Source organism: Cupriavidus sp. MEYA8, from assembly GCF_059278825.1.
This window is the reverse complement of sequence record NZ_CM181221.1, coordinates 2,076,700-2,133,115: the sequence shown is the minus strand read 5'-3', so window position 1 is coordinate 2,133,115 and position 56,416 is coordinate 2,076,700. Positions and strand designations below refer to the sequence as shown.

The 56,416-nt window shown below is 67.1% G+C and carries 53 protein-coding genes (1 of these 53 cut by a window edge); 37 read left to right on the top strand and 16 right to left on the bottom strand.

Going from position 1 to position 56,416, the window contains the following annotated elements; genetic code table 11:
- Nucleotides 1–47: 47 nt before the first annotated feature.
- The 27 genes from AC5WJ1_RS09840 (at nt 48) to aceA (ending at nt 31,299) form a co-directional block, all read left to right on the top strand.
- Nucleotides 48–1,073, top strand: coding sequence for a branched-chain amino acid ABC transporter permease (locus AC5WJ1_RS09840; protein WP_135705468.1), 1,026 nt, complete (start codon nt 48–50; stop codon nt 1,071–1,073).
- A 16-nt stretch (nt 1,074–1,089) separates the two neighbouring features.
- Nucleotides 1,090–2,166, top strand: coding sequence for a branched-chain amino acid ABC transporter permease (locus tag AC5WJ1_RS09835; protein WP_133096446.1), 1,077 nt, complete (start codon nt 1,090–1,092; stop codon nt 2,164–2,166).
- 15 nt (nt 2,167–2,181) lie between these two features.
- Complete coding sequence (locus tag AC5WJ1_RS09830; RefSeq protein WP_494476057.1) at nt 2,182–3,726, top strand: acyl-CoA synthetase; 1,545 nt, start codon at nt 2,182–2,184, stop codon at nt 3,724–3,726.
- A gap of 158 nt (nt 3,727–3,884) precedes the next feature.
- Complete coding sequence (locus tag AC5WJ1_RS09825; RefSeq protein ID WP_494476056.1) at nt 3,885–6,035, top strand: D-(-)-3-hydroxybutyrate oligomer hydrolase; 2,151 nt, start codon at nt 3,885–3,887, stop codon at nt 6,033–6,035.
- Entirely contained in the window at nt 6,035–6,907 is an 873-nt protein-coding gene (locus AC5WJ1_RS09820) for a MaoC/PaaZ C-terminal domain-containing protein (protein WP_434033657.1), read from the top strand. The genes AC5WJ1_RS09825 and AC5WJ1_RS09820 overlap by 1 nt, the downstream gene beginning before the upstream one ends.
- A 190-nt stretch (nt 6,908–7,097) precedes the next feature.
- Nucleotides 7,098–9,686, top strand: coding sequence for an ATP-dependent chaperone ClpB (clpB, locus tag AC5WJ1_RS09815; RefSeq protein WP_133096442.1), 2,589 nt, complete (start codon nt 7,098–7,100; stop codon nt 9,684–9,686).
- A gap of 254 nt (nt 9,687–9,940) precedes the next feature.
- A complete protein-coding gene (locus AC5WJ1_RS09810) occupies nt 9,941–10,480 on the top strand; it encodes a ferritin-like domain-containing protein (RefSeq protein WP_135705464.1) in 540 nt (179 codons plus the stop codon).
- 426 nt (nt 10,481–10,906) lie between these two features.
- Nucleotides 10,907–11,911, top strand: coding sequence for a sulfate ABC transporter substrate-binding protein (locus AC5WJ1_RS09805; RefSeq protein ID WP_133096440.1), 1,005 nt, complete (start codon nt 10,907–10,909; stop codon nt 11,909–11,911).
- Between the two features lie 74 nt (nt 11,912–11,985).
- Nucleotides 11,986–12,639, top strand: a complete 654-nt coding sequence (gene ssuE, locus AC5WJ1_RS09800) for an NADPH-dependent FMN reductase (protein ID WP_135705462.1) — start codon at nt 11,986–11,988, stop codon at nt 12,637–12,639.
- Between the two features lie 166 nt (nt 12,640–12,805).
- Nucleotides 12,806–13,840: a sulfonate ABC transporter substrate-binding protein gene (locus AC5WJ1_RS09795; protein ID WP_494476055.1), complete on the top strand. Its 1,035-nt coding sequence runs from the start codon at nt 12,806–12,808 to the stop codon at nt 13,838–13,840.
- A gap of 39 nt (nt 13,841–13,879) precedes the next feature.
- Nucleotides 13,880–15,043: an FMNH2-dependent alkanesulfonate monooxygenase gene (gene ssuD, locus AC5WJ1_RS09790; RefSeq protein WP_135705460.1), complete on the top strand. Its 1,164-nt coding sequence runs from the start codon at nt 13,880–13,882 to the stop codon at nt 15,041–15,043.
- Between the two features lie 11 nt (nt 15,044–15,054).
- Complete coding sequence (ssuC, locus tag AC5WJ1_RS09785; RefSeq protein ID WP_133096437.1) at nt 15,055–15,858, top strand: aliphatic sulfonate ABC transporter permease SsuC; 804 nt, start codon at nt 15,055–15,057, stop codon at nt 15,856–15,858.
- 36 nt (nt 15,859–15,894) lie between these two features.
- Complete coding sequence (locus tag AC5WJ1_RS09780) at nt 15,895–16,839, top strand: ATP-binding cassette domain-containing protein (RefSeq protein ID WP_494476054.1); 945 nt, start codon at nt 15,895–15,897, stop codon at nt 16,837–16,839.
- A gap of 105 nt (nt 16,840–16,944) precedes the next feature.
- Nucleotides 16,945–17,793 (top strand): EAL domain-containing protein, encoded by an 849-nt coding sequence (locus tag AC5WJ1_RS09775; RefSeq protein WP_494476053.1) that lies wholly within the window; start codon nt 16,945–16,947, stop codon nt 17,791–17,793.
- A gap of 12 nt (nt 17,794–17,805) precedes the next feature.
- Nucleotides 17,806–18,492: an RBBP9/YdeN family alpha/beta hydrolase gene (locus AC5WJ1_RS09770; protein WP_133096434.1), complete on the top strand. Its 687-nt coding sequence runs from the start codon at nt 17,806–17,808 to the stop codon at nt 18,490–18,492.
- A gap of 137 nt (nt 18,493–18,629) precedes the next feature.
- Complete coding sequence (cysT, locus tag AC5WJ1_RS09765; protein WP_135705455.1) at nt 18,630–19,583, top strand: sulfate ABC transporter permease subunit CysT; 954 nt, start codon at nt 18,630–18,632, stop codon at nt 19,581–19,583.
- Between the two features lies 1 nt (nt 19,584).
- Nucleotides 19,585–20,532, top strand: coding sequence for a sulfate ABC transporter permease subunit CysW (gene cysW, locus AC5WJ1_RS09760; protein ID WP_135705454.1), 948 nt, complete (start codon nt 19,585–19,587; stop codon nt 20,530–20,532).
- Nucleotides 20,533–20,543: 11 nt separating this feature from the next.
- The gene (locus AC5WJ1_RS09755; RefSeq protein ID WP_135705453.1) at nt 20,544–21,656 is read left to right on the top strand and encodes a sulfate/molybdate ABC transporter ATP-binding protein; all 1,113 of its coding nucleotides are present in this window, start codon (nt 20,544–20,546) and stop codon (nt 21,654–21,656) included.
- The gene (locus tag AC5WJ1_RS09750) at nt 21,653–22,597 is read left to right on the top strand and encodes a CysB family HTH-type transcriptional regulator (protein WP_133096430.1); all 945 of its coding nucleotides are present in this window, start codon (nt 21,653–21,655) and stop codon (nt 22,595–22,597) included. Before AC5WJ1_RS09755 ends, AC5WJ1_RS09750 begins: the two co-directional genes overlap by 4 nt.
- Nucleotides 22,598–22,916: 319 nt before the next feature.
- A complete protein-coding gene (locus tag AC5WJ1_RS09745; RefSeq protein WP_135705452.1) occupies nt 22,917–23,312 on the top strand; it encodes a DUF962 domain-containing protein in 396 nt (131 codons plus the stop codon).
- 9 nt (nt 23,313–23,321) lie between these two features.
- Nucleotides 23,322–24,482 carry a sensor histidine kinase gene (locus AC5WJ1_RS09740; RefSeq protein ID WP_135705451.1) on the top strand — a complete coding sequence of 387 codons (1,161 nt, stop codon included), beginning with the start codon at nt 23,322–23,324 and terminating at the stop codon, nt 24,480–24,482.
- Between the two features lie 103 nt (nt 24,483–24,585).
- The gene (locus AC5WJ1_RS09735) at nt 24,586–25,419 is read left to right on the top strand and encodes a LytR/AlgR family response regulator transcription factor (RefSeq protein WP_135705450.1); all 834 of its coding nucleotides are present in this window, start codon (nt 24,586–24,588) and stop codon (nt 25,417–25,419) included.
- A 138-nt stretch (nt 25,420–25,557) separates the two neighbouring features.
- The gene (locus AC5WJ1_RS09730) at nt 25,558–26,808 is read left to right on the top strand and encodes an MFS transporter (protein WP_195427588.1); all 1,251 of its coding nucleotides are present in this window, start codon (nt 25,558–25,560) and stop codon (nt 26,806–26,808) included.
- A 79-nt stretch (nt 26,809–26,887) separates the two neighbouring features.
- Complete coding sequence (locus tag AC5WJ1_RS09725) at nt 26,888–28,636, top strand: thiamine pyrophosphate-binding protein (protein WP_431189881.1); 1,749 nt, start codon at nt 26,888–26,890, stop codon at nt 28,634–28,636.
- 48 nt (nt 28,637–28,684) lie between these two features.
- A complete protein-coding gene (rraA, locus tag AC5WJ1_RS09720) occupies nt 28,685–29,182 on the top strand; it encodes a ribonuclease E activity regulator RraA (protein WP_135705448.1) in 498 nt (165 codons plus the stop codon).
- Nucleotides 29,183–29,184: 2 nt separating this feature from the next.
- Nucleotides 29,185–29,601: a gamma-glutamylcyclotransferase family protein gene (locus tag AC5WJ1_RS09715; RefSeq protein ID WP_133096424.1), complete on the top strand. Its 417-nt coding sequence runs from the start codon at nt 29,185–29,187 to the stop codon at nt 29,599–29,601.
- Between the two features lie 402 nt (nt 29,602–30,003).
- Nucleotides 30,004–31,299: an isocitrate lyase gene (aceA, locus tag AC5WJ1_RS09710; protein WP_135705447.1), complete on the top strand. Its 1,296-nt coding sequence runs from the start codon at nt 30,004–30,006 to the stop codon at nt 31,297–31,299.
- Between the two features lie 113 nt (nt 31,300–31,412).
- Here the strand turns inward: aceA and AC5WJ1_RS09705 are convergent, their stop codons facing one another.
- Nucleotides 31,413–31,751, bottom strand: a complete 339-nt coding sequence (locus AC5WJ1_RS09705) for a penicillin-binding protein (protein ID WP_133096422.1) — start codon at nt 31,749–31,751, stop codon at nt 31,413–31,415.
- Between the two features lie 284 nt (nt 31,752–32,035).
- Here AC5WJ1_RS09705 and loiP point away from each other — a divergent pair, with 284 nt between their 5' ends.
- Nucleotides 32,036–32,797, top strand: coding sequence for a metalloprotease LoiP (gene loiP / locus AC5WJ1_RS09700; RefSeq protein WP_135705446.1), 762 nt, complete (start codon nt 32,036–32,038; stop codon nt 32,795–32,797).
- An 81-nt stretch (nt 32,798–32,878) separates the two neighbouring features.
- Here loiP and AC5WJ1_RS09695 read toward each other — a convergent pair whose 3' ends face one another.
- Together AC5WJ1_RS09695 and AC5WJ1_RS09690 are read right to left on the bottom strand one after the other, a co-directional pair.
- Nucleotides 32,879–33,313 carry a universal stress protein gene (locus tag AC5WJ1_RS09695; RefSeq protein ID WP_133096420.1) on the bottom strand — a complete coding sequence of 145 codons (435 nt, stop codon included), beginning with the start codon at nt 33,311–33,313 and terminating at the stop codon, nt 32,879–32,881.
- A 180-nt stretch (nt 33,314–33,493) separates the two neighbouring features.
- Nucleotides 33,494–34,444, bottom strand: a complete 951-nt coding sequence (locus tag AC5WJ1_RS09690) for a LysR family transcriptional regulator (protein WP_133096419.1) — start codon at nt 34,442–34,444, stop codon at nt 33,494–33,496.
- Nucleotides 34,445–34,736: 292 nt separating this feature from the next.
- Here AC5WJ1_RS09690 and AC5WJ1_RS09685 point away from each other — a divergent pair, with 292 nt between their 5' ends.
- Both AC5WJ1_RS09685 and aceB read left to right on the top strand, forming a co-directional pair.
- Nucleotides 34,737–35,438: a haloacid dehalogenase type II gene (locus tag AC5WJ1_RS09685; protein WP_133096418.1), complete on the top strand. Its 702-nt coding sequence runs from the start codon at nt 34,737–34,739 to the stop codon at nt 35,436–35,438.
- A gap of 51 nt (nt 35,439–35,489) precedes the next feature.
- Nucleotides 35,490–37,076 carry a malate synthase A gene (gene aceB, locus AC5WJ1_RS09680; protein ID WP_135705445.1) on the top strand — a complete coding sequence of 529 codons (1,587 nt, stop codon included), beginning with the start codon at nt 35,490–35,492 and terminating at the stop codon, nt 37,074–37,076.
- Nucleotides 37,077–37,143: 67 nt separating this feature from the next.
- Here the strand turns inward: aceB and AC5WJ1_RS09675 are convergent, their stop codons facing one another.
- Nucleotides 37,144–37,467: a hypothetical protein gene (locus AC5WJ1_RS09675; RefSeq protein ID WP_133096417.1), complete on the bottom strand. Its 324-nt coding sequence runs from the start codon at nt 37,465–37,467 to the stop codon at nt 37,144–37,146.
- Nucleotides 37,468–37,704: 237 nt separating this feature from the next.
- On the opposite strand from AC5WJ1_RS09675, the gene AC5WJ1_RS09670 reads away from it, so the two are divergent.
- Complete coding sequence (locus AC5WJ1_RS09670; RefSeq protein ID WP_133096416.1) at nt 37,705–38,700, top strand: Bug family tripartite tricarboxylate transporter substrate binding protein; 996 nt, start codon at nt 37,705–37,707, stop codon at nt 38,698–38,700.
- A gap of 142 nt (nt 38,701–38,842) precedes the next feature.
- The gene (locus AC5WJ1_RS09665) at nt 38,843–39,274 is read left to right on the top strand and encodes a universal stress protein (RefSeq protein ID WP_133096415.1); all 432 of its coding nucleotides are present in this window, start codon (nt 38,843–38,845) and stop codon (nt 39,272–39,274) included.
- Between the two features lie 22 nt (nt 39,275–39,296).
- Here the strand turns inward: AC5WJ1_RS09665 and AC5WJ1_RS09660 are convergent, their stop codons facing one another.
- The 8 genes from AC5WJ1_RS09660 to cyoA all read right to left on the bottom strand — a co-directional run bounded on the left by AC5WJ1_RS09660 (nt 39,297) and on the right by cyoA (nt 48,576).
- Nucleotides 39,297–41,063: an ABC transporter ATP-binding protein/permease gene (locus AC5WJ1_RS09660; protein WP_133096414.1), complete on the bottom strand. Its 1,767-nt coding sequence runs from the start codon at nt 41,061–41,063 to the stop codon at nt 39,297–39,299.
- Nucleotides 41,064–41,381: 318 nt separating this feature from the next.
- Nucleotides 41,382–42,368 (bottom strand): Bug family tripartite tricarboxylate transporter substrate binding protein, encoded by a 987-nt coding sequence (locus tag AC5WJ1_RS09655; protein ID WP_135705443.1) that lies wholly within the window; start codon nt 42,366–42,368, stop codon nt 41,382–41,384.
- Between the two features lie 181 nt (nt 42,369–42,549).
- Complete coding sequence (locus AC5WJ1_RS09650) at nt 42,550–42,795, bottom strand: hypothetical protein (protein ID WP_135705442.1); 246 nt, start codon at nt 42,793–42,795, stop codon at nt 42,550–42,552.
- A 29-nt stretch (nt 42,796–42,824) separates the two neighbouring features.
- Nucleotides 42,825–44,540: a nitrite/sulfite reductase gene (locus tag AC5WJ1_RS09645; protein ID WP_195427591.1), complete on the bottom strand. Its 1,716-nt coding sequence runs from the start codon at nt 44,538–44,540 to the stop codon at nt 42,825–42,827.
- Nucleotides 44,541–44,565: 25 nt separating this feature from the next.
- On the bottom strand, nt 44,566–44,943 hold the full coding sequence (gene cyoD, locus AC5WJ1_RS09640; RefSeq protein ID WP_133096410.1) for a cytochrome o ubiquinol oxidase subunit IV: 378 nt from the start codon (nt 44,941–44,943) through the stop codon (nt 44,566–44,568).
- The gene (cyoC, locus tag AC5WJ1_RS09635) at nt 44,940–45,584 is read right to left on the bottom strand and encodes a cytochrome o ubiquinol oxidase subunit III (protein WP_494476052.1); all 645 of its coding nucleotides are present in this window, start codon (nt 45,582–45,584) and stop codon (nt 44,940–44,942) included. The genes cyoD and cyoC overlap by 4 nt, the downstream gene beginning before the upstream one ends.
- Before the next feature lie 3 nt (nt 45,585–45,587).
- Nucleotides 45,588–47,564, bottom strand: coding sequence for a cytochrome o ubiquinol oxidase subunit I (cyoB, locus tag AC5WJ1_RS09630; RefSeq protein ID WP_135705440.1), 1,977 nt, complete (start codon nt 47,562–47,564; stop codon nt 45,588–45,590).
- A gap of 1 nt (nt 47,565) precedes the next feature.
- The gene (cyoA, locus tag AC5WJ1_RS09625; protein ID WP_135705439.1) at nt 47,566–48,576 is read right to left on the bottom strand and encodes a ubiquinol oxidase subunit II; all 1,011 of its coding nucleotides are present in this window, start codon (nt 48,574–48,576) and stop codon (nt 47,566–47,568) included.
- 151 nt (nt 48,577–48,727) lie between these two features.
- On the opposite strand from cyoA, the gene AC5WJ1_RS09620 reads away from it, so the two are divergent.
- Nucleotides 48,728–50,137, top strand: a complete 1,410-nt coding sequence (locus AC5WJ1_RS09620; protein WP_240745879.1) for an aminotransferase-like domain-containing protein — start codon at nt 48,728–48,730, stop codon at nt 50,135–50,137.
- A gap of 27 nt (nt 50,138–50,164) precedes the next feature.
- On the opposite strand, the gene pcaD is transcribed toward AC5WJ1_RS09620, so the two are convergent.
- Genes pcaD through AC5WJ1_RS09605 form a run of 3 tightly spaced genes read right to left on the bottom strand, consistent with a single transcriptional unit; the run spans nt 50,165 to nt 52,412 of the window.
- On the bottom strand, nt 50,165–50,947 hold the full coding sequence (gene pcaD / locus AC5WJ1_RS09615) for a 3-oxoadipate enol-lactonase (RefSeq protein ID WP_135705437.1): 783 nt from the start codon (nt 50,945–50,947) through the stop codon (nt 50,165–50,167).
- Nucleotides 50,948–50,961: 14 nt separating this feature from the next.
- Complete coding sequence (gene catC, locus AC5WJ1_RS09610; protein ID WP_029048466.1) at nt 50,962–51,240, bottom strand: muconolactone Delta-isomerase; 279 nt, start codon at nt 51,238–51,240, stop codon at nt 50,962–50,964.
- Nucleotides 51,241–51,272: 32 nt separating this feature from the next.
- Nucleotides 51,273–52,412 (bottom strand): muconate/chloromuconate family cycloisomerase, encoded by a 1,140-nt coding sequence (locus tag AC5WJ1_RS09605; RefSeq protein ID WP_133096404.1) that lies wholly within the window; start codon nt 52,410–52,412, stop codon nt 51,273–51,275.
- 237 nt (nt 52,413–52,649) lie between these two features.
- On the opposite strand from AC5WJ1_RS09605, the gene AC5WJ1_RS09600 reads away from it, so the two are divergent.
- From AC5WJ1_RS09600 to AC5WJ1_RS09585, 4 genes are all read left to right on the top strand, one after another.
- A complete protein-coding gene (locus tag AC5WJ1_RS09600; protein ID WP_494476538.1) occupies nt 52,650–53,435 on the top strand; it encodes a 1,6-dihydroxycyclohexa-2,4-diene-1-carboxylate dehydrogenase in 786 nt (261 codons plus the stop codon).
- Nucleotides 53,436–53,550: 115 nt separating this feature from the next.
- Nucleotides 53,551–54,654, top strand: coding sequence for a mandelate racemase/muconate lactonizing enzyme family protein (locus tag AC5WJ1_RS09595; protein ID WP_494476051.1), 1,104 nt, complete (start codon nt 53,551–53,553; stop codon nt 54,652–54,654).
- A gap of 314 nt (nt 54,655–54,968) precedes the next feature.
- Nucleotides 54,969–55,349, top strand: a complete 381-nt coding sequence (locus tag AC5WJ1_RS09590; protein WP_135705434.1) for a hypothetical protein — start codon at nt 54,969–54,971, stop codon at nt 55,347–55,349.
- Nucleotides 55,350–55,505: 156 nt separating this feature from the next.
- On the top strand, nt 55,506–56,306 hold the full coding sequence (locus tag AC5WJ1_RS09585; protein ID WP_135705433.1) for a GntR family transcriptional regulator: 801 nt from the start codon (nt 55,506–55,508) through the stop codon (nt 56,304–56,306).
- A gap of 20 nt (nt 56,307–56,326) precedes the next feature.
- Here AC5WJ1_RS09585 and AC5WJ1_RS09580 read toward each other — a convergent pair whose 3' ends face one another.
- Nucleotides 56,327–56,416, bottom strand: the 3' end of a protein-coding gene (locus AC5WJ1_RS09580; RefSeq protein ID WP_135705432.1) for a porin. It continues 978 nt past the right edge of the window; only the last 90 of its 1,068 coding nucleotides appear in the window; its start codon lies beyond the right edge, outside the window; its stop codon occupies nt 56,327–56,329.

Genomic DNA, 56,416 nt, shown 5'->3' with positions numbered 1-56,416 from the left:
GGAGCAAACAACGTGCGGCCGATACGCCCGCCGCAGGATGGAGACCCATGACAACTTCAACGACCTTACCTACCGCACCGCCGGCAGCCCTGCCCAAGGTCCGGCTCGACTGGACCCCGCTGGCCCTGGCGCCGCTGCTGATGCTGCTAGCCTTCCCGCTGGTCGGCAGCCCTTCGACCTGGCTCACGCTGACCATCGCCGGCCTGGCGATGGGGATGATCATCTTCGTGGTGTCCTCCGGCCTGACGCTGGTCTTCGGCCTGATGGACGTGCTCAATTTCGGCCACGGCGCCTTCATCGCGCTGGGCGCCTACGTGGCGGCATCGGTGCTGCTGCCGATGGCAGGCTGGGTGGAGGCGGACAGCCTCGTGCAGAACCTGGCGGTCTTCGCGCTGGCGATTGCCGCGGCCATGGTCGCGGCCGGCGCGGTCGGGCTGTTCTTCGAGCGCGTGGTGGTGCGCCCCGTCTATGGCCAGCACCTGAAGCAGATCCTGATCACCATGGGCGGCATGATTGTCGCCGAGCAGCTGATCAAGGCGATCTGGGGCCCGGAAACCATTGCGCTGCAGGTGCCCACCACCTTCCGCGGCGCGGTGCTGCTAGGCGATGCCGCGATCGAGAAATACCGGCTGATCGCGATGGCCCTCGGGCTGGTGATCTTTATCGCGATGGTGCTGCTGCTCAACCGCACCCGCATCGGCCTGCTGATCCGCGCGGGCGTGGAGAACCGCGAGATGGTCGAGGCGCTCGGCTATCGCATCCGCCGGCTGTTTATCGGCGTGTTCGTGGTCGGCGCTGGGCTCGCCGGGCTGGGCGGCGTGCTGTGGGGGCTGTACCAGCAGAACATCACCGCGGCGATCGGCGCGCAGGTGAACGTGCTGATCTTCATCGTCATCATCATCGGCGGGCTGGGTTCGACCACGGGCTGCTTTGTCGGCGCGCTGCTGGTCGGCCTGATGGCCAACTACACCGGTTTCCTGTACCCGAAGGTTGCGCTGTTCTCCAACATCCTGCTGATGATGCTGATCCTGCTGTGGCGCCCGCAAGGACTGTTCCCGGTGGCACGGCGCTGAACGGAGCGACACGACCATGATCCGACTTCTCTCCGGCGATCTGCCGCGCAGCCGCGTGCTCACCGTGATCCTGCTGCTGATCCTGCTGGCGCTGGCCTGCGCGCCGTTCGCCTTTCCCGGCGCGCGCGCACTGAACATGGCGGCCAAGATCTGCATCTTCGTGGTGCTGGTGGCCAGCTATGACCTGCTGCTGGGCTACACCGGCATCGTCTCGTTTGCGCACACCATGTTCTTCGGCATCGGCGGCTATGGCGTGGCCATCGCGATGTCGCGCATGGAGCCGGGCTGGGGCGCGCTCGCCGTGGGCGCCGCGGGCGCGCTGGCGGTCTCGGCGCTGCTGGCTTTCCTGATCGGCCTGTTCTCGCTGCGCGTGCGTGCGATCTTCTTCGCGATGATCACGCTGGCGGTGGCGACCGCCTTCGCCACGCTGGTGTCGCAGCTGTCGGAATGGACCGGCGGCGAGGACGGGCTGACCTTCAAGGTGCCCGAGGTGCTGCGCCCGGGCTTCTCGCTCGGCGACGCCGAGCTGCTGGGCGTGCCGCTGACCGGCAAGCTGCTGAGCTACTACCTGGTGTTTGCCGGCGCGCTGGTGCTGTTCCTGGCGCTGCTGCGCGTCGTCAATTCGCCGTTCGGCCGCGTGCTGCAGGCGATCCGCGAGAATGACTTCCGTGCCGAGGCCATCGGCTACCGCACTGTGGTCTACCGCACGGTATCGACGGTCTTGTCTGCGATGTTCGCCACGCTGGCCGGGGTGCTGATGGCGGTTTGGCTGCGCTATAACGGTCCTGACACCTCGCTGTCATTCGAGATCATGGTCGACATCCTGCTGATCGTGGTGATCGGCGGCATGGGCACGATCTACGGCGCGGTGATCGGGACGGTGCTGTTCCTGGTGGCGCAGACCTACCTGCAGGACGTGATGAAGCTGGCGAGCGACGCCACCACGGCGCTGCCGCTGCTGTCGTCGCTGCTGCATCCGGACCGCTGGCTGCTGTGGCTCGGCCTGCTGTTTATCCTGAGCGTCTACTACTTCCCGCAGGGCGTGGTGGGGCGGCTGCGCGGCAATCGGGCCGTGCAGGACGTGGCAACCTGAGCGGAGGCCCGCGCAATGTACGTAATCGACTGGCTGCACAAGAACGCGCAGCACACCCCCGACAAGATCGCGCTGGTGGACGTGGAAAGCGGCCGCCGGGTGACCTATCGCCAGTTCGACGAGCGCGCCAGCCGCTTCGCCGAATACCTGGCCGAAGGCCTGCAGCTGGCGCCAGGCACGCGCGTCGCCGTGCTGGCGCACAACAGCTCCGACTATTTCGAGATGCTGTACGGCTGCGCCAAGGCCGGCATGGTGATGGTGTGCCTGAACTGGCGCCTGCCCGCGGCGGAATTGCTGCCGATCCTGCAGGACTGCACGCCCGAGGTGTTGGTCGCCGGCGATGGCTTCCTGGCCGTGGCCGCCGAACTGGCGCGCACCTTGCCGCTGCGCGCGGTGCTGCATCTTGCCGACGACGAGGCGGCCGATGTACCCGGTGGCTGGACCGAGTACGAAGCCGTGCTCGACGCGGCCTCGGGGCGCATCATCGAGATGCCGTGCCGCGACGAGTCCGAGGTATGGCACCTGCTGTACACCTCCGGCACCACCGGCAGGCCCAAGGGCGTGATCCAGACCTATGGCATGGTGTTCTTCAACGCCGTCAACGCCATGCTGGCCAACAAGATCACGCGCGACGACGTGTTCCTGAACGTGCTGCCGTTCTTTCATACCGGCGGCCTGAACCTGTATGCCAACCCGGTGCTGCATGCCGGCGGCACGGTGCACATCATGCGGCAGTTCGAGCCGCAGGTCGTGCTGGACCGGCTCGACCGCAAATCGGGCGAGGGCATCACCATGTTCTTCGCGGTGCCGGCGGTGTACCTGTTCCTGAGCCAGCATGCCGGCTTTGCGCAAGCGGACTTCTCCGGCGTGCGCAACATGTCGGCGGGCGGCTCGCCGGTGCCGCGGCCGCTGCTGGAAGCCTACCTGGCCAAGGGCGTGACCATCTGCTTCGGCTTCGGCATGACCGAAACCGGGCCCACGGTCTTTGTCTGCGACGAAGACACCGCGCGCAGCAAGATCGGCACCATCGGCAAGCCGGTGGGGTCGATGCTGACGCGCATCATCGACCCCGTGGGCAATGATGTCGCGCCCGGCGAGCGGGGCGAGCTGCTGATCAAGGGGCCGGGGGTCACGCCCGGCTACTGGAACCTGCCGGAAGCGACTGCCAATGCGATCCGCGACGGCTGGCTGCATTCCGGCGACATCGCCTGGCGCGACGAGGACGGCGACTACTACATCGTCGATCGCGCCAAGGACATGTACATCTCCGGCGGCGAGAACGTCTATCCCGCCGAAGTCGAAAATGTACTGTTCCAGCTGCCGGGCGTGGCCGAGGCCGCCGTGATCGGCGCGCCGGACGCACGCTGGGGCGAGACGGGCATGGCGCTGGTGGTGCTGCGCGCTGGCGCCTCGCTCGATGCGGAGCAGGTCATCGCCCATTGCAAGGCGCAGCTTGCCGGCTACAAGGTGCCGCGCCATGTGCGCTTTGTCGACGCGTTACCGCGCACGCCGTCGGGCAAGGTGGAGAAGCACAAGCTGCGCGCCAGGTTTGCCGGCTGACGCGCCGCGTCCCGCCATACGAATTTCCTGCATTTCCTGCATTTCCTGCATTTCCTGCAGTCCCCGCAGTCCCCGCAGTCCCGCTGTCCGCAGTCTCCGCTGTTCCTCATTGACGTACGTCTCTACCGCCCCGACGCGGGCGACAGAAGGAGGGTGACATGCATTCCAAGCAGTTTCCGCCGCCGCAGCAAGGCAGCTTGCGCGGTACGGTGTTCGCCGTCGCGGCAGCGATGCTGGCCGCTGCCTGTGGCTCGGGCGATGACAACAATGGCAACGGCAACAACCCCAACACCAAGCCCGCATATATCGGCGCGGTCAACATCAACAGCTACAACGGCAGCAGCGACGACCTGCTGACCGCGGGGCTGGGCAAGGACGGACTCGCCAGTGCCACCGCGCCGCTGCCGGCCAATGCCACCGCCCCGACCGCGGCGGAACTGCGGCGCTACGCGATCTACTCCAACTACCGAGCCATCGTCGACACCACCGCGGCTGGCGGCTATGGCTCGCTGTACGGCCCCAACGTGGACGCGCAGGGCAATGTCACCGGCTCGGAGGGCAAGATCGCCGGCGTGGAATACCTGGCGTATTCGGACGACGGCACGGGCCAGCAGAACGTGACCATGCTGGTGCAGATCCCGGCCGGCTTCGATACGGCCAGGCCGTGTGTGATCACCGCCACGTCGTCGGGCTCGCGCGGCGTGTACGGCGCCATCGCGACCGGCGAATGGGGGCTGAAGCGCGGCTGCGCGGTCGCCTACACCGACAAGGGCACCGGCGCCGCGCCGCACGACCTGGATACCGATACCGTGCCGCTGATCGACGGCATCCGCGCCACGCGCGCGGCCGCCGGCAAGAATGCGCAGTTCGCCGCGCCCGCAGGCGCCACGTCGCTGGCGGATTTCACCGCCGCCAGCCCGCACCGGCTCGCGTTCAAGCACGCGCATTCGCAGCGCAATCCGGAGAAGGACTGGGGCAAGTTCACATTGCAGGCGGTGGAGTTCGCGATCTGGGCGATCAATGACCGCTTCGGCGCGGTGTCCGCCAACGGCACGCGCCAGCGCAGCATGGACAAGGGCAAGATCCTGGTGATCGCGTCGAGCGTGTCGAACGGTGGCGGCGCCGCGGTGGCCGCTGCCGAGCAGGACACCGATGGCCTGATCGATGGCGTGGCCGTGGGCGAGCCCAACCTCAACATGCCACCGGATACAGGCGTGGTGGTGCGGCGCGGCGGCGTGCAGGTGCCGTCTTCGGGCCGCACGCTGTATGACTACACCAGCACGGCCAACCTGCTGCAGCACTGCGCCGCGCGCACCACCGCGCTGACGCAGTCACCGTTCTACGACAACCCGACCATGGCGCCGTTCTTCGCGGCGCGCTGCACCACGCTGGCGGAAAAGGGACTGGTCACCGGCACCAATACCAGCGAGCAAAGCGCCAGCGCGCTGCAGGCGCTGCATGAAGCGGGCTGGGAGTCCGAATCCGATGACCTGCACCCGTCGCTGGCCGCCTTCGACACCGCTGCCGCGATCACCGTGACCTACGCCAACGCCTACGCGCAGGCCAGCGTGACCGACAAGCTGTGCGGATACAGCTTCGCCAATACGCTGACCGACCTGAAGCCGGCGGCGATCGCCCCGGCAGCGCTGGCGTCGATGTTCGCCACCGGCAATGGCATCCCGCCGCAGCCGCCCTCGGTGCAGCTGATCAACGACCTCGACCCGACGCACGGCCCGTACCTGAACCTGTTCTCCGTGTCGGCATCGAACGGCCGCACCGATCTCAACTACGATGGCGCCGATTGCCTGCGCAAGCTGCTGGCCGGGACCGACGCCGCGGCGCGCGCCTTGCAGGCTGGCCAGGCGCTGACGCTGCGCAACGGCAACCTGCGCGGCAAGCCGGCGGTGATCGTGCACGGCCGCAGCGACGGCCTGCTGCCGGTGAACCATACCTCGCGCCCGTACCTGGGGCTGAACCGGCAGAAGGAGGGGCTGGCCAGCAAGCTGGCTTACATCGAGGTGGAGAATGCCCAGCATTTCGATGCCTTCATCGGGCTGGTGGCGGGCTACAGCAACCGCTACGTGCCGCTCCATGTGTACCTGAACCGCGCGCTTGACGCCGTGTACGACAACCTGACGACCGGCAAGCCGCTGCCGCCGTCGCAGGTGGTGCGCACCACGCCGCGCGGCGGCACTGTCAACACGCCGGCGCCGACGCTGCTGCCGTCCAATGTCCCGCCGATCGCCGCCACGCCCGCACCCGGCAATGCGATCACCGTCAACGCCTTGACCGTGGAGGTGCCCAACTGATGACCGACGCCATGCCGCGCGTGCTGACGCAACGCGATTTCGACCGCTTCGCCGCGCTGTCGCGCGACGACAACCCGATCCACTGCGATCCGGCCTTTGCCCGCGGCACGCACTTCGGTGCCACGGTGGCGCACGGCATGTTCCTGTTTTCGCTGCTGTGCGCGCATACGTGGCGGGAGCTGGCCGCACCTGCGCTGCCGGTGGCGCAGACGCTGATGTTCCCGACGCCGGCCTTCGCCGGCGATGCGGTGGCGTTTGCGCTGGTGCCGCAGCCGCAGGCGGGGCCGGCGGGTTTTGGCACCACGGTCAGCGCGGGCATCCCCGGCGCGGCGCCGCGCGTCGCGGCCGCCGGTGAATCGTCGTGGCTGGCGGAGGCTGCACCGGGCCGGCTGCCGGCATGGCCAGGCGCGCAGCCGGAGGCCGCGGGCGATCCCGCGCTGTACGGCCTGCGTCCCGGGCAGTCGGCCAGCGCCACGCGCGCCTTCACCGCGGCCGATATCGCCGAGTACGTTGCCCTGACCGGCGATGCCAATCCGTACCATGCTGACGCCGCCTTCGCCCGCGCGCGCGGCTTCGGCGAGGCGGTGGTGCCGCTGCCGCTGCTGGCCGGCATGTTTTCCGACCTGCTCGGCACACGGCTGCCGGGGCGCGGCACCGGGTGGATGAAGCAATCGCTGCGGCTGGCCTCGGCAGCGCGGCTGGACGAGCCGCTGACCGCGCAGGTGCGCATCGTCCGGCTGCGCGCCGGCAAGGACCTGGTCAACCTGGCGAGCGTCGTCACCGGCGCGGATGGCCGGGTGGTCGTGCAGGGCGAATCGCTGGTGCTGGTGCGCAACCTGGCGGACAAGGGCAGCGAGAGCCGGGCGGCATAGCCTGTTTGTGGCGGCTTCACGTACCGTTTGCTGCACTCAAAGCCTTATCTCCGCGGGTCCTTGAAATGTCGCGACAAAGCCTTATCTTTCGGATATCCAGTGTCCGGCAGGGCATCCAGGCACCCCGGCGGTGAAGCCGGGGCCAGCGCCCCCCGCATCAGGACACGACCTATCCGAGAGAGGGAATCCTATGCGTCTTGACAAGCTGACCACCCGGTTCCAGGAAGCGCTCGCTGAAGCGCAAAGCCTGGCCCTGGCCAACGACAACCAATACATCGACCCGCAGCACGTGCTGCGCGCGCTGCTGTCGCAGGACGACGGCGCCGCCCGCGCACTGCTCGCACGCGCCGGCGTCAACGTGCAGGGCCTGCAGACGGCGCTGGACGCCGCCATCAAGCGCCTGCCGCAAGTGCAGGGCACCAACGAGGTCCAGATCGGCCGCGACCTGGTCAACCTGCTCAATGCCACCGAGAAAGAAGCGCTCAAGCGCGGCGACCAGTTCATCGCCAGCGAGCTGTTCCTGCTGGCCGTGTCCGACGACAAGGGTGACGCCGGGCGCATTGCGCGCGAGAACGGCCTGAACCGCAAGTCGCTCGAATCGGCCATCCAGGCCGTGCGCGGCGGCGAATCGGTCAACAGCGCAGAGGCCGAGGGCCAGCGCGAGGCGCTGAAGAAGTACACCATCGACCTGACCGAACGTGCCCGCATCGGCAAGCTCGACCCCGTGATCGGCCGCGACGACGAGATCCGCCGCGCAATCCAGATCCTGCAGCGCCGCACCAAGAACAACCCGGTGCTGATCGGCGAGCCGGGCGTGGGCAAGACCGCGATCGTCGAAGGGCTGGCGCAGCGCATCGTCAACGGCGAAGTGCCCGAGAGCCTGAAGAACAAGCGCGTGCTGGTGCTCGACATGGCCGGGCTGCTGGCCGGCGCCAAGTACCGCGGCGAGTTCGAGGAACGCCTGAAGGCCGTGCTGAACGACGTCGCCAAGGACGAGGGCCAGACCATCGTCTTCATCGACGAGATCCATACCATGGTGGGCGCGGGCAAGGCCGAGGGCGCGATCGACGCGGGCAACATGCTCAAGCCCGCGCTGGCGCGCGGCGAGCTGCACTGCATCGGCGCGACCACGCTTGACGAATACCGCAAGTACATCGAGAAGGATGCCGCGCTGGAGCGCCGCTTCCAGAAAGTGCTGGTCGACGAGCCGACCGTGGAAGCGACCATCGCCATCCTGCGCGGCCTGCAGGAGAAGTATGAGCTGCACCACGGCGTCGAGATCACCGATCCGGCCATCGTCGCCGCGGCGGAGCTGTCGCATCGCTATATCACCGACCGCTTCCTGCCCGACAAGGCCATCGACCTGATCGACGAGGCCGCCGCGCGTATCAAGATGGAAATCGACTCCAAGCCGGAGGCGATGGACAAGCTCGAGCGCCGCACCATCCAGCTCAAGATCGAGCGCGAAGCGGTCAAGAAAGAGACCGACGAGGCTTCGCTCAAGCGCCTGGACCTGATCGAGCAGGAGATCGCGCGCCTGGAGAAGGAGTACGCGGACCTCGACGAGATCTGGAAGGCCGAGAAGGGTGCCGCGCAGGGCACGGCCGCGCTGAAGGAAGAGATCGAGAAGGTCAAGCTCGAGATCGCGAAGCTGCAGCGCGAAGGCAAGCTCGACAAGGTGGCCGAGCTGCAGTACGGCAAGCTGCCGGGACTGGAAGGCAAGCTCAAGGCCGCCACCGATGCCGAAGCCAGCGAGCAGAAGCAGCCCAACAAGCTGCTGCGCACGCAGGTGGGCGCCGAGGAAATCGCCGAAGTGGTGAGCCGCGCGACCGGCATCCCGGTGTCGAAGATGATGCAGGGCGAGCGCGAGAAGCTGCTGAAGATGGAGGACCGCCTGCACAACCGCGTGGTCGGCCAGGACGAGGCCGTGCGGCTGGTGTCCGATGCCATCCGCCGTTCGCGCGCAGGGCTGGCGGACGAGAACAAGCCCTATGGCTCGTTCCTGTTCCTGGGACCGACCGGTGTCGGCAAGACCGAGCTGTGCAAGGCGCTGGCCGAGTTCATGTTCGATTCGGAAGAGCATCTGATCCGCATCGACATGAGCGAATTCATGGAGAAGCACAGCGTCAGCCGCCTGATCGGCGCGCCGCCGGGATACGTGGGCTACGAGGAAGGTGGCTACCTGACCGAGGCCGTGCGCCGCAAGCCGTACAGCGTGGTGCTGCTCGATGAAGTGGAGAAGGCCCACCCCGACGTCTTCAACGTGCTGCTGCAGGTGCTGGACGACGGCCGCCTGACCGATGGCCAGGGCCGCACGGTGGACTTCAAGAACACGGTGATCGTGATGACGTCCAACCTGGGTTCGCAGATGATCCAGTCGATGGCCGGCGAGCCGCAGGAAGCGATCAAGGGCGCGGTCTGGCAGGAAGTGCGCACGCATTTCCGGCCGGAGTTCCTGAACCGGATCGATGAAGTGGTGGTGTTCCACGCGCTCGACCAGAAGAATATCGAGTCGATCGCGCGCATCCAGCTGCAGCGCCTGCAGGCCCGCCTGGCCCGCATGGACATGACGCTGGAGGTCAGCGACTATGCGCTGGAGAAGATCGCCAGCGCGGGCTACGACCCGGTGTTCGGGGCGCGTCCGCTCAAGCGGGCGATCCAGCAGCAGATCGAGAACCCGGTGGCGCGCGCCATCCTGGAAGGCAAGTTCGCGGCAAAGGATGTGGTGCCGGTGGACTATGTGGATGGCGAGTTCACCTTCGGGCAGGCCGTGCAGTAAGCCCGGTTTCGAGACTTCGGTGTCACAGGCAGGCCCTTGCGGATTCCCGCAAGGGCCTTTTTGCATGGCCGCGCCCTGCCATGTAAGGGAGTGCCGCGCCGTGCAATTTTTTCACGGCGATCCCGCGCTTCGCTCCGTCAGTTGCCGTGCTGCATGCGATTCTCCAAGTGGCATGCTTTTCGCGTTGCAAAAGGGTTGAGTTTCCTTGCAAAGCGCTGCGCCTCCACGCAGCCTGTCCCCACAGGAGCCAATCCATGACCGACAAGCCTTTCCTCACCGACGTCAAGACCCTGCGCGCGCGGGCCCGCCAGCATATCGAAGAGGGTGCGGTGACCTCCGGTTACACCGCCGACCGCGAGGCCGTGCTGAAGCTGCTCAACGACGCGCTGGCGACCGAGATCGTCTGCGTGCTGCGCTATCGCCGCCACTATTTCATGGCCCAGGGCCCGAACTCGAAGAGCGTCGCCGAAGAATTCCTGGCCCACTCGAATGAAGAGCAGGGCCATGCCGACCAGATCGCCGAGCGCATCGTCCAGCTGGGCGGCGAGCCCGACTTCGCGCCGGACGGCCTGACCAGCCGCTCGCACGCCGAGTATGTCCCGGGCAACAGCCTGACCGAGATGATCAAGGAAGATTTGGTGGCCGAGCGCATCGCCATCGACAGCTATCGCGAGATCATCACGTTCCTGGGCGAGCGTGACCCGACGTCGCGCCGCATGATGGAAGAGATCCTGGCGGTGGAAGAGGAGCACGCCGACGAAATGGCGGACCTGCTGGCGCGCCAGGGCGGCTGAAGCCTGCATGGCGAATTTCTGCGGGTTGTCCCGGACTTGACCGCGATCAAATCGGACTCTGCGGCGAGCCGATACCATTTACTTGTCATGGAGATGCGGGGGCGCTCTTCATGACTTGTCTACCCGTTTCCGGAATGGAAACTTCGCCCGCACCGGTTTGCCGGTGCGGGCGTTTTCTTTTGGGTGTGCCGATTGCGCAACCTCGCGCCACCTCACGCGCACCTTGCGTCCCGTCGTCCCCATATGACGGCATGCCGATATTTCCGTCCGATCTTATGCAAAAAACAGTAAAGGATCGGCGAAACCATTCGTTCCGTTCAGATAGCCCCGTCGGTAGTCTTGCTCCTGACACAAGCCCGCCCCCGGCGGCGGGCACAGCAACCAGAGGCGCCTGGCGCCCATTCACGACAGACGGGAGCAACACGAATGATCCGCAAACTGGCCATCGGCCTGGCAGTCCTGGGCGCCCTGGGCGCGGCGCAGACCGCTTCGGCGACCAACCTGCTCAATGTTTCCTACGACCCGACCCGCGAACTGTATGTCGACGTCAACGCGGCCTTCGCCAAGGCCTGGAAGGCCCAGGGCGGCGATGCCGTGACCGTGCGCCAGTCGCATGGCGGATCCGGCAAGCAGGCCCGTTCGGTGATCGACGGGCTGGATGCTGACGTGGTGACGCTGGCGCTGGGCTACGACGTCGACGCCATCGCCGAGAAGGGACTGATCAAGCCGGACTGGCAAAAGCGCCTGCCGCACAACGCCGCGCCGTACACCTCGACCATTGTGTTCCTGGTGCGCAAGGGCAACCCGAAGGGCATCAAGGACTGGGGCGACCTGGTCAAGCCCGGCGTGCAGGTGATCACGCCGAACCCGAAGACCTCGGGCGGCGCACGCTGGAACTACCTGGCCGCGTGGGGCTATGCGCTGCGCCAGCCTGGCGGCAATGAGACCAAGGCGCGCGAGTTCGTCGGCGAACTGCTCAAGCATGTGCCGGTGCTGGACTCTGGCGCGCGCGGCGCCACCACCACCTTCGTCGAGCGCGGCCTGGGCGACGTGCTGCTGGCCTGGGAGAACGAAGCCATCCTGGCCATCAAGGAGCTGGGTCCGGACAAGTTCGAGATCGTCGCGCCGTCGATCTCGATCCTGGCCGAGCCGCCGGTGGCCGTGGTCGACAAGGTGGTCGACAAGAAGGGCACGCGCAAGGCCGCCGAGGCCTACCTGCAGTTCCTGTACACCGACGAAGGCCAGGAGATCGCCGCGAAGAACTACTACCGCCCGATCTCGCAGAAGGTGGCGGCCAAGTACGCGGCCAACTTCCCCAAGGTCAAGCTGTTCACCATCGATGAGGTGTTCGGCGGCTGGCAGAAGGCCCAGAAGACCCACTTCGCCGACGGCGGCTCGTTCGACCAGGTTTATCAACCCGGCAAGAAATAATCCATGAGGCTGGCGGGCCGGGCCGCGTGGGGCGGCCCGGCACCGAGCCGGCCCACCAGAAGAAGGAAGCCCCGATGTCCATCCTGACGCTCTCCGGCAGCCCGTCAGTCCAGTCCCGCTCCGGCCTTGTGCTGGCGCACCTGCGCACCGCGCTGGAAGCTGCCGGTGAACGCACCCGCCACCTGGACCTGCGCGACCTGCCGGCGGGCCCGCTGCTGGCGGCGCGCGTGGACGACGACGCCATTGCCGCCGCCACCCGCGCGGTGGCCGAGGCCCAGGTGGTGGTGCTGGCCACGCCGGTCTACAAGGCCGCCTACAGCGGCCTGCTCAAGGCCTTCCTGGACCTGCTGCCGCAAACCGGCCTGCGCGACAAGATCGTGCTGCCGATCGCCACCGGTGGCAGCCTCGCCCATGCGCTGGCGATCGACTACGCGCTGCGCCCGGTGCTGTCCGCGCTGGGCTCGCGCCAGATCTTGCCCGGCATCTTTGCCGTGGACCAGCAGATCGACACCTCCGCCTCCTCCGCCTCCTCCGATGGCGGCGGCGTGCGCCAGGCGCGCTTCGACGCCGCGCTGTCCGCCCGCCTCGACGAAGGCCTGCTGCGCGTGCGCGACGCACTGGCGCACGCCCGCATCGAGGTCCCGCTCGACGCGCTCGACGTTGTGCCCGGTGCCTTCGTGCAGCGCGCCGCCGCTGCCGCCGTGGTGGCGGAGCGATGTACCGCCTGATCTGAATTCCTGATGCATTGGCGCCGGCCAGTCCGGCGCCGCGGCAGCAACGCCGCCAGCCATGCCACCGGCAACCCGGGCGGGCAGGGCGGGATGCTGCCCGCGTTTGCACGCAGTCCGACTTCAGAACATTCGCCGGCGCCCTGGCCGGCCACGGAGAAATCGCATGACCACCACCATCAAGCCGGCCGGCTCGCTGCGCCGCCGCCTGTTCATTGCCGCGCTGGTCGCCGCCACCGGCCTGGCCTACGGGCTGCTGCCCGGCCGCGCCGAAGCGCAGTCGAAGATCGATGCCAAGGTGCTGCGCATCGGCTACCAGAAATACGGCACGCTGACGCTGCTGAAAGCGCGCGGCACGCTGGAAAAGCGGCTGGCGCCGCAAGGCATCACCGTCAAATGGACCGAATTCCCGGCCGGCCCGCAACTGCTGGAAGGCCTCAATGTCGGCGCGGTCGACTTCGGCACCGTGGGCGAAGCCCCGCCGATCTTCGCGCAGGCCGCCGGCGCGCAGCTGGTCTATGTCGGCAACGAGCCGCCGGCGCGGACCGCCGAGGCCGTCGTCGTGCCGAAGTTGTCGACGCTGCGCTCGGTGGCCGATTTGCGCGGCAAGCGTGTGGCCTTCAACAAGGGCTCGAACGTGCATTACCTGCTGGTGCGCCAGCTGGAAAAGGCTGGCCTGCAGTACAGCGATATCCAGCCGGTCTACCTGCCGCCCGCCGATGCGCGCGCTGCCTTCGAGCGCGGCTCGGTCGATGCCTGGGTGATCTGGGACCCGTTCCTCGCCGCCGCCGAAAAGCAGCTCGGCGCGCGCGTACTGGCCGATGGCCGTGGCGCCGACGGCAAGAACGTGGTCAGCAACCACCAGTTCTACCTGGCGTCGCGTCCCTACGCACAGGCCAAGCCCGAAATCGTGCGCCTGATCCTCGATGAACTCGCCACGCTGGGCACCTGGGCCGAAAAGAACCCGAAGGACGCGACCGCCGTGCTGACCGGCGAAGTCGGCCTGCCTGCCGACGTGCTGGAACTGGCGGTGTCGCGCTTCTCTTACGGCGCGCGCCCGGTCAGCGCCGACGTGCTGGCCGAGCAGCAGCGCATCGCCGATGCGTTTCACGCGCTCAGGCTGATTCCCAAGCCGGTCAAGGTGGCCGACGCGCGCTGGGAGGAGGCGCAACAGAGGCCGCAACAGCAAGCACAGCGCTGATGCGTCGCGACGGCATCGCATAACAACAAGGAGCACGACATGCACGTATTCTGGTTTATCCCCACCCACGGCGACAGCCGCTACCTCGGCACCTCCGAAGGCGCGCGCGAAGTCAGCTTCGACTACATGAAGCAGGTCGCCGTGGCCGCCGATACGCTCGGCTACGAAGGGGTGCTGATTCCCACCGGGCGTTCCTGCGAAGACCCGTGGGTGGCAGCATCGGCGCTGTCGGCCGTGACGCAGCGCCTGAAATTCCTGGTCGCGGTGCGGCCGGGCCTGATGGCGCCGACGCTTGCCGCGCGCATGGCAGCGACGTTCGACCGGCTTTCCAACGGCCGGCTGCTGATCAATCTCGTCACCGGCGGTGACACCGCCGAGCTAGAAGGCGACGGCCTGTTCCTCGACCACAGCGAGCGCTACGAGGCCTCGGCCGAATTCCTGCGGATCTGGCGCGACGTACTGGCGGCCAGCCATGACAGTGGCCAGATCGACTACCAGGGCAAGCACCTGAGCGTGAAGGGCGCGCGCGTCCTCTATCCGCCGCTGCAGCGGCCGCATCCGCCGGTGTACTTCGGCGGTTCGTCGGCGCCGGCGCATGCGCTGGCGGGCGAGCAGGTCGATACCTACCTGACCTGGGGCGAACCGCCGGCCGACGTGGCGCAGAAGCTGGAAGACGTGCGCCGGCATGCGGCGAAGCATGGACGCACCGTCAGGTTCGGCATCCGCCTGCACGTGATCGTGCGCGAGACCGATGCCGCCGCGTGGGCCGCCGCCGATGACCTGATCAGCCGCCTCGACGACGAGACCGTGGCGCGCGCGCAGGCGGTGTTCGCCAGGATGGATTCGGAAGGGCAGCGCCGCATGGCCGCGCTCCATGCGGGAGGTGCGAGCCGCACGCGCGAGGCGCTGGAAATCAGCCCCAACCTGTGGGCCGGCGTCGGCCTGGTGCGCGGCGGCGCCGGCACCGCGCTGGTGGGCGATCCGCACACCGTCGCCGAGCGCATGCGCGAGTACGCGGAGCTGGGCATCGACACTTTCGTGCTGTCCGGCTACCCGCACCTGGAAGAGGCCTACCGCTTTGCCGAACTCGTGTTCCCGCTGCTGCCGCGTTCGGTGCGCGAGAAGTTGCCAGGCAAGGTGCTGTCGGGCCCGTTCGGCGAAGTCATGGCGACCGGCATCGTGCCGCGCGCCGCGCAGAGCTGAAGGAGGGCGGCATGAGCGCTCCGCATCTTCCGCCGCCGCGCCGGCATCCCGCCGCGCTGGCGCGCGCCGTGGCACCGTGGATCGTGCCGATGCTGCTGATCGTGGTGTGGCAGGCGGCCTCGCAGAACGGCTGGCTGTCGAACCGCGTGCTGCCGGCCCCGCTGGCCGTGCTGCACGCTGCCTGGGACCTGGCCCGTTCGGGCGAGTTGTGGAAACACGTAGGTGTCAGCACCTGGCGCGCGCTGGCCGGGTTTGCCATCGGCGGCGGGCTTGGCCTGCTGCTCGGTCTGCTGACGGGCACGTTCCGCAGCGCGGCCACGCTGCTCGACAGCACGCTGCAGATGGTGCGCAACATCCCGCCGCTGGCGCTGATCCCGCTGGTGATCCTGTGGTTCGGCATCGACGAATCCGCCAAGCTGTTCCTGGTGTCGCTGGGCGTGTTCTTCCCGGTGTATCTGAACACCTACCACGGCATCCGCTCGGTCGACACCGGGCTGGTGGAGATGGCGCGCAGCTACGGGCTGTCGGGCTGGCAGCTGTACCGTGAAGTGATCCTCCCAGGCGCGTTGCCCGGGATCCTGGTGGGCGTGCGTTTTTCGCTCGGGCTGATGTGGGTGATCCTGATCGTCGCGGAAACCATCTCCGCGCAGTCCGGCATCGGCTACATGACCATGAACGCGCGCGAGTTCCTGCAGACCGACGTGGTGCTGGTGGGCATCCTGCTATACGCGCTGCTGGGCAAGCTGGCCGACCTGCTGTCGCGCGGGCTGGAGCGCTACTGGCTGCGCTGGCACCCGGGCTACGCAGCCGCCTGAACCACGCAACGCCGCACGTTCGGCAAGGAGATCGACATGCAGATGTATCCGGTGGAACAGGCCGCGCTGGCCGAACTTGAAGCGGGCCTCGCGCGCCGCGAGGCGGTCAGGCACGAGGCAGCGGCGCCGCGCCGCCGCCATGGTGGCGTCGCGCTACGCTTGCGCCAGGTAGTCAAGCGCTATGACGGTCGCGAGGTGCTGCACGATGTGGCGCTCGACGTGGCGCCGGGCGAGTTCGTCGCCATCGTCGGGCGCAGCGGCTGCGGCAAGAGCACGCTGCTGCGGCTGCTGGCGGGGCTGGAAGGCGCCGACGGCGGCAGCATCGCCATCGACGGTGACACGCAGGAGCAGGGCAAGGGCAGCCGCAAGCGCGGCGCCGACGTGCGCGTGATGTTCCAGGATGCGCGCCTGCTGCCGTGGAAGCGCGTGCTGGACAACGTGGCGCTGGGCCTGCCGCGCGCGCGGCGCGGCGAGGCGGCCGAGGTGCTGGCGCAGGTGGGCCTGGCCGAGCGCGCGCAGGCGTGGCCTGCACGGCTGTCCGGCGGGCAACGGCAGCGCGTGGCACTGGCGCGCGCGCTGGTGCATCACCCGCAGTTGCTGCTGCTCGATGAGCCGCTGGGCGCGCTGGATGCGCTGACGCGCATCGAAATGCAGGGATTGATCGAAAGCCTGTGGCGGCGGCTTGGCTTCACGGCGCTGCTGGTGACGCATGACGTCTCCGAGGCCGTGGCGCTGGCCGACCGCATCGTGCTGATCGAGGACGGCCACATCGCCATGGACGAGCGCGTGGCGCTGGCGCGGCCGCGCGAGCGCGGCGCCGCCGGCTTCGCGCAACTGGAAGCCGCGGTGCTGCAGCGGGTGCTGCGGCAAGCGCCAGCGGCCTCTTCGCCCCTCGATGCGGGCACGAAGCGCCGTGCACAGCGCATCGACATCGGTGCGCACATCGACAGCTCGGAATCTTCATTCGCTGCCGCCCGCTGAACTCCTATCATGAGCAGGCAGGGCGTGCGCTGCGGCAGCACGCCGTTGCCATCAACAACCCGACCATGGGACCCGACGCGGTCCGGTCAACCGAAGGAAATCGCCATGCCAGGCGTGCATGAACCCGCCAGCGCAGCCAATCCGCTGCAACGCTATCTGGAATCGCTGCCGCGCCAGCCGCTGGCCGACCGGCAACTGTGGCGCGACGCGCGCGGGCAGGTGCAGGGACAGTTCTTCAATTGCTCGCTGACCAGCGCCTTCGAGCCGCTGGTGACCCTGGCCGACCGCGAGGTGGTCGCGCACGAAGGCTCGATCCATACCTACGCCGACGATGGCGTGGGCCTGGCCGCGTGGAAGTTGTTCGCAATGGCTGCCGACGACACCACGCTGGTGTCGCTGGACCGCCTGTCGCGGCTGCTGCACGCGATCAACTACTTTGCCGCCGACGGCGTGCACAAGCTGGTGCTGAACGTGCACAACCGGCTGCTCGCGGCAGTTGCCGACGACCATGGCGCCGCGTTCCGGCGCGCGTTGCAGTCGCTGGGGTTGCCGCTGGAGCGCTTCGTGATTCAGGTGCCGGCCAGCGCCAACGACGACCTGCCGCTGCTGCTGCACGTGGTCGGCAATTACCGCCGCAACGGCTTCGCGGTCAGCCTGCAGGCGTCGGACCCGGCCGAGGCGGGCGCGCTGATGGCGCATGCGTTGCCGGACTGGCTCAAGCTCGATATGCGCCGCACCTGGACCGACCGCCAGCTGTCGGGGCTGCGCGCCAGCGCCGCCAATGCCGGCGTCACGCTGATCGGGCGGCGGCTGCAGGACGCCGAAAGCGTGGAGCGGCTGCAGGCCGCGGGCATCGACCTGGGGCAGGGCGCTTTCGCCGGCGCGCTGGTCAGCGCGGCCGGACTGCGGGCGGCAGGGCGCAGGAGCGGCATCGGCAGCGGCACACCAACTTAGCAAGGAGCCGGTATGACGCAAGCGATCGGGCCATCGGCAGGGCCATCATCGGCGGCGCACGGTACGCGCCTGGAAATCCCGCGGCACCTGCAGGTGCTGACCGTGCCGGGCCTGCATGGCAGCGGCCCGGGGCACTGGCAAAGCCGCTGGGAGCAGCGCTTCCCGGACTGGCAGCGCGTCGAGCAGCATGACTGGTCGCGCCCGAGCCTGCCGCTGTGGGCCGAGCGCGTCTCGGAAGGCGTGATGCGGGCGCAGCGCGTGGCCTCGCGCGGGGCGCTGCTGGTGGCGCACAGCTTTGGCTGCCTGGCGGCCCTGCGGCAGGCGTCGCTGGACCCGGCCGGTATCGCCGGCGCGCTGCTGGTGGCGCCGGCCGATCCCGACAAGTTCGGCGTCGCCAGCCTGCTGCCGACCTACCGCCTGCCGTTCCCCACCATCATGGTCGCCAGCCGCAACGATCCCTGGATGCCGCAGCGCACCGCCTTCAGCTGGGGCACGCTGTGGGGCAGCGAACTGGTCGATGCCGGCAACCTGGGGCATATCAATTCCGATTCCGGCCTGGGCGACTGGGACGAGGGCCTGGCGTTGCTGGGTACGCTGGTGCAACGTATCGCTGACGCATGTGATGCCGGAGCCATTGAAGTGACGCCTGCGCCATGGGAAGCCGGCGTGGAAGTGGCGCCGGGCGCTCCATATATCTAAACCGTCTAAGAAAATTCAGAAAGATTCGTTCTGTTTATAAGAGCGGATCTGCAGAATCTGTCTCGTAAGCCGGCGCAATATGCGCCGGCGTCATAAAGAACCGGCGCCACAAGCCGGCCACCACAGACGAGACCGACATGCCACCATCCCTATCCCTGGCGGATGCCCCCACGCCGGGCGCCCCCGATGCGCCGGCGTCGCGTGCGCCCCGCCGCCCCGCCAAGCAGCGCTTCACGGTGCTTCCCGGCTTTGGCCTGTCGCTGGGCTTCACGCTGTTCTACCTGACGCTGATCGTCCTGATTCCGCTGTCGGCCACGTTCCTGAAGACGTTCACGATGACGTGGGACGCGTTCTGGACGTCGATCACGGCGCCGCGCGTGGTGGCATCGCTGCAACTGAGCTTCGGCGCATCGCTGGTGGCGGCCATTGTCAATACGGTGTTCGGGCTGATTGTCGCCTGGGTGCTGGTGCGCTACCGCTTTTTCGGCAAGCGCTTGATCGATGCGCTGGTCGACCTGCCGTTTGCGCTGCCGACCGCGGTGGCCGGCATCGCGCTGACCGCGCTGTTTGCCGGCAACGGCTGGATCGGCCGCTACCTGGAGCCGCTCGGCATCAAGGTCGCGTTCACGCCGCTGGGCGTGGTGGTGGCGCTGACGTTTATCGGCCTGCCGTTCGTGGTGCGCACGGTGCAGCCGGTGCTGGAAGACGTGGAGCAGGAACTGGAAGAGGCCGCCGCCAGCCTGGGAGCCAACCGGCTGCAGACCTTCCGGCGCGTGATCCTGCCGGCGATCCTGCCGGCGCTGCTGACCGGGTTCGCGCTGTCCTTCGCGCGCGCCACCGGCGAGTACGGCTCGGTGGTTTTTATCTCCGGCAACATGCCGATGGTGTCCGAGATCGCGCCGCTGATGATCTATTCCAAGCTGGAGCAATACGACTACGCCGGCGCCACCGCGGTGGCCGTGGTGATGCTGGTGATCTCGTTCGGACTGCTGCTGTTGATCAACCTGCTGCAGGCCTGGACGCGCCGCCACCAGTCGGGTGCGCGCGCTGCGCTGGCACCGGAAGCGCCCGCGACGGGCAAGGAGTTCTGACATGGCGGGCGCAGTTTCGGGACGCCTGGGCGCGCAGCGCCAGGCCAAGGCCCACCACGCATTCGATGCCACCGGCGAGGCGCCATGGGTGCGCTACACGCTGATCACGGTGGCGGTGCTGTTCCTCACGCTGTTCCTGTTCGTGCCGCTGGCTTCGGTGTTCTACGAAGCGCTGCGCAAGGGCGTGCAGACCTACTTTGAAGCGCTGGTCGAACCCGATGCCGTGGCCGCGATCCAGCTCACGCTGACGGTGGCGGCGATCGCGGTGCCGCTGAACGTGGTGTTCGGCGTGGCGGCGGCATGGGCCATCGCCAAGTTCGAGTTCCGCGGCAAGAACCTGCTGATCACGCTGATCGACCTGCCGTTCTCGGTGTCGCCGGTGATCTCCGGCCTGGTCTATGTGCTGCTGTTTGGCGCGCAGGGCTGGTTCGGCCCGTGGCTGGAAGCGCACGACATCAAGATCATGTTCGCGGTGCCCGGCATCGTGCTGGCGACGATCTTCGTGACCTTCCCCTTCGTGGCGCGCGAACTGATCCCGCTGATGCAGGCGCAGGGCAGCGAAGAGGAAGAGGCCGCGATCGTGCTGGGCGCCTCGGGCTGGCAGACCTTCCGCCATATCACGCTGCCCAATATCCGCTGGGGCCTGCTGTACGGCGTGATCCTTTGCAATGCGCGCGCGATGGGCGAGTTCGGCGCGGTATCGGTGGTGTCGGGCCATATCCGCGGGCTGACCAACACCATGCCGCTGCACGTAGAGATCCTCTACAACGAATACAACTTCGCGGCGGCCTTCGCGGTGGCCTCGCTGCTTACGCTGCTGGCGCTGGTCACCCTCGGCATCAAGACGCTGGTGGAATGGCGCGCGCGCAAAGAGACGGAAGAGGCCGTGATCGAGCGGCCGATTGGTACAGCTGGTACAGCAGGAACCCCCCTGCAGGCATCCGTGTAAGGAACGGCATCATGAGCATCCAGGTCAAGAACGTAGAGAAGCGCTTTGGCGATTTCGTCGCGCTGGACAATGTCTCGCTCGATTTCGACGAAGGCGAGCTGACCGCGCTGCTGGGGCCGTCCGGTTGCGGCAAGACCACCCTGCTTCGCATCATCGCCGGCCTGGAGCGCGCCGACGCGGGCCAGATCGTGCTTTCCGGGCGGGACGCCTCGGGCCAGCATGTGCGCCAGCGCCAGGTGGGCTTCGTATTCCAGCACTACGCGCTGTTCAAGCACATGAGCGTGTTCGAGAACGTGGCCTTCGGCCTGCGCGTGAAGCCGCGCGCCGAACGCCCCAGCGAAGCGCAGATCCGCGAGAAGGTGCATTCGCTGCTCGACCTGGTGCAGCTCGACTGGCTGGCCGACCGCTACCCGTCGCAGCTGTCGGGTGGCCAGCGCCAGCGCATCGCGCTGGCGCGCGCGCTGGCGGTGGAGCCGCGCGTGCTGCTGCTCGACGAACCGTTCGGTGCGCTCGACGCCAAGGTGCGCAAGGAGCTGCGCCGCTGGCTGCGCCGCCTGCACGATGAACTGCATGTGACCAGCGTGTTCGTCACGCACGACCAGGAAGAAGCGCTGGAAGTGGCCGACCAGGTGGTGCTGATGAACCGCGGCCACGTCGAGCAGTATGGCTCGCCCGAGGCGGTCTACAACCATCCGGCCACGCCGTTCGTGTTCGGCTTCCTCGGCAATGTGAACCTGTTCCACGGCCGGCTGGAAGTGGGCGAGAGCGGCGGCCTGCTGCATACCGGCGAAGCGGTGCTGCCGGTGGTCGGCAGCGGGCACGAGACCGCAGGTGATGCGGTGGCGTATGTGCGTCCGCACGACCTGGACCTGGAGCGCTATTCGCCCGGCGCCGACGGCATTGCCGTGACGCTGCGCCGCGCGCTGACGCTCGGCCCGGTGGCCCAGCTCGAACTCGAGCGTGAAGACAACCAGGACGTGATCGAGGTGGCGCTGCCGCTCGAGCGCTTCCGCCGCGCGGGCTTCCGCGAGGGCGAGCTGCTCGCCGTGCGGCCGCGCCAGCTGCGCGTCTTTACGCAGGCCAACGGCACTGCCCCCATCAAAAAACAAGAGGCCGCACGATGAACTTCCAGCAACTCCGATCGATCCGCGAGGCGGTGCGCCGCCAGTTCAACCTGACCGAGGTCGCCAACGCGCTCTACACCTCGCAGCCCGGCGTGTCGCGCCAGATCCGCGAACTGGAAGAAGAGCTGGGCGTGGAGATCTTCGAGCGCTACGGCAAGCGCCTGACCGGGCTGACCGAGCCCGGCCGCGAGATCGTGCGCATCGTCGAGCGCCTGCTGCTTGAGGCCGAGAACCTGCGCCAGGCCGGCGACGAGTTCGCCGGCCGCCATACCGGGCGCCTGACCGTGGCCACCACCCACACGCAGGCCCGCTACGCGCTGCCGCGCGTGGTGCAGGCCTTCCGCCGCGAGTATCCGCACGTGACCCTCGCGCTGCAGGAAGCGTCGCCCACGCATATCGTTGAGCTGCTGCTGACGGGGCAGGCCGATATCGGCATCGCCACCGAAGCGCTGGCGACCGAAGCCGGGCTGACCTCGTTCGAGGCTTACAGCTGGCAGCACGTGCTGGTGGTTTCGCCCGACCATCCGCTGACGCGCCTGCCCGAGCCGACGCTCGAGGACGTGGCCGGTTTCCAGCTCATCACTTACGACGCCGGCTTTACCGGCCGCCGCAAGATCGACAGCGCCTTCGCCGAAGCCGGGCTGCAGCCGGAGATCGTGCTGACCGCGCTCGACGCCGACGTGATCAAGACCTATGCCGAGCTGGAGCTGGGCGTGGGCATCATCGCGTCGATGGCGTACGACGAGCGCAAGGATTCTGGCCTGGTGCGCATCAAGGCCGACCACCTGTTCGCGCCCAACACCACCAGCGTGGCCGTGCGCCGTGGTTCCTACCTGCGCGGCTATGCGCACGCCTTCATCAATATGTTCGCGCCGCACCTGTCGCGCGACACCGTCAGCAGCGCGCTGTCGGAGCAGGAGCGGCAGGCGCTGGCGGCCTGAGCGCCGCCCGTATCTCGGCCCGGCGCCGGGCTTTGCCCGGCGCCGGATGGCGTTGGCTGCACCTCGCCGCCTTCCGCGCGCGCCGTCCGCCCCCGCACGGTGCCGTTCGCGCCCCGTTTCCACCGTTCGTCGCAACAGGCTTTCTTCGCAGCCGGGTGAAGGGTAAAGTCCGTGCACGTGCCACGCATGGCCTTCCGCATCCGGATTGAACTTGCGCGGCGCTTTCCCGCAGTGCAACAGATATTGCGCGCGGCTGCCCCTTCGGCCCCTGGCCGGGCGATGTAGGCGGGCAGAAAAAGGGCAAGGGAGAGAGACGATCATGCGCGAAGAACCGCTGCTGCGCTGGCAGTGGCGCGGCTATGGCCGCAACCACCAGCATCCCCGCAACCTGCTGCTGCATATCGTGGCCGTGCCGATGTTCATGGCGGGCACGGTGCTGGGCGCCTATGGCATCCTGCGGCTGAGCCTGCCCGCGGTGGCGCTGGGGCTGGTGTGCATGGGCATGTCGCTGGCGCTGCAAGGGCGCGGGCACCGGCTCGAGGCCAACGCGCCGGAGCCGTTTGCCGGACCGGCGGACATCGCCGGACGCATCTTCGCCGAGCAATGGATCACCTTCCCGCGCTATGTGCTGTCAGGGCAGTGGTGGCGTGCGCTGACCGGTGAGTGTGGCACGCGCGTCACCTCGGGGGATTGCGCCGAGACGAGCCAACGCTAACATACCGCCATGAACCGCTGCATCTCCACCGTCGCCACCGCGCCCCCGTCGCGGCTTACCATCCTCGGGCGCGACCTGCTGTTCGTGCTGTGCATGAACACGGTCATCGCCGTCAGCCTCAACTACGGCTTCCAGACCGGCGGCACGCTCTGGCACAACTTTGTCTACAGCCAGCTGATCGGCCTGTCGATCTGGCTGCTGATCGATATCCCCCGCGTCGGCATCTGGTGGAACGACCGGCCGCGGCGCTGGCCTTTCCTGCTGCTGGCCGCCGCCGCGGTGCCGACCGGCGTGGTGATCGGCGGCTGGGCCACGCGCGTGGCGCTGGACCTGCCGCCCAAGTCGGTGGCCGAAACCGGCGACATGCTGCGCATGTGTCTGGTGGTGGGCATGCTGGCATCGGCGTCGATGATCTATTTTTACTGGTCGCGCGAGAAGCTCGCCTACCTGGAGCGCCAGGCCGCGCTCGACGCGCTGCAGCGCGAGGAAGCCGAAAAGCAACTGGTGCGCGCGCAGCTGATGGCGCTGCAGGCGCAGATCGAGCCGCACTTCCTGTTCAACTCGCTGGCCAACCTCGACGGCCTGATCGCCACCGACCCGCCCGCCGCGCGCCAGCTGCTGCAGCGCCTGATCGGATTCCTGCGCATGTCGCTGGCCCACACCCGCGCCGAGCAATGCACGCTGCGGCAGGAGTTCGAGCTGCTGCGCAGCTACCTGGATATCCAGGGCATGCGCTTCGGCCAGCGGCTGTCGTATGACATCGACCTGCCGCGCGAGCTGGCCAAGGTCGAAATTCCGCCGATGCTGATCCAGCCGCTGGTGGAAAACGCGGTGACGCACGGTATCGAGCCTTGCATGATCGGCGGGCATATCCGCCTGTCGGCGCGCGCCGCCGGCGACGATGCGGTGCAGGTCATCATTGCCGATACCGGCGTGGGCTTTGGCCAGGCCTCGGGCAAGGGCTCGGGGCTGGGCATCACCCATGTGCGCGAGCGGCTGGCACGGATCTTCGGGGCCGCCGCCAGCATGCAGATGGAAGAAAACACGCCGCGCGGCGTGGTGGTGCGGCTGACGCTGCCGCTGGTGCGCCCGGTCGAGGCGCCGACCCTGACGCAGACGGTCACGCTGCCGGAGAGCATGCCGGTGTCGCCGGCGATCCAGCGGACCTGAACGCGCTGCTGGCGATCGCCGGTGCGAAGACAACGAGGGGCGCTGCGTAGGGCGGCGCCCCCAGCATCGCCCAGATTTTTTCACTGCCCCCAACCTCGCCCCCATGACTCCGACCCTTCTGATCGCCGACGACGAAGCGCTGCTCGCGCGCGTGCTGGAATCCGAACTGAAGTCGCTGTGGCCCGAGGCCCGTATCGTCTCGGTCGTGCACGACGGCATGGCCGCGCTGGCCGCCGCGCGCGAGCACCAGCCGCGCGTGGTGTTCCTGGACATCCGCATGCCGGGCATGAGCGGCATGGACGTGGCGCGCGAGCTGATCGAGTTTGATATCCCGCCGCTGGTGGTCTTTGTCACCGCCTATGACCAGTTTGCACTGGAGGCCTTCGAGCGCGCCGCGGTCGACTATGTGCTCAAGCCGGTGCAGCGCGAGCGGTTGGAGGCGACCGTGTGCCGCCTCAAGGAACGCCTGCAGGCGATGTCGGACACGGAGGACGACGCAGACGAGGAGACGGATGAGGGCGCCGCCATGCTCGACACCGACCGCCTGGGGCAACTGCTGGCGCGGCTCGAATCCCTGGAGCACGCCACGCCCGGCGGCGCGTCGCAGCGCCAGTACCTGCGCTTTATCAAGGCGCTGGTCGGTCAGGAGGTCCGCATCATCCCGGTCGACGAGGTGATCTACCTGGAGGCAACCGACAAGTACGTCAACGTGGTCTCCAGCGCCGGCGAGGCGCTGATCCGCACCAGCCTGCGCGAACTGACCCAGCAACTGGATCCGGAGCGTTTCTGGCAGGTCCACCGCGGCACGGTGGTCAACATCGACTGCGTGGCCAGCGCGGTCAACCAGTCGCTGGGGCGGCTGTCGCTGCGGCTGCGCGACCGGCCCGAGCTGCTGCCGGTGGCGCGCCAGTACGCGCACCTGTTCAAGCAGATGTAAGGATCGCAGCAAGCGGCGGTACCGCCACCCGGCTGCAGCGTGGCGCGGTTTTCCTCTATGATGCGGGCTTCGGCCCGCATTTTTTGCTGGCTCGCCGCATCTACTCCGCAGCCCGCAACCGCACCTTCCGCCCGCGCCATGTCCACCGCCGCCATCGATCCCGCCCGCAATCCGCTTCGCCATGACGCCCAGGTGATCGGGCTGGTCGGGCTGGCGCATGGGGTCTCGCATTTCTATCATTTGCTGCTGGCGCCGCTGTTCCCGTGGATCAAGGCCGAGTTCGGCCTGAGCTATGCGGAGCTCGGCCTGCTGATGACGGTGTTCTTCGCCGTGTCGGCGGTAGTGCAGACCGCCTCGGGTTTCGTGGTGGACCGCTTCGGCGCGCGTCCGGTGCTGTTTGCCGGGCTGGCCTTCCTGGGCAGTGCGGCGCTGCTGCTATCGGCCAGCAACGGCTATGCCGCGCTGCTGGCCGGCGCGGCGGTGGCGGGGCTGGGCAACGGCGTGTTCCACCCGGCTGATTTCACGCTGCTGAACAAGCACGTATCGCAGCCGCGGCTGGGCCATGCGTTCTCGGCCCACGGCATTTCCGGCAACCTGGGCTGGGCGGCGGCGCCGCTGTTCCTGGTCACCATCGCCAACCTGGCCAGCTGGCGCGTGGCGCTGGCGGCGGCTTCGGTCGTGGCCTTCGCGGTGCTGGCCGTGCTGGTGGTGCTGCGCCATGTGCTGGATCCGCGCGAGGTGCGCGACTCCGTGGGCCGTCCCGCCGCCAGGGCCGCCGGCGGCAGCCTGCTGGGCTTCCTGCGGCTGCCGCAGGTATGGGTGTGCTGGGCGTTCTTTCTGCTGACCACGTTCTCCGCCGCGGGCATCCAGAGCTTTGCGCCGACCGCGCTGACCTACCTGTACGGCATGCCGTTCACGCTGGCCACGGCTTCATACACCATTTACATGCTGTGCAGCGCCGGCGGCATGGTGGTCGGCGGCTTTGCCGCCAGCCGCACCAGCAACCATGACCGGCTCATCGCCCTCAGCTTTACCGTCTCCGGCCTGTTCGCCATCCTGGTCGGGTTGAACCTGTTCCCCGCGCTGCTGGTGCCGGTGCTGATGGGGGTGATCGGGTTTGGCGCCGGCATCGCCGGTCCGTCGCGCGACCTGCTGGTGCGTGCCGCCGCGCCCGCCGGCGCCACCGGCCGTGTCTATGGCGTGGTCTATTCCGGCCTCGACATCGGGCTGGCCTGCGGGCCGCTGTTCTTTGGCGCGCTGATGGATGCGCGGCTGCCGGCCTGGGTGTTCTTCATGATCGGCGGCTTCCAGCTGATCTCGATCTTTACCGCGGTGACGGTGGGCAACGGCAACCGCTCGCGCCGCGGTGCCGCGGCGCCGGCAGCCTGAACCGGGCCGGCGCCGCCGGCCGCCATTGCCTGCCCTCTGCGCGTCTCGCCTTGTTCCAGCCTGCCTCGAGGATGTTTCCATGACTTTCACGCCGGGCCATTCGAACCCTGACACTCCCCATTCGCACGAAGCCGGCGAGGTGCCGATGCTGGGCGGCCATATCCTGGTCGACGCGCTGCTGGCGCATGGCGCCGAGCTGGCCTTCGGCGTGCCGGGTGAAAGCTACCTGGCGGTGCTCGACGGCTTCCATCGCCGCCGCGACCAGCTGCGCTTTATCGTCTGCCGGCAGGAAGGCGGCGCCGCGGTCATGGCCGAGGCCTACGGCAAGCTGACTGGCCGTCCCGGGCTGGCTTTCTGCACGCGCGGTCCTGGCGCCACCAATGCCAGCATCGGCGTGCATACCGCGTTCCAGGATTCGACGCCGATGATCCTGTTCATCGGACAGGTCGGTACCGATTTCATGGATCGCGAAGCCTTCCAGGAAATCGACTACCGCCGCATGTACGGCGAGATGGCCAAGTGGGTGGCGCAGATCGACCGGGTCGAGCGCATCCCCGAATACATCGCGCGCGCCTACCAGACCGCCACCTCGGGCCGGCCCGGCCCGGTGGTGCTGGCGCTGCCGGAGGACATGCTGGCGCAGACGGCCGTGGTGCCGCAGCTACGCGGCTACGAGCGCGTGCTGAGCTGGCCGGGCGATCCCGGGATGGCGCGCCTCCAGCAAATGCTTGAAGCCGCCGAGCGGCCCTTCGTGCTGGCCGGCGGCAGCGGCTGGACGCCGCAGGCCTGCGCCGACCTGCAGGCCTTTGCCGAACGCTTCGCGCTGCCGGTAGGCTGCGCCTTCCGCGGGCAGGACCTGTTCGACAACCGCCATCCCAACTATGCCGGCGATGTCGGCATCGGCATCAACCCGGCGCTGGCCGAGCGCATCCGGCAATCGGACCTGGTGCTGGCCATCGGCCCGCGCCTGGGCGAGATGACCACCGGCGGCTACGCGCTGATCGCCGCGCCGCGGCCCGCGCAAACGCTGGTGCACGTGCACGCCGGTGCCGAGGAACTGGGCAGCGTCTACCAGGCCGACCTGATGATCCACGCCTCGATGCCGGCCATCGCCGCGCGCCTGGCCGCGCTGGAGCCCGCCGCGGCGCCGCGCTGGCAGCCCTGGACCGAAGCGGCCCATGCCGATTACGAGCGCTACCTGCAGCCGCCTGCGTATGCGGGGCAGGGCGTCGACATGGCCGAGGTCATCCGCACGCTCGACCAGATGCTGCCGGACGATGCGGTGGTCACCAACGGAGCCGGCAACTACGCTGGCTGGCTGCACCGCTACTTCCGTTATCGCCCGTTCCGCAACGGCGGCCGCGGCCAGCTGGCGCCGACCAGCGGCGCGATGGGCTATGGCGTGCCCGCCGCGGTCGGCGCCAAGATTGCCTTCCCGCGGCGCACCGTAGTGGCGCTGGCCGGCGACGGCTGCTTCCTGATGAATGGCCAGGAACTTGCTACCGCCATGCAGTACCAGGCGCCGGTGGTGTTTATCGTCGTCAATAACGGCATGTACGGCACCATCCGGATGCACCAGGAACGCGAATACCCGACCCATGTATCGGGCACCGAATTGCACAACCCGGACTTTGCCGCGCTGGCGCGCGCCTATGGTGCGCGCGGCGAGACCGTGACCTCCACCGAGGCCTTCGCCCCGGCGCTGCGCGCCGCGCTGGACGCGCCGGTGTCGACGCTGATCGAGATCCGCGTCGATCCGGACGTGATCACGCCGCGCACCACGCTCAGCGCGATCCGCGCGCAGGCGCTGGCCGGCGGGCAGCACTGAACCCGGCGCGGCCGCAACGGATCCTTACCATCCATCAGGAGACCATTGATGAAGCCTGTCACCACCGACCTGTGTGACGCCCATGAAGACCGCCTCGCGGCCGGCACCCTGCGCGTGATGGCGCCGGTGTTCCGCGCCTGGGGCAAGCAGGGTGCCTTTGCCGGCCCGGCCGCGACGCTGAAGGTGTTCGAAGACAATGCACTCGTGCGCACCGTGCTGGAAGCGCCCGGCCAGGGCCGGGTCCTGGTGGTCGACGGCGGCGGCTCGCTGCGCTGCGCGCTGGTCGGCGGCAATCTCGGCCTGCTGGCCGAGAAGAATGGCTGGGCCGGCATCGTCGTCAATGGCTGCGTGCGCGACAGCGCCGAGCTGGATGTGTGCGACATCGGCATCCGCGCGCTCGCGGCGCATCCGCAGAAGAGCCAGAAGCGCAACGCCGGCGAAAGCGAAGTCACGGTGCAGATGCCCGGTGCGGTCGTGCGTCCGGGCAACTGGATCTATGTCGACGCCGACGGCGTGCTGGTCTCGGACGACAAGCTGGAGGGCTGAGCATGCCGCGCGTCTTCGTCTACGGCACGCTGCGCGCCGGCGAGGTCAACGACCTGAATGCGGCCGCGCGGCGGCACGGCATTGCCGCGCCCACGCTGCTGGGCACGGCGACGGTGTCAGGCCGGCTCTATGACTTCGGCACCTATCCCGGGCTGGTGCTGGATGCGGCGGCCGGGCCGGTTGTCGGGGATATCTACGACATTGCCGATGCACTGCTGCCGGTCCTGGACGAGATCGAAGAGGTGTACCCGGGTCAGGCTACGCTGTTCGTGCGCGAGGAATGCGCGGTGCAGCAGGATGGCAAGCCCGTTGCCTGCCTGCTGTATCCGGTGGCGGAAGCCGCCGTGGCCGCGTTGCCGCATATTGGCAGCGGCGACTGGGTGGCCTACCGCCGCGCGCGCGATCCTGCCAGCCCCTGAAAGCGGTCAGGCAAAGTCATCCGGTCAACGGCGCCCTTGAGGCGCCGTTTCCTTTTGGCTCGCTTGCGACCAATCACGCGCATGCATGCCATTCCTGCGATTTTTCACGATGTGGAAAGCTGTTGCGGTCCGCAAAAATACATGGTTTGCGGAGCACAACTCCATTTCTCATGATGGAAGATTATGTCCCGCATCGTGAAATAAATTTCATAAGCATATGAATTTATTGAAGAAAAAAACTAAGCGGCAACTTCAGTTCAGGGTTGTTGCAACGCGGGAGCATTCCCTACACTCTTATATAAGACACATGACCTGAGACGCAAAAAACGCCCCCACAGGCGGCGCCCCAAGGCAGGTGATCAAGAGATTCTCAGCCATCCAGGCATCTTCAGGAGAGTGACCATGAACCGCCAAGAACAGATCCAGGCACTGCAAAAAGACTGGGATACCAATCCCCGCTGGAAAGGTATCAAGCGCAACTTCACCGCTGAAGACGTTGTGCGCCTGCGTGGTTCGGTCCAGGTCGAGCATACCCTGGCCCGCCGTGGTTCCGAGAAGCTGTGGAACCTGCTGCACACCGAGCCGTTCGTCAACTCGCTGGGCGCGCTGACCGGCAACCAGGCCATGCAGCAAGTGAAGGCCGGCCTGAAGGCCATCTACCTGTCGGGCTGGCAGGTTGCCGGCGACGCCAACCTGGCCGGCGAAATGTACCCCGACCAGTCGCTGTACCCGGCCAACTCGGTGCCGCAGGTGGTCAAGCGCATCAACAACACCTTCCAGCGCGCCGACCAGATCCAGTGGAGCGAAGGCAAGGGCGACACCGACTTCTTCGCCCCGATCGTGGCTGACGCCGAAGCCGGCTTTGGCGGCGTGCTTAACGCGTTCGAACTGATGAAGGCCATGATCGAAGCGGGCGCCGCCGGCGTTCACTTCGAAGACCAGCTGGCTTCGGTCAAGAAGTGCGGCCACATGGGCGGCAAGGTGCTGGTGCCGACCCGCGAAGCCGTCGCCAAGCTGACCGCCGCGCGCCTGGCTGCCGACGTCTCGGGCGTGCCGACCCTGGTGATCGCTCGTACCGACGCAGAAGCCGCCGACCTGCTGACCTCCGACGTCGACGACAACGACAAGCCGTTCTGCACCGGCGAGCGCACCGTGGAAGGCTTCTACCGCGTCCGCAACGGCCTGGAGCAGTCGATCTCGCGCGCGCTGGCGTACGCTGAAGTGGCCGACCTGGTGTGGTGCGAAACCGGCAAGCCGGACCTCGAGTTCGCCAAGAAGTTTGCCGAAGCCGTGCACGCCAGGTTCCCGGGCAAGATGCTGGCGTACAACTGCTCGCCGTCGTTCAACTGGAAGAAGAACCTGGACGACGCCACCATCGCCAAGTTCCAGAAGGAACTGGGTGCGATGGGCTACAAGTTCCAGTTCATCACGCTGGCCGGCTTCCACTCGCTGAACTACTCGATGTTCAACCTGGCCTACGGCTACGCCCGCAACCAGATGAGCGCATTCGTGGAACTGCAGGAAGCCGAGTTCAAGGCGGCCGAGAAGGGCTTCACCGCGGTCAAGCACCAGCGCGAAGTCGGCACCGGCTACTTCGATGCCGTGACCCAGACCATCGAAGGCGGCCAGTCGTCGACTACCGCGCTGAAGGGTTCGACCGAAGACGAGCAGTTCTTCGAAGACAAGAAAGTGGCCTGACTCTCCTGGTCACTCCGCCGGCTAGTGGGTCCGGCGGATCGGGGGGCGTGCCATCATCACGTCCTCCTTTTTAGGCGACGCGCCGTTCTCTCTCAGGGACGGCGCGCTTTTTTTTAACGCCCCATGCGGTGATCGTAGCTGCTAGAAATGCGCGCCATCAGCGCTGGATCGTTTTCGCCCATGCTGTCGAATGTCACCCGCACGTGGCCGTCTGGCAGCTGGTCCACACCCGCCATCACCGTCCGGCTTTCCAGGCTGCCGACCACCACGCCCCTGACCGGATCCGCGAGACTGATCGCCAGCCCCTGGTCATGCATTGCCCCCGCTGCCGCGGTGAAGGTGCGATCGAAGCTGGCCGGCGTCATCACCGTAAAAGAGCCTCTGTCATCGGAGGTCGAGGCACATGCCGAAAGCGCCAGGATGCCGACGCAGGCTATGAGTGAAAGTCGCATGATCACACCTTCCGTCTGCCCCCCGACCGAAAATGTACGCGTTGCGACTTGGTGCGAATTTCCACTCGCTGATCGCCCTCCCACAAGCTTAGGTGACATTGGCGAAGATTCCATCCGAGGTCGGTCGATGCGCCGCGGAGTGCCGGGGCGGCAATCAGTGCCAAATGCAATAAATTGTTATATCTGACGATTTATTGCATTTGGGTGATGCCGTCAGCAAGTGGATGCCATAAAGTGCCCGGGCCTTTGTCGGCACATTCTGAGCCTCCACCAAGAACAACATCATGAAAGCATCATTCTCTCTCGCTACCTGCGCCGTCGCGGCCGCACTGCTGGCCGGCTGTTCCGGCGGCATGCCCACCAACATCGACGGCATGGTGTCCGCCGGCTCCTCGCTGGCCAAGGCCGCGACGCTGAGCGACGCGGACGTCAAGAGCCTGTCCGACCAGGCCTGCGCCGAATCGGACAAGACCAACAGGATCGCCGGCGCCAATACCACCTACGGCAAGCGCCTGGCCAAGATCATGAGCGGCCTGAACGGCAGCAACGTGCCCAACGTCAACGCCAAGGTGTACATGACCAAGGACGTCAACGCCTGGGCCATGGCCAACGGCTGCGTGCGCGTCTACAGCGGCCTGATGGACATGATGACCGACGATGAAGTGCGGGGCGTGCTGGGCCACGAGCTGGGCCATGTCGCGCTGGGCCACACCAAAAAGGCCATGCAGGTCGCCTACACGGCAACCGCCGCGCGTGGCGCGGCCGCGTCGGCCGGCAACGGCGCGGTGGCCGCGCTGTCGTCGTCGCAACTGGGCGAACTGGGCGAGAAGCTGGTCAACGCGCAGTTCTCGCAGTCGCAGGAAAGCGCGGCGGATGACTACTCGCTCGACCTGCTGACCAAAAACAAGGCCAACACGCGCGGACTGGTGACGGCGTTCCAGAAGCTGGCCAGGCTCGATGGCGGCAAGTCGAGCATGTTCTCGTCGCACCCGGGTTCGGATGACCGCGCCAGGCATATGGAGGAGCGGATCCGCAAGGCTTCGTAAGCTACCGGCCGCACCCATGACAACGCCCGCACCGGGGAGCCCGGTGCGGGCGTTGTGCCTTCTGCCGAAGCAGGCCGGGGGTCACCGATACACGATCACCGGGATGTCGGTATGCGTCAGCACCTTCTGCGTTTCGCTGCCGAGCAGCAGGCCGGACAGCCCGCGCCGGCCATGCGACGCCATGAAGATCACGTCGCAGCCATGGCGCTCGGCCGCGTCAATGATGCCGAGGTAGGGCACCGCGAAAGTCGACATGTCGGCGTCGAAGACGACGCCGGCCGCGCTCGCCAGGTTCTCGACTTCCTTCAGGTAGAGCTTGGCCTGGTTCTCGATGCGGTCCTTGAAGGCCTGCGGCGCCTCGACCACGATTTCGCTGAACGGGGTGTAGGGATACTCCTCCAGGCAGACATAGGCCGTGACGCGCGCGCCGATGGCCTTGGCGAGTTCCAGCCCGCCGTTGATGGCTTTCTTGGAGAGTTCCGAGCCGTCGGTGGGTAGCAGGATGTGTTGGAACATGCGGGGCTCCTTTTCTGACTAGGGAATAGGGAAGGGGGCAGGGCGGCCGCCCGGCGCCGGGGGGCGATGCCGGGGCAGTGAAAGCGCCTGTCTGAATCCATTGTAGTCAGGGTGCCGAGTACGGCATTGTGCAAAATCAATTGCAACAAAAGCGCCTCAGCCTGAGCCTTGCGCTGCCGGTCAGCCTGCCAGCGCCGCTGCCGCCGGCATGGATGCCGCCTGCTCCGCCCGTCGCCAGTAAGCCGGGTTGCCGTAGGTGTTCTTCAGGTGATCGATAAACAGCCGCACCCGCAGCGGCAGGTGCTTGCGCTGCGGGAACACCGCATGGATGCCGATCGGCGGCGCCTGGAACTCGTCCAGCACCGTGACCAGCCGGCCGCTGGCGATTTCGTTGCCGACTTCCCACCACGACCGCCACGCCAGGCCGTTGCCCTGCAGGCACCACTCGTGCAGCACCGCGCCGTCGGTGCATTCCATGGTGCCGCCCACCTTGACCGTCACCGAGCGCCCGTCTTCGGTGAAGACCCAGCCGCGCTGCACGTTGGCGCTGGCGCCGAAGGCCAGGCAGTTGTGCCGCTGCAGTTCGTCCGGCGTGCCGGGCCGGCCGGCGCGGGCCAGGTAGTCGGGCGAGGCCACCACCACGCGCCGGGTCTCGGCCAGCCGGATTGAAACGAGGCTGGAGTCGGGCAGGTCGCCCAGCCGGATCGCGCAGTCGAAGCCTTCATTGACCAGGTCGACCACGCGGTCGGACAGGTCCAGCGTGATCGATACGTCAGGGTGCGATTCAATGAACAGCGGCACCAGCGGCGCCACGTGCTTGCGGCCATAGCCGGCCGGCGCTGTCACGCGCAGGTGGCCGCTGGCCTTGACGCCGCCGGCCGAAACGCTGGCCTCGGCGTTGTGCAGGTCGTTCAGGATGCGCTGGCAGTCCTCCAGGAAGGCCGAGCCTTCGAAGGTCAGGCTGATCTTGCGCGTGGTACGTACCAGCAACTTGACGCCCAGCCGCTCTTCCAGCGCATCGATGCGGCGCCCGATGATGGCCGGCGCCACGCCTTCCGCCGCTGCTGCCGCCGACAGGCTGCCGCGCGAGGCGACGGATACAAAAGTCTCCAGCTGTTTGAAATGGTCCACAAATGTTCGCCGAGTAGTGCCCGAGTAATACGCACTCGCGCGCTTTGTGCCGGCCCGGTCACGCCCAATGCGTTGCAGGGTGCTGCCGGCGGCCAATGCGCAAGGATTTAGTGCGGAGTATCGTTTTAGTCAGCCAAGATTAGTGGCCGAAAAGTAAAAGATCAAGTGACCCGGGGCACCTTTGCCGCAGTGCAGCGTCTCCCTACAATGCGATGCATTCATCGGTGTACAGGGCCACGCAGTTGTGGTCCGGCACCGACACACTTTGCAGAGTCAGGTTGCCAGCGCCCACATGAACAAGATCCGCGCAGTCGTCTTCGATGCCTACGGCACGCTGTTCGACGTGTATTCCGTCACCGCGCGCGCGGAACAGCTGTTCCCGGGCCGCGGCGAGGCGCTGGCGCTGCTGTGGCGCGACCGCCAGATCGACTACACCCGCATCCGCACCATGGCCGGGCACGACGGCGCGCACTACAAGCCGTTCTGGGCCATCACCGTGGACGCGCTGCGCTATGCCGCCGAGCGCCTGGGTCTGGCGCTGGATGAAGCGACGGAAGCCCAGCTGCTCAAGGAATACGCCTGCCTGTCGGCCTTCCCGGAAAACCTGGGTGCGCTCAAGCGCCTGCGCAAGGCGGGGCTGCCGCTGGGCATCCTGTCCAACGGCAATGCCGAGATGCTCGACATCTCGGTCAAGAGTGCCGGCATGCATGGCCTGTTCGACCACGTGCTGTCGGTCGATGCGGTGCGCCAGTACAAGACCGCGCCCGCCGCCTATGCACTGGGGCCGCTGGCCTTCGGGCTGGACGCGCAGGAGATGCTGTTCGTCTCGTCCAACGGCTGGGACGCCTGCGGCGCCACCTGGTTTGGCTACACCACCTTCTGGATCAACCGTGCCGGCCACCCGGCGGAGCGGCTCGACGTAGCCCCCTCCGGCACCGGGCACGACATGAACGACCTGCTCGAATTCGTCCGCGCCCATGGCGTGGCGGCATAGCAGGGCGCCCAACAACCAAAGCTATCGCTATCGTTTAACAGGAGAACACTGATGGCTATCACGCTGCCCGCGGGCATGAAGATTACCGGCGAAATCCTGCCGGCCTACGAAGATATCCTCACGCCGGAAGCCCTGGCCCTGGTAGACAAGCTGCACCGCGCCTTCGAGCCGCGCCGTCAGGAACTGCTGGCCGCGCGCGTGGAGCGCGCCAAGCGCCTGGACGCCGGCGAAGTCCCTGATTTCCTGCCGGAAACCAAGAGCATCCGCGAAGGCGACTGGAAGGTTGCGCCGGTGCCCAAGGCGCTGGAATGCCGCCGCGTGGAAATCACCGGCCCGGTCGAAGCCAAGATGGTGATCAACGCCTTCAACTCGGGCGCTGACAGCTACATGACCGACTTCGAGGATTCCAACACCCCCAACTGGCACAACCAGCTGCAGGGCCAGGTCAACCTGAAGGCCGCCGTGCGCCGCACGCTGACCCTGGAATCGAAGGGCAAGCAATACAAGCTGAACGACAAGATCGCCACGCTGCAGGTGCGTCCGCGCGGCTGGCACCTGGACGAAAAGCACGTCACCATCGACGGCAAGCGCGTCTCGGGCGGCATCTTCGACTTCGCGCTGTTCCTGTTCCACAACGCCAAGGAACAGATCGCGCGCGGCGCCGGCCCGTTCTTCTACCTGCCGAAGATGGAAAGCCATCGGGAAGCGCGCCTGTGGAACGACATCTTCGTGATGGCGCAGAACGAAATCGGCCTGCCGCAAGGCACCATCAAGGCCACCGTGCTGATCGAGACCATCCTCGCCGCGTTCGAGATGGAAGAAATCCTGTATGAGCTGCGCGAGCACAGCGCCGGCCTGAACGCCGGCCGCTGGGACTACATCTTCTCGTGCATCAAGAAGTTCAAGAACGACAAGGACTTCTGCCTGGCCGACCGCGCCAAGGTCACCATGACCGCGCCGTTCATGCGTGCCTACGCGCTGCTGCTGCTGAAGACCTGCCACTCGCGCGGCGCCCCCGCCATCGGCGGCATGAGCGCGCTGATCCCGATCAAGAACGATCCGGAGAAGAACGCCATCGCCATGGAAGGCATCATCAGCGACAAGCGCCGCGATGCCACCGACGGCTACGACGGCGGCTGGGTGGCACACCCGGGCCTTGTCGAGCCGGCCATGAAGGAATTCGTGGCAGTGCTGGGCGACAAGCCGAACCAGTTCGAGAAGCAGCGTCCGGACGTGCAGGTGAAGGGCGCCGACCTGCTCGACTTCAAGCCGGAAACGCCGATCACCGAGCACGGCCTGCGCATGAACATCAACGTCGGCATCCACTACCTGGGCGCCTGGCTGGCCGGCAACGGCTGCGTGCCGATCCACAACCTGATGGAAGACGCCGCCACCGCCGAGATCTCGCGCTCGCAGGTGTGGCAGTGGATCCGCTCGCCGAAGGGCAAGCTGGAAGACGGCACCAAGGTCACGGCCGAGCTGGTGCGCAAGCTGATCCCGGAAGAACTGGCCAAGGTGAAGGAACTGGTCGGTGGCGACACCAAGACCTATGACCGCGCTGCCGAGATCTTCGAGCAGATGTCGACATCGGAGGATTTCGCCGAGTTCCTGACGCTGCCGCTGTACGAAGAAGTCTGAGCGGGGCGCACTGCTCCGGCATGACCAGGAACCGCAGCCTGATGGCTGCGGTTTTTTTGTCTTCGTTTTACAGCGGCCCGGGCAGCCTCTTCAGCCCGATCCAGACCACCATGATGACCACATTGACCGGCACGCTGAGCGCGCCCGGCACGTAAAACAGCGCCGACAGCACGGGCGCGCACAGCACGCCTTCCACTACGCTGCCCGCGGCATAGAAGAAGACCCCGCACCACAGCCAGCGCCGCATATACGTCGGCAGCCAGTGCGCACGCGCCTTGTTGAAATGCCAGGCGTGGGCCCGTTCGGCCCGGCTTCCCTGGCTGGCGTCGCGGAACAGCCAGTTGAAGAAAAAGTAGCGGTACAGCAGGGTGCGGAAGGCCAGCTCTTGCATGATCACTCCTTTGGCCGTGCCGGGCAGATAGCGCGCAATGTTCATACCAGCGTGGGCATGCAGGGGCGGCGGCTTACCTAGCAGCGTAGCAAGAAGTCGCCGGGACAGACCAGCCGCCGGCCGCAATCCGGATCCGCGTCATGCTGGAAAACCCCGCATGTCCCGCGCGGCAACACTCTCTAATATGAAGTACCCGCCGCCAGCGCGGACCACAACATCAAAGCGGAGACTTCAGATATGGACCGTCGACAGTTCCTGGGCACCGCCGCCGTTGCCGCAGCCGTTGCCGCAACCGCCGGCGTGGCGCCGTACGCCATGGCGCAGCAGTGGCCCGCGCGGCCTATCCGGCTGGTGGTGGCGTATCCGCCCGGCGGCGGTACGGACGTGGTGGCGCGGCTGTTTGCCGACTATCTTGGCCGCGTGACGGGCCAGTCGGTGGTGGTGGAGAACAAGCCGGGCGGCGCCACCGTTCCCGCCACGCAGGACGTGATCCGCGCCAGGAACGACGGCCAGACACTGCTGGTGACGCTGGGATCGTCCGCCACCTCGGGCGCGCATATCAACCGCGTGCCCTACGATCCGCTGACCGACCTGACTGCGCTGGCCGAACTCGGCCGCGCCCCGGTGCTGCTTGCCGCCAACAAGGACGCCCCGTATTCCACGCTGAAGGAACTGATCGCCTATTCCAAGGCCAACCAGGGCAAGCCGATCCATTCCGCCTCTTATGGCCCGGGCACGTCGTCGCACTTTGGCCCGCTGCTGTTCAACCGGCTGGCAGGCACCAACCTGGAGCCGGTGCTGTACAAGGGCTCGGCGCCCGCCACGCAGGACCTGGTGGGCGGCGTGGTGCCGCTGATGATCGACGGCCTGACCACCGGCGTGCCGCTGTACCAGGCCGGCAAGACCAAGGTGCTGGCGACCACCATGCCGGAGCGGTCGGACATGGCGCCCGGCGCTCCAACCTTCCGTGAGCTCGGTTTCCAGGAAATGGAGCAACTTAGCGGATATTTTGCGCTGTTCGGGCCCAAGGCCATGCCCAAGGCAACGGTCGATGCCGTCTCGGAGGCCGTGCGCAAGGTGCTGGCCGATCCCGCGTACCAGAAGCGGCTGGCCGGCGTTGGCGTGCTGCCGGCGCAGGCGGTCACGCCGGAAGCATTTGCCGCGCAGATCCGGACCGATCATGCGCGCTGGGGCCAATTTATCAAGGACATCGGCTTCAAGATCGAGAATTGAGCCTGCCAGGCCGGTCCCGGAGACGGTCAACGCTGCCGGAGCTGAACGCCGGGATCTGCCGCCAGGCGATTTCTTGTCCATACTGGACTTGTTGCGGCGCCATGCCGCGGCAATCAAGAATCAGCAGCCTATGGAGGGAATCGTGTTCAAGCACATCTTGCTGGCCACCGATGGCTCGGAGCTTTCCAAGGTCGCCATGGCGGCCGCGATCAATTTCGTCAAGGCGGGCGGCGCGAAGCTGACGGCGTATACGTGCATGGAGGAATATCCCTACCTGTCCTCGGGGGATGCCGGCCATCCGCGGCGAAAGGCGTATGAGGAACATGAGGCCGAGCGGGCCAGCGCGGTGCTGGCCGAGGTTGTCGCGGCGGCCACCGAGGCGGGCGTGACCTGCCAGACCGACATGAGCACGTCGGTGCCGTACAAGGGCATCATCGATGCCGCCGCCAAGCACGGCTGCGACGTGATCTTCATGGCGTCGCACGGACGGCGCGGGCTGGAGGGGCTGCTGGTCGGGAGCGAAACGCAGAAGGTGCTGACCCACTGCAGGATCCCCGTGCTGGTCTATCGCTGAGCTTGCGCAATCCGCCAGCGGATCAGAAGCGGTAGCCCCGGCTTGGATTCACTTTCCAGCCGCCGGCGCCATCGAGTTCCAGCACCTGGTGGTGGTACTTGAGCAGCGAGGGGCGGTGGCTGACGCTGACCAGCGTCGCGTCCATGCCGGCCAGCAACCGGTACATGCCTTCCTCGTTGGCGATATCGAGCGCGCTGGTGGCCTCGTCAAGCATCACATAGCGGGGCCGCGACAGCAGCACGCGCCCGATCGTCAGCCGCTGCTGCTCGCCCAGCGACAGCACCTTGCCCCAGTCCACTTCGGTATCGAGGCCGCCGAAGCGGTCGACAATGCCGCCAAGATTCACCAGCTCGAGCAGCCGGATCAGCTCGTCGTCGGCGATGTGCTGCCCGATGTGGTTGGGGTAGAGCAGCTGGCCGCGCAGGCTGCCGACCACCATGTACGGGTGCTGTGGCAGGAACAGCATGTCCTGCGGCCTGGGGCGCATGATGCAGCCGGTGCCGCTGGTCCACAAACCGGCGATGGCGCGCATCAGCGAGCTCTTGCCGCCGCCGCTGGCGCCGACGATCAGCAGCCCTTCGCCGGGATCGGCCGACACCGTCAGGTCGCGCACCAGCGTGCGTTCCAGGTTCGGCGTGTGCAGCGTCACATGCAGCAGCGACAGGCGCGAGTCCTGCACGGACTCGATCTTGTGCGCCGGCTCGGCGAGTTTGTCCGGTTTGGCCGGCGTGTCGGCCAGCGTGCTGGCGAAGGTATCCAGCCGGTCCAGCCCGGCGACAAAGCGGGCCAGCTCTTCGAAGTTGTCGACAATCACCGTCAGCGCATTCAACACTGCGGCGAACGCCCCCGCAGCCTGGATCGCGCGCCCGACCTCCATTTCACCGGACAGCACATGCGAGGCGACGATGGCGCTGGGCAGCAGGATGGTCAGGAAGCCGTAGCCGTACTGGAACGTGTTCAGGCTGAGCTGCCACTTGATGAGCTTGTCGAAGTTGCGGAAGGCCTGCTCGAAGCGGCCGCTGACATGCGACGATTCCAGCGCCTCGCCGCGGTAGAAGGCGATCGATTCGGCGTTCTCGCGCACACGGATCAGGCTGAAGCGGAAATCCGCCTCGCGCTTGAGCTGGAAGAAATTCAACCCGATCAGCACGCGCCCGAAGAAGTACATCGAGACGAAACTCCCGGCGATGGCGTAGACCACCAGGAAGTAGACCAGCATCTGGGAAATCGACCACAGCACGGCGCTGAAGGCGATCAGCTGCAGCAGCGCGCCGATGCCGATCGACAGGAAATACAGCGATTGCTTGGTAAAGGTGTTGATGTCTTCGGTGATGCGCTGGTCCGGATTGTCGATCGCCGCGTTGGCGTTGAGCTTGTAATAGGTCCGGTCCCTGAAGTACCCGTCGAGGTAGTGACGGGTGAGCCATCGTCGCCACAGCAGGCCCAGCTTGTTGCGCAGGAAGTAGTAGGAGGAATAGATGGGAACGGCGCCGAGCAGGATGTAGAGGCACTTCTGGATCGAGCCCCAGAAGCGGTCGGCATCTTGCGCCGCCAGGGCCGAAGTGAATTCGCCGGTCTGTTCGTTGATCCAGACTTCGGCCTGCGTCTGGCCGAGCAGCAGCAGGATCAGCAGGAGCAGCAGGCCGGACGCCTTCCATCGCTCACGCGAAAACCAGTAGGGGCGGGCAATGGCCCAGTAACGGGTCCACACGTGGCGCGTGGGGACGCCCGGACGTTTCTTGCGGGCCGAAGTGGTGCCGGCAATCCTTGGCTCGGGCACGACGCTCATCTGACTCTCCAGCGCAGACGGATTCCCCGCCGCCACGCACATTCGTCGTGCTGCAACGAAGCGGACCAGCAGGAGAATCTCTGGATGAAATATAGGCCAGCAATATCCACGCCTGACCAGAAATCATCCGCCCGGCCCTCGTTTTTTTCGTGCCCGCGCGCGGTGTGCGGTGTTGGCGGCAACGTCGAACCAGGTTGCGGCTGGAGGGTGACCGAGCCGCTACAGGCGAACCCTGCAAGCTTTTTCAAAGGTACCTGCAGTTTCAGGCGCGGCTGCGGCGGCGGGGCGTGCCCGCCGGTCGCGGCCGCAGCGCCGGCCTCAGTCGAGGGTAATCTTTCCCGCCTTGACGATCTGGCCATAGCGAGCGATGTCGCGCTCGATCACCTTGCGGAATTCCTCGGAGGAACCGCCTACCGGCACGAAGCCCAGGTCGGTCAGCCTCTTGGCCACTTCGGGGCTGCGCGTTGCCGCGGCGATTTCCTTTGCCATGCGGTCAACCACAGGCGCGGGCGTGCCGGCAGGCGCCAGCAGGCCGGTCCAGGAACTCATCACGAAGCCCGGGAAGCCCGACTCTTCCATGGTCGGGATATTCGGCTCGCCCGGCCAGCGCTTGGCCGAGGCGACGGCCAGCACATTGATCTTGCCCGACTTCACGTGCGGCATCGGCACCAGCAGCGGATCGAATGCGACCGACACCTCGCCGGAAACGAGCGCCGGCAGGATCGGTGCGCTGCCGTTGTACGGCACGTGGGTCATCTTGACCTTGGACTCCATCGCCAGCCGCTCGCCCGTCAGGTGCGCCGAGCTACCCACGCCGCTCGAGCCGAATGTCAGCGTGTTGGGATGCTTCTTGCCATAGTCGATCAGTTCGGCAACAGTCTTCGCGGGCACCTTCTTGCTCGCGAACAGGAACAGCGGCAGCTCCGCCATCTCCGCCACCGGCACGAGGTCCGAAGGCTTGTAGCTCAGCTTGGAATACAGCGACATGTTGGCGCTGTAGGCCGCGAGAACCGAGACAAAGGTATAGCCGTCCGCCGCCGAGCGCGCGGCCACGCCAACGCCAAGCGTGCTGTTCGCGCCCGGCTTGTTCTCGATGATGATGGGCTGCCCGAGGCTTTGCGAGACCTTTTCGAACACGACCCGGGATACCGTGTCGGTGGACCCGCCGGGGGTATAGGGAACGATGACCTTGATCGGCCTGGTCGGCCAGGCATCGGCCGCCAATGCTGCATGGCCGAAAACGACACTCGTGATGGCGAGCGTCACCAGTCGTGCGCTGCGCGCCGCGCGATTCGAAATGCTCAACTACGTCTCCTGCTTTGGCAAATTTTCCTCCCGCCTGTGCGGCGGGTTCCAGCGGCTATTCCGCCGGGTGATTATGCCGGAGCGGTCGAAGCGGGTACGTGCCAAGAGGCTGCGGTAGGGCGCTTTCCGTGAAGTCAGTGTGCGATAAGCGGTCGGGCACTGAGTGGCGCGCGGTCTTCTTTCAGGCCCGGTATTTCTCCCACAGTTCGCGCAGAACCGATTCCGGCGGCGGCGCCGGTGCGAAGCCCGCGACATTGCCGAACATGCCAAGAATGCGGCGCCTGAAGGCATTGAGGTCCATCGTCGGTTCAGGCGATGCACTGGCGGTATCGATGATCGTATGCAGCTGCTCGGCGGAGAGGCCGGCGATGGCAGACCACAGGTCGTCGGGGCTGGCGCAGGTGCACGGCAAAGATCGGGCAAACATCGGTCATCCTCAACGTGGATCCATGATCGCTAACGCACCGCCGCGCCGCGCTTGCTGCCGTCCGGGTACACGGCCGCCTGGAACGGCTCGAGGCCGATCCGCGCGACCACGTCGACGAAGCGCTCGGCTTCGCTGTCGCGGTGCGCGAGGTAGGTGCCGATCAGCCGCTCGACCACGTCCGGCACCTGCTCCTGCGCGAACGACGGGCCGATGATGCGGCCGATCGCCGCGCCGCCGCCGGCGCCGTGGCTGTCCTGGCTGTCTGCGCCGTTCTGCCGCCCGCCGATGGTGACCTGGTACCAGGCTTCACCCGCCTTGTCGACACCGAGGATGCCGATATGGCCGACATGGTGGTGCCCGCAGGAGTTGATGCAGCCCGAGATGTTCAGGTCTAGCTCGCCGATGTCGTGCACGTGGTCGAGGTCTTCGAACCGTTCCTGGATCGCCTGGGCCAGCGGTATCGACACGGCGTTGGCGAGCGAGCAGAAATCGCCGCCGGGGCAGGCGATGATATTAGTGATCCTGCCGACGTTGGGCGTGGCGAGGCCGGCCGCATCCAGCGCGCGCCACAGCGCGGGCAGGCCGCTGCGCCGCACGTCGGCGAGGATCAGGTTCTGTTCGTGCGAGACCCGCAACTCGCCAAAGCCGTGGCGCTCGGCGAGGTCGGCCATCAGCTCCATCTGGTCGGCGGTAATGTCGCCGGGCGCGCGGCCGGTTGCCTTGAGCGATGCGGTCACCGCGGCGTAGCCCGGTACGCGGTGCGGATGGACGTTGCTGCGCAGCCAGAGCCGGAATGCGCGGTCGGTCCGCGCGAGTTCGGCGCTTTCATCGGCATCCTGCGCCGCGGCGGGGTCATAAGGCGGCACCGTGAAGCGCGCGGCCACCGACGCGACGAAGTCTTCGGTGACGGTATCCGGGCCACCCCGGATGCGCTGCCACTGCTCCGCGACCTGTTCGCGAAATACTTCCGGCGTGAGATCCTTCACCAGGATCTTGATGCGCGCCTTGTACTTGTTGTCGCGCCTGCCATGCAGGTTGTAGACGCGCAGCGTGGCCTGCAGGTAGGTCAGCAGGTCCTGCCAGGCCACGAAGGGATTGATCAGCTTGCCGACCATGGGCGTGCGCCCCATGCCGCCCCCGACCCACACGCGAAATCCGACCTGGCCGTCTTCCTCGACCGCCTGCAGCCCGATATCGTGGACGCCGACCGCGGCCCGGTCGGTGGTGGCGCCGCTGATCGCGATCTTGAACTTGCGCGGCAGGTAGGCGAACTCGGGGTGCAGCATCGACCATTGCCGCACGATCTCGCACCACACCAGCGGGTTCACCAGCTCGTCGGGCGCGATGCCGGCAAAGTGGTCGGTGGTGGTGTTGCGGATGCAGTTGCCGCTGGTCTGGATGGCATGCATCTGCACCGTGGCGAGTTCCGCCAGGATGGCAGGCGCGTCTTCCAGGCGCGGCCAGTTGAACTGCAGGTTCTGCCGCGTGCTGAAGTGCCCGTAGCCGCGGTCCCAGCGGCGCGCGATCCCGGCCAGCTTGCGCAGCTGCCTTGACGCCAGCATGCCGTAGGGGATGGCCACGCGCAGCATCGGGGCATGGCGCTGGATATACAGGCCATTCTGCAGCCGCAGCACGCGGAACTCTTCCTCGTCGAGCTCGCCGTCCAGGAAGCGGCGGGTCTGGTCGGTGAACTGCACGACCCGCTCGTCGACCAGTCTCTGGTCGATCTCGTCATAGACATACATGATGAAGGTCTCCTTGCGCGTAGCGCTAGTCTTTTGCCCGTGCCCGTTCGATGGACATGTCGGTCGGCATCATGTTGAGGTCGGCGTTGTGCATCACCCACAGCGAGCCGGCGACGACGATGACGATCAGGAAGCCGGTACAGGCGAAGATGGCGGTATTGCCGCGCTGGCCGGGACCGGTGCCCAGGTGCAGGAAGTACACCAGCTGCACCAGCAGTTGCGCGACGCAGAGGCCGACAACCAGCGCGATCGCGGCGTGGCTTTGCAACGTGCCGGTCATCACCGAGGCAAACGATGCCACGGTAAGCGCGACCGACAGCAGCAGGCCGATGGTGTAGCTGCGCACGCTGCCGTGGGTGGGGTGCTCACCCGGATGGACGGAGTGAAGATGGGACGGCTTCATGCGAACTCCCGCAGGTAGACGAAGGTAAAGACGCAGATCCAGACCAGGTCCAGGAAGTGCCAGAACAGGCTCAGGCACGCCAGCCGGCGGCGCACGATGTCATCGAGGTCGAAACGCCGGACCTGGTGGATCATCACCGCCAGCCAGCACAGGCCCGCGGTGACGTGCAGGCCGTGGGTGCCGACCAGCGTGAAAAACGCCGACAGGTAGGCGCTTACGCCGGGCCCGGCGCCCTGGTGCAGCAGGTGGGCGAACTCGTAGACCTCCATGGCGACGAACACGGCGCCCAGTACGAAGGTGGCCGCCAGCCAGCGGATCATGCGCGGCGCGGCATTCGCGTCCTGCCGCAGCATGGCCAGGCCGAAGGTGTAGCTGCTGAGCAGCAGCACCATGGTCTCGGTGAACACGAACGGCAGCTCGAACAGTTGCTGCCCGCCCGGCCCGCCCGCCGTGTTGCCCGACAGCACGCCGAAGGTTGCGAACAGCACCGCGAAGATCAGGCAGTCGCTCATCAGGTAGAGCCAGAAGCCCAGCGTGGTATGGGCGGCGGCATCGTGATGGCCGTGGTCGGCGGCGTGCGGCACCGGATGTGCGGCGTGCGGACCTGGATGGTGCAGGGTAGGGGATAGCGTCGGGTTCATGGTTCAGGCAGCTTGCTGCAGTTGGGCGTAGCGGGCGCGCTCGATGCGCTCGACTTCGGCGGCCGGGACGTAGTAGTCGACATCGCGGTCGTAGCTGCGCCGCACGAAGGTCGCGATCGCGCCAACCAGCCCGGCCACGGCGACCAGCCACATGTGCCAGACCAGCGCGAAGCAGGACACCAGCCCGAACACTGACACGAGGAAGCCGGCCGCGGTGGGGCGTGGCATGTGGATGTCCTCGTAGCGGGCCGGCTGGCGCCAGGCGCGGCCGGCTTCCTTGTCGTCCCAGTGCTGCTCCAGGGAGGTGATGTGCGGCACCAGGGCGAAGTTGTAGAACGGCGCCGGCGATGCGGTCGACCATTCCAGGCTGCGGCCGTCCCACGGGTCGCCGGTCAGGTCCTGGTTCTGCTTGCGGTCGCGGATGCTGACGGCCAGTTGCACGATCATCGCCAGGATGCCGGCGCCGATGACGAAGGCGCCGATCATCGCCACCACCAGGTAGGGATGCCAGTCGACGTTGGCGTAGTGGTTCATCCGGCGGGTCATGCCCTTGAAGCCCAGCACGTAGAGCGGCATGAAGGCCAGGAAGAAGCCGGTCAGCCAGCACCAGAACGACACCTTGCCCCAGAACTCGTTCAGCTTGAAGCCGAACACCTTCGGGAACCAGAAGCTGATCGCCGCCAGGCAGCCGAACAGCACGCCGCCGATGATCACGTTATGGAAGTGGGCCACCAGGAACAGGCTGTTGTGCAGCACGAAGTCGGCGCCCGGCACCGCCAGCAGCACGCCGGTCATGCCGCCGACCGCGAACGTCACCATGAAGCCGATGGTCCACATGGTCGAGGTATGGAAGCGGATCCGGCCGCGGTACATGGTGAACAGCCAGTTGAACAGCTTCACGCCGGTGGGGATCGAGATGATCGACGTCATGATGCCGAAGAAGGCGTTGACGTTGGCGCCCGAGCCCATGGTGAAGAAGTGGTGCAGCCAGACGAAGAACGACAGCACGCCGATCGACGAGGTGGCATAGACCATCGACTTGTAGCCGAACAGGGGCTTGCGCGAGAACGTGGCGATGATTTCCGAGAACGCGCCGAACGCGGGCAGGATCAGCACATAGACCTCGGGGTGCCCCCAGATCCAGATCAGGTTCACGTACATCATGGCGTTGCCGCCCAGCTCGTTGGTGAAGAAGTGCATGCCGAGGTAGCGGTCGGCGGTGAGCAGGGCCAGCGTGGCGGTCAGCACCGGAAAGATGGCGACGATCAGGATGTTGGTGATCAGCGCGGTCCAGGTGAACACCGGCATCTTCATCAGGGTCAGGCCCGGAGCGCGCATGCGCAGGATGGTGACGATGAAGTTGATGCCGGTCAGCGTGGTGCCGAGCCCGGATATCTGCAATGACCAGATGTAGTAGTCCACGCCGACGGTCGGGCTGTAGCCCAGCTCGGACAACGGCGGATAGGCCACCCAGCCGGTCGCGGCGAAGTCGCCGACGAACATCGACAGCATCACCAGCACCGCGCCCATGGCCGACAGCCAGAAGCTCAGCGAGTTGACGAACGGGAAGGCCACGTCGCGCGCGCCGATCTGCAGCGGCACGATCACGTTCATCAGCCCCACCACCAGCGGCGTGGCCACGTAGAAGATCATGATCACGCCGTGGGCGGTAAAGATCTGGTCGTAGTGGTGCGGCGGCAGGTAGCCGGCGGCATCGCCGTAGGCGACTGCCTGCTGCGTGCGCATCAGGATCGCGTCGGCGAAGCCGCGCAGCAGCATGACAAGGGCCAGGATGATGTACATCACGCCGACCTTCTTGTGGTCGACCGAGCAGATCCATTCGGTCCACAGGTATTTCCACTTGCCGTACCTGGTGATCGCGCCGAGCAGCGCGGCGCCCAGCACCAGCACCACGGCCAGCGTCCCCATGATGATCGGCTCGTGGTAGGGGATGGCCTCGAGATTGAGTTTTCCTAGCATGTCATTGCTCCATGCGGCCGGGGAGCGCCGACGGGACGCGTTGGAAGGCCTGCAGTGATTCGGGGGTGTTCGCGCGGCAGATCGCGCCGTTGGCCAGCATGTACTTGTCAACCACCTGGTCGAACAGCTTCGGCGTCACCGATGCGTAGAGCGCGACGGGGTCCCTGGTGCTGGGCTGCTCCAGTGTGCTGTAGGTGTTCGCGTCAAGCGTCCGGGCCGAGGCCCGCGCCTTGCTGATCCACGCGTCGAAGTCCTCGCGCGAGGTCGCCAGGGTCTTGAAATGCATGTCCGAGAAGCCCGCGCCACTGTACGCCGCGGACTGGCCGAGATAGACGCCCGGTGTGTCCGCGATCAGGTGCAGGCGGGTCTGCATGCCGGCCATGGTGTAGACCATGCTGCCAAGCTGCGGAATGAAGAACGCATTCATCATCGATTCCGCGGTCAGCCGGAAGTTGACCGGCGTGCCGACCGGGATGGCAAGCTGGTTCACCGAGGCGACACCGTATTCGGGATAGATGAACAGCCATTTCCAGTTCAGCGCGATGACGTCGACCTGCAGCGGCCTGACCTCGGACTCCAGCGGCCGATAGGGGTCGAGCTTGTGCGTCGAATCCCAGATCAGCACGGCCAGGCAGGCCACGATCACGCACGGGATGCCCCACACCACGATCTCGATTTTGGTCGAGTGCGACCACTTGGGCGCGTAGGTCGCGCGCGTGTTGCTCTCGCGGTAGCGCCAGGCAAACCACAGCGTCAGGAAGATCACCGGGATGACGACCATCAGCATGACGAACAACGCGATCAGGATCAGCGATTTTTCCTGTGCGCCGATGCTGCCCTTGGGATTGAGCAGTTCGAGGTTGCAGCCGCTGAGCAGGGCGCTCAGCCCGGCGGCCAGCAGCAACGCGCCGATGCGGGGCGGCAGGGCGGGCGATGGGCTGAGGCTGGGGGAAGGGTGGGGCAACGGGCCTTGTCGATCTTTGTTTGCCAGCCCGGCGGTAGGTTTGAGCATGTCGGACACCTTGGTTACGGATTACCGAAGGCATCCGGCCACGCGCTCCGATTCAAGTGCTGCGTCAGCCCGCGGCTGCGGGCTTGTATGGATTCCCTCGACAATGTCTGGCATGCTAGTCGAAGACAAGACCCATACATCGAGGAAAGTTTTGGGGACAGAATCCATACAAGATAGCGAAAGCGCTGCCCGGATCACCGGCCAGTGGGATCTGCGGATCACTGCGTCCGGTGGGGTCCGGTACCTGCAGATCGTCGACTTCATCGAGCGGGCAATCGGCGAGGGCCGCCTCGTGGCCGGCGACCGCGTGCCGCCGCAGCGCAGCCTGGCGCAATCTCTCGGCGTGGACCTGACGACAGTGACGCGCGCCTATAACGAGGCGCGGCGAAGACAGCTGATCGAAGCGAGGGGCGCGCTCGGCACCTTCATTGCCGCGCCGCGTGCGGAACTCGCGCGCGTGGTCGACATGAGCATGAACGTGCCGCCGCCGCCGGCGGGCGTGGATTTCCCGGACCTGTTGCGGCGCGGCCTGAACCAGGTCCTGCTGCGCAGCGACCCGCACCTGCTGATGACCTACCAGCTTGGCGGCGGCAGTGCGTCGGACCGGGCGGCCGGGGCGCTCTGGCTTGCGCCGATCTTCGGGCAGGTCGACACGGCGCGGCTGGTGGTGTGCCCCGGCGCCCAGGCTGCGCTGGCCGCCGTGATCCTGAGCTGGACCCGGCCCGGCGAGGCAATCGTGACCGAGCCGCTGGCCTATCCGGGCATCCGCGCCGCGGCAGCGCAACTGGGCCGGCGCGTGGTGGTCGCACCGTGCGATGCGGACGGGATGCTGCCCGACGCGCTCGCCGCGGCCCGCGCCGCAGGCGCCACGCTGGCCTACCTCAACCCGACCGCGCAGAATCCGACCACGCACACCATGCCGGCCTCGCGCCGGGCAGAGATCGCCAGCGCCGCGCACCGATGCGATATCGCCTTGCTGGAGGACGACCCGTACTGGCTGCTGACGCCGTCGGCACCGCCGCCGCTCGCCACCTTTGCGCCCGAGCGCACCTGCTACGTCGCGACGCTGTCCAAGGCGCTCACGCCGGGCCTGCGCACCGCGTACGTCCTGTTGCCGGAGGGCAGGAGTGGCGACGACCTGCTGGCTTCGCTGCGCGCCTTCGCGCTGATGGCCGCGCCGATGACCGCGGCGCTGGCCACGCAATGGATCCATGACGGCTCGGCCATGCAGCTGCTCGACGGCATCCGCACCGAAGCGCTGGCGCGGTGCGCGCTGGCAAGCCGATGGCTGAGCGGGATCGGCCAGCTGCCGCCCAGCGCCATCCACGTCTGGCACCGCCTTCCCGCGCAGTGGTCGGCGCAGCAGCTCACCCGGGCCGCGCTGGCGGAAGACCTGCGGGTCACGCCTTCCGACGCGTTCTGGGACGGGCCCAATGCGCCCAATGCCATCCGCATCTCGCTGGGCGGCGTCGACAATCACGCGCAGCTGTCGCTGGCTCTGAGGAAGCTGGCGGCATTGCTCGAGCGCCGGCCAGCGTCTGGGGTCGAGATGGTGGTGTGAACCAGCCTCGCGCAAGCAGCGCCGGTATCAGGCCTCTGAAACGAAGTTGATCACCGCGTCGGAAAACTCCGCCGGCAATTCCCAGTTCGACAGATGCGCCGCATTGAGCGCGAGGTAATCGGCGTTGGCAATGCCTTCAGCCAGCTCGCGCCCCTGTTCCGGCGTGGTGGCGGCATCCTGGACGCCGGCGATCACCAGCACGCGCGCATCGATGCCGGGCAGCAGGCCGCGCAGGTCGGCATCGCGCACCGCGGCGCAATTGGCGACATAGCCGTCGGCATCGGTCGAGGCGAGCATCGACAGCACCGGTGCCATGCGCGCCGGATCGCCGGCGAGCGCCGCCGGGGTGAACCAGCGGGCCAGCACGCCCTCGGCGATGGCCGCCATGCCTTCGGCCCGCACGCGCTCGATGCGCGTGTTCCAGCCGGAAGCCGGGCCGATCAGCGCCGCGGTGTTGGCCAGCACAAAGCGGCCGAAGCGTCCGGGGTGATGACGTGCCAGCCAGATGCCGGTCATGCCGCCCATCGACAGGCCGCAGAAATGTGCGCGTTCGACGCCGGCATGGTCCATCACGGCCAGCACGTCGGCGCCCAGTTCGGCCATGCCGAACGGCGCGTCAGGCACGGCAGAGGCGCCGTGGCCGCGCGTGTCGTAGCGCAGCACGCGGAAGCGCTCCAGCAGCGCCGGCATCTGCGGGTCCCACATCGACAGGCTGGTGCCGAGCGAGTTGGACATGACCAGCGCCGGCGCGCCGGCCGGGCCCTGGAGTTCGTAGTGCAGGCGCAGCCCGTCACGGGTGGCAATGCTCATTAGGGCGGCCTCTCTCAGCGAATCGAAGACGGATGCGGCGCCAGCGGCGTGACGGCGATTTTCATGTACGGGAACAGCGGCAGGGCCGACAGCAGGTTGTGCAGCGCCTCGTTCGACTCGACGTCGAACACGCTGTAGTTGGCATACTCTCCGACCACGCGGTAGAGGTGCAGCCATTTGCCCTGGCGCTGCAGGTCCTGCGCGTAGGCCTTCTCGCGCGCCTTGATTTCGTCGGCCTGCGCGGCGGGCATGTCGTGCGGCAGGTTCACGTCCATTCGTACCAGATACAGCATCGGGTTCTCCTTGTTCCAGTCTGATGGTGATTTCAGGCGCGACGATAGTGCGCCAGCTTGTCTTCGTCGAGCGCGATCCCCAGCCCGGGCCCTTGCGGCAGGTGCAGCGCAAAGTCGCGGTACACCGGCCGCTCCAGCACGATATCGTCCTTCAGCAGCAGCGGGCCGAACAGCTCGGTGCCCCACGCCAGTTGCGGCAACGTGGCGAAGCCGTGGGCCGCGGCGATGGTGCCGACGCTGCCTTCCAGCATGGTGCCGCCATACAGCGCGATGCCGGCCGCGTCGCCGACCGCGGCGGTGCGCAGCATGCCGAAGATGCCGCCGGACTTGGCGATCTTTAGCGCGAACACGTCGGCGGCGCCGAGGCGGGCCAGTTCCATCGCGTCCTCGGGACCGCACACGGCTTCGTCGGCCATGATGGGCACGATAAAGCGCGCCGCCAGCCGGGCCAGCGCGGCGCGCTGCTCGCGCGGCGTGGGCTGCTCGATCAGGTCGATGCCGGCGGCTTCCAGCATGGCGATGCCGGTGGCGGCATCCGCTTCGTTCCAGGCCTGGTTGACGTCGACGGTGACCCGGGCACGGTCGCCCAGCGCGCGCTTGATCGCCGACACATGGGCCACGTCCTCGCGCACGCTGCGCCGGCCGATCTTGAGCTTGAAGGTGTCGTGGCGGCGCTCGGCCAGCAGGCGCTCGGCCTCGTCGATGTCGCGCGCGGTATCGCCGCTGGCCAGCGTCCACAGCACCGGCAGCGTTTCACGCACGGCGCCGCCCAGCAGCGTCGCCAGCGGCACGCCCAGGCGCTTGCCCTGCGCGTCGAGCAGCGCGGTCTCCAGTGCCGACTTGGCGAAGCGGTTGCCGCGCGCCACCTTGTTCAGCCGCGCCATGGCGGCGTGCACGTTGGTGGCATCCTGCCCCAGCAACGCCGGCGCCAGGTAAGTGTCGATAGTCAGCTTGATGCCCTCGGGGCTTTCATCGCCGTAGGACAGGCCGCCGATGGTGGTGGCCTCGCCGATGCCTTCCACGCCGTCGGCGCAGCGCAGGCGCACGATCACGAGGGTCTGCCGCTGCATGGTCGCCATGGCGAGCTGGTGCGGGCGGATGGTCGGCAGGTCGACCAGGATGGCCTCGATCGACTCGATGGCCGTGGAACTGGATTGTGTCGCCACTTTCATACCTTCCTGATGCAGTTGAACGTTGCATCGGAGTATGGATGGCTATTTTTCAGCTGTCCAAGACCGTTGTCGTCTGATTTGATACCTCAAAAGTATGGATTGTAGACGGCGCCTTATTCCTTGGACGATTGGGTCGAGTGCTACCACCCGGACGTGAAGTTCTGGATGCCGTGCTGGGACGACGACGGCAAGCTGGTCACCGACCCGCAACGCGGCGTGACGAAGGAGGGCAACAACATGAGAAGCTCCGCACGATTCGCCGGGAAGGCAATGATCGTCACCGGCGCCGCGCAGGGCATCGGCCGCGGCGTGGCGCTGGCCGCCGCCGCAGAGGGCGCGTCGGTCGCGCTGGCCGACCGCTCGGCGCTGGTCGATGAAGTCGCCGCCGGGATCGTTGCCGCCGGCGGCAAGGCCATCGCCGTGCATTCCGACCTGGAAACGTTTGCCGGCGCCACGCAGATGGCGCAGGCCGCCGAAGCCGCCTACGGCCGCATCGACGTCCTCGTCAACAACGTCGGCGGCACGATCTGGGCCAAGCCCTACCAGTTCTACGAAGAGGACCAGGTCGAAGCCGAGATCCGGCGCTCGCTGTTTCCGACGCTGTGGTGCTGCCGCGCGGTGCTGCCGGGCATGGTCGAGCGCCGGCAGGGCGTGATCGTCAACGTGTCGTCGATCGCCACCCGCAGCATTCACCGCGTTCCTTATGCGGCGGCCAAGGGCGGCGTCAATGCGCTGACCGCCAGCCTGGCCTTCGAACACGCGCACGAAGGCATCCGCGTCAACGCCATCGCCACCGGCGGGACCGAGGCGCCGCCGCGCAGGATTCCGCGCAACACCGAAGCGCCGAGCGAGCAGGAGGCGGGCTGGTACCAGGCCATCGTCGACCAGACCCGCGAGAGCAGCCTGATGCACCGCTATGGCACGATCGACGAACAGGTGCATGTGATCCTGTTCCTGGCATCGGACGAAGCGTCCTACATCACCGGTACGGTCTTGCCGGTCGGTGGCGGCGACCAGGGCTGATTGCGCCCGAGTCCTCTGCTGCGGCGCGGGCGGGATAACGCGCGCTTGCCTATAGTGAACGCAGCCATGCAGCCAGCCGGCCCTCGGAAGCTGCAGCGGCCACGGGAGGCGAGCCATGCGGATTGCGTCGATCGACACCATCGTGCTGCGCGTGCCATTCACGGTCGGCGGGGTCTCCGCCGCCGGCGTGTGGGGCGGGGCGGGTTTGCAGGCCGCCGATTCGCTGCTGGTCAAGGTGACCACGGACGACGGCATCGTGGGCTGGGGCGAAACCTTCGGCTTTATCGGCATCCCGATGGTCAAGGCGGCGCTCGACGAACTGCTGGCGCCCGCGTGCCTCGGCATGGATGCCACGCAGCCCGAGGCGCTAAGCCTGGACCTGCAGCGCCGGTTCCACGTCTTCGGGCGCAGCGGCGCCATCATGTACGGGCTGTCGGCGCTAGATATCGCGCTGTGGGACATCTGTGGCAAGGCCGCCGGCCTGCCGCTGTACCGGCTGCTGGGCGGAACGCGGCGGGAACAACTGCCGGCGTATGCCAGCCTGATCCGCTACGCCGACCGTGAGACGATCGCGGCCAACACGCAGCGCGCGATCGCCGACGGCTACCGCAGCATCAAGCTGCACGAGGTCGACCTCGCTGTCGTACAGGCCGCGCGCGAGACGGCCGGGCCCGATATCGAAATCACGCTCGATGTGAACTGTCCGTGGTCGCTGGCCGAGGCCATCGACATGGCGCGCGCACTGGCGCCGCTGTCGCTGCGCTGGCTCGAGGAGCCGCTGTGGCCACCGGAGAACTACGCCGGCCTGGCCGCGTTGCGCCGGCAATGCGGCATTGCCGTGGCGGCGGGCGAGAACGCCTCGACGCTGATGGACTTCCACCAGATGCTCGGCGCCGGCGCGGTCGACGTCATCCAGCCGAGCCCGGCCAAGATGGGCGGCATCAGCCCGCTGCGCAAGGTGTTCGCGCTGGCCGAGGCGCACAACACGCAGGTGATGGTCCACACCTTCTACGACGGCCCCGGGCTGCTGGCCAGCATCCATGCCACGGCGGCGCTGGGCGATGCGCGTGCCATGATCGAATGGCGCTACTTCGACATGGAGGCCCGGGTGCTCGGCGATGCGGTGGTGCCGCGGGACGGGATGATTCGGGTGCCAGAGGGGCCGGGTCTGGGCATCGATCCCGATCCGGAGGTGATCCGGCGCTACCGGGTCGGATGAAAGGCATCACCCCGAACAGCGCGTGCACCAGTTCCGTGCCTGTCCTGGGCTGGCGACGTCGGCAATCCAACGCAGGCAAAGTTGCCTGCGGCCCAACGGTCTCCGGGAAGTGCAGGGCCGGTACCAACACTACACCCATTCCGCCACACCGGCGTCCGCGAGTGGCTTGGCTAGCCGCCGGCGTCGATGCCCGCGCCGCACACCCAGAAATGTCATGCGAGGCAGGTACGCTGCACATCCCGCACGGCCTGGCAGCAAACTTGCTTGTTGATTGCATCTGGCCGACAGGGGACATCCATCCGTTGGGAGAAGCCATGCATCAAGCACGCATCACCGCGCACAAAGGGATTCTGGTCGTCGAACTGGTGCCTGACCCGGCAAACGGCGACGGCACCTCGACCGACAAGCTCCGCAACCTGGCCACGGTCATCCATGACACAGGACGGCACCTCGGCGTTTCAGAGGAAGCCCTGGCGCTGCTGAAGATGGTGAAGCGCGGCCTCGACCGCATCGGCGACTTTGCCTGGTTCAGCAGCGACGACGGCAAGGATCACTTCGCCTGGCTGGGCGGCCCGAAGCGGCTGGTGAGTCCGACGTCGGTGGCGGCTGCCCGCGACTACGCGATCCTTGCCCACCGGGTGATTCCGAACCAGGTGCCGGACGGCGCCAGGATGGCGATCGAGACGAACTTCTGAGTGCGGCGCCGCGCGCACCGGTGTCGAGACTGGCGTGAGGGGAAGCCATCACGGCCCAAAGCGCCGTGCTGTGACTGGAATGCCAGCGGGTCCATTTGGTATACTTCAACGCAACTTCCTGGCCCTTTGCCGGGCCACAAATACCAACGACCCGCCATGACCCAACCGCAGAAGCAAAGCATGGCCGCCGAGATCCGGGCGGCCATCGAGGCCGAGATCGAAAGCGGTGCGTTGCCTCCCGGTACGCCGCTGGACGAGCGCAGCCTGGCAGAGCGCTTCGGCGTATCGCGCACGCCGGTGCGGGAGGCGCTGCAGCAACTCGCCGTGCAGAATCTCGTGCGCATCGCCCCGCGCGTAGGGGTCTTTGTCTCGCGCATGTCGATCACACAGTTGCGGGAAACGCTGGAACTGCTTGGCGAGCTGGAAGCGGTTGCCGCCAAGCTCGCCGCGCGCCGCATGGACGACGAGCAACGCCTCCAGCTCAAGGCCAGCATGCAGCAGTGCGCCGAGGCGTTCTCCCAGGAAGACGGCAAGAAATTCGCCGAGGCCAATGCCGGCTTTCATGACCTGGTCTACGCCGGCAGCCACAACGAATACCTGGTCGAGCAGATCCAGGGCATCCGCCGGCTGATGCAGCGCTACCGGCCGAAGATCTTCCTGACCCAGGGCCAGCGCCAGCGTGCGCTCGCGGACCACCAGCGCCTGGCCGATGCCATCCTGAGCGGCGACGAGGCCGCGGCGCATGCGGCCATGCTGGAACATGCGCCGGTCGGCACCACCGGGTTCTCGGAGTTCCTGTCGACGCTGCCGATGAGCTACCTCGAAACCGACAGCGGACCGGCCGCCGGCATGGCGCCCGCGACCGCCGGCAAGCGAGGCCGGCGCGCCGCGACGGAAGACGAGGGCGAAGCCAGGCCGCGCGCCCGGCGCATGCCGGGCCGCGTCAGCACGGCCTGACTGACGCGCCTCGCCGCCGCTCAGAAGCGGTGCCGTATGCCGGCGGCGACGCCGAACTGGCTGTCCTCGCTGGGCGCGATCCGGTAGGCCGCCGTGGCCCCGTTGAAGTT

Bases quoted from the DNA above. Each gene is read 5' to 3' on its own strand.
- AC5WJ1_RS09695 (WP_133096420.1), bottom strand. From the start codon at position 33,313: ATGTTCCAACACATCCTGCTACCCACCGACGGCTCGGAACTCTCCAAG.
- cyoA (WP_135705439.1), bottom strand. From the start codon at position 48,576: ATGCTCAAACCTACCGCCGGGCTGGCAAACAAAGATCGACAAGGCCCG.
- AC5WJ1_RS09675 (WP_133096417.1), bottom strand. From the start codon at position 37,467: ATGCAAGAGCTGGCCTTCCGCACCCTGCTGTACCGCTACTTTTTCTTC.
- cysW (WP_135705454.1), top strand. From the start codon at position 19,585: ATGGCGGGCGCAGTTTCGGGACGCCTGGGCGCGCAGCGCCAGGCCAAG.
- AC5WJ1_RS09750 (WP_133096430.1), top strand. From the start codon at position 21,653: ATGAACTTCCAGCAACTCCGATCGATCCGCGAGGCGGTGCGCCGCCAG.
- aceB (WP_135705445.1), top strand. From the start codon at position 35,490: ATGGCTATCACGCTGCCCGCGGGCATGAAGATTACCGGCGAAATCCTG.
- AC5WJ1_RS09670 (WP_133096416.1), top strand. From the start codon at position 37,705: ATGGACCGTCGACAGTTCCTGGGCACCGCCGCCGTTGCCGCAGCCGTT.
- AC5WJ1_RS09715 (WP_133096424.1), top strand. From the start codon at position 29,185: ATGCCGCGCGTCTTCGTCTACGGCACGCTGCGCGCCGGCGAGGTCAAC.
- AC5WJ1_RS09775 (WP_494476053.1), top strand. From the start codon at position 16,945: ATGCCAGGCGTGCATGAACCCGCCAGCGCAGCCAATCCGCTGCAACGC.
- pcaD (WP_135705437.1), bottom strand. From the start codon at position 50,947: ATGAGCATTGCCACCCGTGACGGGCTGCGCCTGCACTACGAACTCCAG.
- cyoD (WP_133096410.1), bottom strand. From the start codon at position 44,943: ATGAAGCCGTCCCATCTTCACTCCGTCCATCCGGGTGAGCACCCCACC.
- AC5WJ1_RS09780 (WP_494476054.1), top strand. From the start codon at position 15,895: ATGCAGATGTATCCGGTGGAACAGGCCGCGCTGGCCGAACTTGAAGCG.
- AC5WJ1_RS09810 (WP_135705464.1), top strand. From the start codon at position 9,941: ATGACCGACAAGCCTTTCCTCACCGACGTCAAGACCCTGCGCGCGCGG.
- AC5WJ1_RS09730 (WP_195427588.1), top strand. From the start codon at position 25,558: ATGTCCACCGCCGCCATCGATCCCGCCCGCAATCCGCTTCGCCATGAC.
- AC5WJ1_RS09805 (WP_133096440.1), top strand. From the start codon at position 10,907: ATGATCCGCAAACTGGCCATCGGCCTGGCAGTCCTGGGCGCCCTGGGC.
- AC5WJ1_RS09660 (WP_133096414.1), bottom strand. From the start codon at position 41,063: ATGAGCGTCGTGCCCGAGCCAAGGATTGCCGGCACCACTTCGGCCCGC.
- AC5WJ1_RS09835 (WP_133096446.1), top strand. From the start codon at position 1,090: ATGATCCGACTTCTCTCCGGCGATCTGCCGCGCAGCCGCGTGCTCACC.
- AC5WJ1_RS09685 (WP_133096418.1), top strand. From the start codon at position 34,737: ATGAACAAGATCCGCGCAGTCGTCTTCGATGCCTACGGCACGCTGTTC.
- AC5WJ1_RS09595 (WP_494476051.1), top strand. From the start codon at position 53,551: ATGCGGATTGCGTCGATCGACACCATCGTGCTGCGCGTGCCATTCACG.
- catC (WP_029048466.1), bottom strand. From the start codon at position 51,240: ATGCTGTATCTGGTACGAATGGACGTGAACCTGCCGCACGACATGCCC.
- ssuC (WP_133096437.1), top strand. From the start codon at position 15,055: ATGAGCGCTCCGCATCTTCCGCCGCCGCGCCGGCATCCCGCCGCGCTG.
- ssuE (WP_135705462.1), top strand. From the start codon at position 11,986: ATGTCCATCCTGACGCTCTCCGGCAGCCCGTCAGTCCAGTCCCGCTCC.
- cyoB (WP_135705440.1), bottom strand. From the start codon at position 47,564: ATGCTAGGAAAACTCAATCTCGAGGCCATCCCCTACCACGAGCCGATC.
- AC5WJ1_RS09820 (WP_434033657.1), top strand. From the start codon at position 6,035: ATGACCGACGCCATGCCGCGCGTGCTGACGCAACGCGATTTCGACCGC.
- AC5WJ1_RS09650 (WP_135705442.1), bottom strand. From the start codon at position 42,795: ATGTTTGCCCGATCTTTGCCGTGCACCTGCGCCAGCCCCGACGACCTG.
- AC5WJ1_RS09725 (WP_431189881.1), top strand. From the start codon at position 26,888: ATGACTTTCACGCCGGGCCATTCGAACCCTGACACTCCCCATTCGCAC.
- cysT (WP_135705455.1), top strand. From the start codon at position 18,630: ATGCCACCATCCCTATCCCTGGCGGATGCCCCCACGCCGGGCGCCCCC.
- AC5WJ1_RS09590 (WP_135705434.1), top strand. From the start codon at position 54,969: ATGCATCAAGCACGCATCACCGCGCACAAAGGGATTCTGGTCGTCGAA.
- clpB (WP_133096442.1), top strand. From the start codon at position 7,098: ATGCGTCTTGACAAGCTGACCACCCGGTTCCAGGAAGCGCTCGCTGAA.
- AC5WJ1_RS09825 (WP_494476056.1), top strand. From the start codon at position 3,885: ATGCATTCCAAGCAGTTTCCGCCGCCGCAGCAAGGCAGCTTGCGCGGT.
- loiP (WP_135705446.1), top strand. From the start codon at position 32,036: ATGAAAGCATCATTCTCTCTCGCTACCTGCGCCGTCGCGGCCGCACTG.
- AC5WJ1_RS09840 (WP_135705468.1), top strand. From the start codon at position 48: ATGACAACTTCAACGACCTTACCTACCGCACCGCCGGCAGCCCTGCCC.
- AC5WJ1_RS09830 (WP_494476057.1), top strand. From the start codon at position 2,182: ATGTACGTAATCGACTGGCTGCACAAGAACGCGCAGCACACCCCCGAC.
- ssuD (WP_135705460.1), top strand. From the start codon at position 13,880: ATGCACGTATTCTGGTTTATCCCCACCCACGGCGACAGCCGCTACCTC.
- AC5WJ1_RS09755 (WP_135705453.1), top strand. From the start codon at position 20,544: ATGAGCATCCAGGTCAAGAACGTAGAGAAGCGCTTTGGCGATTTCGTC.
- AC5WJ1_RS09770 (WP_133096434.1), top strand. From the start codon at position 17,806: ATGACGCAAGCGATCGGGCCATCGGCAGGGCCATCATCGGCGGCGCAC.
- cyoC (WP_494476052.1), bottom strand. From the start codon at position 45,584: ATGAACCCGACGCTATCCCCTACCCTGCACCATCCAGGTCCGCACGCC.
- AC5WJ1_RS09705 (WP_133096422.1), bottom strand. From the start codon at position 31,751: ATGCGACTTTCACTCATAGCCTGCGTCGGCATCCTGGCGCTTTCGGCA.
- AC5WJ1_RS09745 (WP_135705452.1), top strand. From the start codon at position 22,917: ATGCGCGAAGAACCGCTGCTGCGCTGGCAGTGGCGCGGCTATGGCCGC.
- AC5WJ1_RS09795 (WP_494476055.1), top strand. From the start codon at position 12,806: ATGACCACCACCATCAAGCCGGCCGGCTCGCTGCGCCGCCGCCTGTTC.
- aceA (WP_135705447.1), top strand. From the start codon at position 30,004: ATGAACCGCCAAGAACAGATCCAGGCACTGCAAAAAGACTGGGATACC.
- AC5WJ1_RS09735 (WP_135705450.1), top strand. From the start codon at position 24,586: ATGACTCCGACCCTTCTGATCGCCGACGACGAAGCGCTGCTCGCGCGC.
- AC5WJ1_RS09585 (WP_135705433.1), top strand. From the start codon at position 55,506: ATGACCCAACCGCAGAAGCAAAGCATGGCCGCCGAGATCCGGGCGGCC.
- AC5WJ1_RS09645 (WP_195427591.1), bottom strand. From the start codon at position 44,540: ATGTATGTCTATGACGAGATCGACCAGAGACTGGTCGACGAGCGGGTC.
- AC5WJ1_RS09740 (WP_135705451.1), top strand. From the start codon at position 23,322: ATGAACCGCTGCATCTCCACCGTCGCCACCGCGCCCCCGTCGCGGCTT.
- rraA (WP_135705448.1), top strand. From the start codon at position 28,685: ATGAAGCCTGTCACCACCGACCTGTGTGACGCCCATGAAGACCGCCTC.
- AC5WJ1_RS09600 (WP_494476538.1), top strand. From the start codon at position 52,650: ATGAGAAGCTCCGCACGATTCGCCGGGAAGGCAATGATCGTCACCGGC.
- AC5WJ1_RS09605 (WP_133096404.1), bottom strand. From the start codon at position 52,412: ATGAAAGTGGCGACACAATCCAGTTCCACGGCCATCGAGTCGATCGAG.